42 protein-coding genes (1 of these 42 only partly in view) are annotated in these 57086 nt (G+C 35.8%); 25 read left to right on the top strand and 17 right to left on the bottom strand.

The features are described from left to right. On the top strand, nucleotides 1-600 hold a 600-nt coding region (locus tag ACEN2F_RS03095; RefSeq protein ID WP_441735893.1), incomplete at its 5' end, for a transposase. Nucleotides 601-826: 226 nt separating this feature from the next. Here the strand turns inward: ACEN2F_RS03095 and ACEN2F_RS03090 are convergent. The 6 genes from ACEN2F_RS03090 to ACEN2F_RS03065 all read right to left on the bottom strand — a co-directional run bounded on the left by ACEN2F_RS03090 (nucleotide 827) and on the right by ACEN2F_RS03065 (nucleotide 7989). Further along, nucleotides 827-1387, bottom strand: coding sequence for a hypothetical protein (locus ACEN2F_RS03090; RefSeq protein WP_441735891.1), 561 nt, complete (start codon nucleotides 1385-1387; stop codon nucleotides 827-829). A gap of 462 nt (nucleotides 1388-1849) precedes the next feature. After that, nucleotides 1850-5218: a preprotein translocase subunit SecA gene (secA, locus tag ACEN2F_RS03085; protein WP_441735889.1), complete on the bottom strand. Its 3369-nt coding sequence runs from the start codon at nucleotides 5216-5218 to the stop codon at nucleotides 1850-1852. Nucleotides 5219-5300: 82 nt separating this feature from the next. Further along, on the bottom strand, nucleotides 5301-5522 hold the full coding sequence (locus ACEN2F_RS03080; protein ID WP_007138072.1) for a DUF2795 domain-containing protein: 222 nt from the start codon (nucleotides 5520-5522) through the stop codon (nucleotides 5301-5303). 162 nt (nucleotides 5523-5684) lie between these two features. After that, nucleotides 5685-6254, bottom strand: coding sequence for a cob(I)yrinic acid a,c-diamide adenosyltransferase (locus tag ACEN2F_RS03075; RefSeq protein WP_441735886.1), 570 nt, complete (start codon nucleotides 6252-6254; stop codon nucleotides 5685-5687). 30 nt (nucleotides 6255-6284) lie between these two features. Next, nucleotides 6285-7142, bottom strand: coding sequence for an ATP-grasp domain-containing protein (locus tag ACEN2F_RS03070; RefSeq protein ID WP_441735883.1), 858 nt, complete (start codon nucleotides 7140-7142; stop codon nucleotides 6285-6287). 160 nt (nucleotides 7143-7302) lie between these two features. Next, nucleotides 7303-7989, bottom strand: a complete 687-nt coding sequence (locus tag ACEN2F_RS03065) for an ABC transporter ATP-binding protein (RefSeq protein ID WP_441735880.1) — start codon at nucleotides 7987-7989, stop codon at nucleotides 7303-7305. Nucleotides 7990-8367: 378 nt separating this feature from the next. On the opposite strand from ACEN2F_RS03065, the gene ACEN2F_RS03060 reads away from it, so the two are divergent. Continuing rightward, the gene (locus ACEN2F_RS03060; RefSeq protein ID WP_441735878.1) at nucleotides 8368-9042 is read left to right on the top strand and encodes a hypothetical protein; all 675 of its coding nucleotides are present in this window, start codon (nucleotides 8368-8370) and stop codon (nucleotides 9040-9042) included. A gap of 55 nt (nucleotides 9043-9097) precedes the next feature. Here the strand turns inward: ACEN2F_RS03060 and ACEN2F_RS03055 are convergent, their stop codons facing one another. After that, nucleotides 9098-9904: a class I SAM-dependent methyltransferase gene (locus ACEN2F_RS03055; RefSeq protein WP_441735875.1), complete on the bottom strand. Its 807-nt coding sequence runs from the start codon at nucleotides 9902-9904 to the stop codon at nucleotides 9098-9100. 278 nt (nucleotides 9905-10182) lie between these two features. On the opposite strand from ACEN2F_RS03055, the gene ACEN2F_RS03050 reads away from it, so the two are divergent. Next, nucleotides 10183-11730, top strand: a complete 1548-nt coding sequence (locus ACEN2F_RS03050; RefSeq protein WP_441735872.1) for an SDR family NAD(P)-dependent oxidoreductase — start codon at nucleotides 10183-10185, stop codon at nucleotides 11728-11730. Nucleotides 11731-11989: 259 nt separating this feature from the next. Here ACEN2F_RS03050 and ACEN2F_RS03045 read toward each other — a convergent pair whose 3' ends face one another. Next, nucleotides 11990-12541 (bottom strand): hypothetical protein, encoded by a 552-nt coding sequence (locus ACEN2F_RS03045; RefSeq protein WP_441735869.1) that lies wholly within the window; start codon nucleotides 12539-12541, stop codon nucleotides 11990-11992. Nucleotides 12542-12824: 283 nt separating this feature from the next. Beyond that, on the bottom strand, nucleotides 12825-14687 hold the full coding sequence (locus ACEN2F_RS03040; protein WP_441735867.1) for an ABC-F family ATP-binding cassette domain-containing protein: 1863 nt from the start codon (nucleotides 14685-14687) through the stop codon (nucleotides 12825-12827). A 368-nt stretch (nucleotides 14688-15055) separates the two neighbouring features. Here ACEN2F_RS03040 and ACEN2F_RS03035 point away from each other — a divergent pair, with 368 nt between their 5' ends. The 12 genes from ACEN2F_RS03035 to ACEN2F_RS02980 all read left to right on the top strand — a co-directional run bounded on the left by ACEN2F_RS03035 (nucleotide 15056) and on the right by ACEN2F_RS02980 (nucleotide 24909). Beyond that, nucleotides 15056-16243, top strand: coding sequence for a glycosyltransferase family 2 protein (locus ACEN2F_RS03035; RefSeq protein ID WP_441735864.1), 1188 nt, complete (start codon nucleotides 15056-15058; stop codon nucleotides 16241-16243). A gap of 84 nt (nucleotides 16244-16327) precedes the next feature. Beyond that, nucleotides 16328-17653 carry a dihydrolipoamide acetyltransferase family protein gene (locus ACEN2F_RS03030; RefSeq protein WP_441735862.1) on the top strand — a complete coding sequence of 442 codons (1326 nt, stop codon included), beginning with the start codon at nucleotides 16328-16330 and terminating at the stop codon, nucleotides 17651-17653. Between the two features lie 144 nt (nucleotides 17654-17797). After that, complete coding sequence (locus tag ACEN2F_RS03025) at nucleotides 17798-18568, top strand: exonuclease domain-containing protein (protein ID WP_441735859.1); 771 nt, start codon at nucleotides 17798-17800, stop codon at nucleotides 18566-18568. A 76-nt stretch (nucleotides 18569-18644) separates the two neighbouring features. Then, nucleotides 18645-19256: a fumarylacetoacetate hydrolase family protein gene (locus tag ACEN2F_RS03020; protein ID WP_441735857.1), complete on the top strand. Its 612-nt coding sequence runs from the start codon at nucleotides 18645-18647 to the stop codon at nucleotides 19254-19256. Next, nucleotides 19256-19600, top strand: coding sequence for an Hpt domain-containing protein (locus ACEN2F_RS03015; RefSeq protein WP_441735854.1), 345 nt, complete (start codon nucleotides 19256-19258; stop codon nucleotides 19598-19600). Before ACEN2F_RS03020 ends, ACEN2F_RS03015 begins: the two co-directional genes overlap by 1 nt. A 173-nt stretch (nucleotides 19601-19773) precedes the next feature. Further along, nucleotides 19774-21027 carry a CinA family nicotinamide mononucleotide deamidase-related protein gene (locus tag ACEN2F_RS03010; RefSeq protein ID WP_441735851.1) on the top strand — a complete coding sequence of 418 codons (1254 nt, stop codon included), beginning with the start codon at nucleotides 19774-19776 and terminating at the stop codon, nucleotides 21025-21027. Nucleotides 21028-21099: 72 nt separating this feature from the next. Then, nucleotides 21100-21336: a 50S ribosomal protein L28 gene (gene rpmB / locus ACEN2F_RS03005; protein ID WP_126455077.1), complete on the top strand. Its 237-nt coding sequence runs from the start codon at nucleotides 21100-21102 to the stop codon at nucleotides 21334-21336. A 27-nt stretch (nucleotides 21337-21363) separates the two neighbouring features. Further along, nucleotides 21364-21546: a 50S ribosomal protein L33 gene (gene rpmG, locus ACEN2F_RS03000; RefSeq protein WP_017495179.1), complete on the top strand. Its 183-nt coding sequence runs from the start codon at nucleotides 21364-21366 to the stop codon at nucleotides 21544-21546. Nucleotides 21547-21616: 70 nt separating this feature from the next. After that, complete coding sequence (locus ACEN2F_RS02995) at nucleotides 21617-21769, top strand: DUF4295 domain-containing protein (protein ID WP_091205215.1); 153 nt, start codon at nucleotides 21617-21619, stop codon at nucleotides 21767-21769. Between the two features lie 127 nt (nucleotides 21770-21896). Further along, a complete protein-coding gene (gene ftsY, locus ACEN2F_RS02990) occupies nucleotides 21897-22877 on the top strand; it encodes a signal recognition particle-docking protein FtsY (RefSeq protein WP_441735846.1) in 981 nt (326 codons plus the stop codon). Nucleotides 22878-24188: 1311 nt separating this feature from the next. After that, nucleotides 24189-24632: a hypothetical protein gene (locus ACEN2F_RS02985; protein ID WP_441735843.1), complete on the top strand. Its 444-nt coding sequence runs from the start codon at nucleotides 24189-24191 to the stop codon at nucleotides 24630-24632. After that, nucleotides 24613-24909 (top strand): DUF721 domain-containing protein, encoded by a 297-nt coding sequence (locus tag ACEN2F_RS02980; RefSeq protein WP_441735840.1) that lies wholly within the window; start codon nucleotides 24613-24615, stop codon nucleotides 24907-24909. Before ACEN2F_RS02985 ends, ACEN2F_RS02980 begins: the two co-directional genes overlap by 20 nt. A gap of 133 nt (nucleotides 24910-25042) precedes the next feature. Here the strand turns inward: ACEN2F_RS02980 and ACEN2F_RS02975 are convergent, their stop codons facing one another. After that, nucleotides 25043-25462, bottom strand: a complete 420-nt coding sequence (locus ACEN2F_RS02975; RefSeq protein ID WP_291250702.1) for a nucleoside-diphosphate kinase — start codon at nucleotides 25460-25462, stop codon at nucleotides 25043-25045. Nucleotides 25463-25551: 89 nt separating this feature from the next. Beyond that, nucleotides 25552-27141, bottom strand: a complete 1590-nt coding sequence (gene bshC / locus ACEN2F_RS02970; RefSeq protein ID WP_441735837.1) for a bacillithiol biosynthesis cysteine-adding enzyme BshC — start codon at nucleotides 27139-27141, stop codon at nucleotides 25552-25554. Nucleotides 27142-27244: 103 nt separating this feature from the next. Between bshC and ACEN2F_RS02965 the strand changes: the two genes are divergently transcribed. Beyond that, the gene (locus ACEN2F_RS02965) at nucleotides 27245-28528 is read left to right on the top strand and encodes an MFS transporter (RefSeq protein ID WP_441735834.1); all 1284 of its coding nucleotides are present in this window, start codon (nucleotides 27245-27247) and stop codon (nucleotides 28526-28528) included. 7 nt (nucleotides 28529-28535) lie between these two features. On the opposite strand, the gene ACEN2F_RS02960 is transcribed toward ACEN2F_RS02965, so the two are convergent. Further along, nucleotides 28536-31697 carry a T9SS type B sorting domain-containing protein gene (locus ACEN2F_RS02960; RefSeq protein ID WP_441735831.1) on the bottom strand — a complete coding sequence of 1054 codons (3162 nt, stop codon included), beginning with the start codon at nucleotides 31695-31697 and terminating at the stop codon, nucleotides 28536-28538. 327 nt (nucleotides 31698-32024) lie between these two features. Here ACEN2F_RS02960 and ACEN2F_RS02955 point away from each other — a divergent pair, with 327 nt between their 5' ends. From ACEN2F_RS02955 to ACEN2F_RS02920, 8 genes are all read left to right on the top strand, one after another. Continuing rightward, the gene (locus ACEN2F_RS02955) at nucleotides 32025-34226 is read left to right on the top strand and encodes a B12-binding domain-containing radical SAM protein (protein WP_441735829.1); all 2202 of its coding nucleotides are present in this window, start codon (nucleotides 32025-32027) and stop codon (nucleotides 34224-34226) included. Between the two features lie 101 nt (nucleotides 34227-34327). After that, nucleotides 34328-34813 carry an acetyl-CoA carboxylase biotin carboxyl carrier protein subunit gene (locus tag ACEN2F_RS02950; protein WP_441735827.1) on the top strand — a complete coding sequence of 162 codons (486 nt, stop codon included), beginning with the start codon at nucleotides 34328-34330 and terminating at the stop codon, nucleotides 34811-34813. Between the two features lie 84 nt (nucleotides 34814-34897). Further along, complete coding sequence (accC, locus tag ACEN2F_RS02945) at nucleotides 34898-36337, top strand: acetyl-CoA carboxylase biotin carboxylase subunit (RefSeq protein ID WP_441735824.1); 1440 nt, start codon at nucleotides 34898-34900, stop codon at nucleotides 36335-36337. Nucleotides 36338-36445: 108 nt separating this feature from the next. Beyond that, nucleotides 36446-37987: an acyl-CoA carboxylase subunit beta gene (locus tag ACEN2F_RS02940; protein WP_441735821.1), complete on the top strand. Its 1542-nt coding sequence runs from the start codon at nucleotides 36446-36448 to the stop codon at nucleotides 37985-37987. Between the two features lie 453 nt (nucleotides 37988-38440). Beyond that, nucleotides 38441-39355, top strand: coding sequence for a YihY/virulence factor BrkB family protein (locus ACEN2F_RS02935; RefSeq protein WP_441735818.1), 915 nt, complete (start codon nucleotides 38441-38443; stop codon nucleotides 39353-39355). Between the two features lie 764 nt (nucleotides 39356-40119). Further along, nucleotides 40120-41271: a hypothetical protein gene (locus ACEN2F_RS02930; protein WP_441735815.1), complete on the top strand. Its 1152-nt coding sequence runs from the start codon at nucleotides 40120-40122 to the stop codon at nucleotides 41269-41271. Between the two features lie 59 nt (nucleotides 41272-41330). Next, nucleotides 41331-42953: a BCCT family transporter gene (locus ACEN2F_RS02925; protein ID WP_441735812.1), complete on the top strand. Its 1623-nt coding sequence runs from the start codon at nucleotides 41331-41333 to the stop codon at nucleotides 42951-42953. 6 nt (nucleotides 42954-42959) lie between these two features. Beyond that, nucleotides 42960-43817, top strand: coding sequence for a universal stress protein (locus ACEN2F_RS02920; RefSeq protein ID WP_441735809.1), 858 nt, complete (start codon nucleotides 42960-42962; stop codon nucleotides 43815-43817). 132 nt (nucleotides 43818-43949) lie between these two features. Here ACEN2F_RS02920 and ACEN2F_RS02915 read toward each other — a convergent pair whose 3' ends face one another. The 5 genes from ACEN2F_RS02915 to ACEN2F_RS02895 all read right to left on the bottom strand — a co-directional run bounded on the left by ACEN2F_RS02915 (nucleotide 43950) and on the right by ACEN2F_RS02895 (nucleotide 53556). Next, nucleotides 43950-47234, bottom strand: coding sequence for an amidohydrolase family protein (locus ACEN2F_RS02915; protein ID WP_441735807.1), 3285 nt, complete (start codon nucleotides 47232-47234; stop codon nucleotides 43950-43952). A 155-nt stretch (nucleotides 47235-47389) separates the two neighbouring features. Beyond that, entirely contained in the window at nucleotides 47390-49180 is a 1791-nt protein-coding gene (locus tag ACEN2F_RS02910; protein WP_441735804.1) for an acyl-CoA dehydrogenase family protein, read from the bottom strand. Between the two features lie 169 nt (nucleotides 49181-49349). Continuing rightward, on the bottom strand, nucleotides 49350-50531 hold the full coding sequence (locus ACEN2F_RS02905; protein WP_441735801.1) for an acetyl-CoA C-acyltransferase: 1182 nt from the start codon (nucleotides 50529-50531) through the stop codon (nucleotides 49350-49352). A gap of 80 nt (nucleotides 50532-50611) precedes the next feature. Next, a complete protein-coding gene (locus ACEN2F_RS02900; protein ID WP_441735799.1) occupies nucleotides 50612-53002 on the bottom strand; it encodes a 3-hydroxyacyl-CoA dehydrogenase/enoyl-CoA hydratase family protein in 2391 nt (796 codons plus the stop codon). A 44-nt stretch (nucleotides 53003-53046) separates the two neighbouring features. Then, nucleotides 53047-53556 carry a MarR family winged helix-turn-helix transcriptional regulator gene (locus ACEN2F_RS02895; RefSeq protein ID WP_441735796.1) on the bottom strand — a complete coding sequence of 170 codons (510 nt, stop codon included), beginning with the start codon at nucleotides 53554-53556 and terminating at the stop codon, nucleotides 53047-53049. A 936-nt stretch (nucleotides 53557-54492) separates the two neighbouring features. Here ACEN2F_RS02895 and ACEN2F_RS02890 point away from each other — a divergent pair. Further along, nucleotides 54493-57086: the 5' end (the start) of a PKD-like domain-containing protein gene (locus ACEN2F_RS02890; RefSeq protein WP_441735794.1), read on the top strand. The gene runs 5671 nt beyond the window's last position; the window shows 2594 of its 8265 coding nt (coding positions 1-2594); the start codon lies at nucleotides 54493-54495; its stop codon lies beyond the right edge, outside the window.

The following is a 57086-nucleotide window of genomic DNA, read 5'->3' as shown; positions in this document are numbered from 1 at the left end:
CCAGGAACAAGTAAAGAAAGCGTCACGCAACCCGATTATTTGGTAGCCAAATTTAAATACGATGCAGAAAATGACAGTTATACTTGTCCCCAAGGAGAAACTTTAAAAACTACAGGAAGGTGGCACAAAAAAAGTGGAAGAACAGAACAAAGCGGTTATCAATTTAAAAAATACCGAACCCCAGCCTGCCGGGAATGTGCTGTAAAACATCTTTGTACGGCTAGACCAGCAGGAAGAGAAATCGATCGGAGCCAGTATGCGCAAGCGGTTGAAGAAAATAACAAACGCTATCAGGAAAACCCACAATTATACCGAACACGACAGGAGATTAACGAGCATATATTTGGTACTATAAAAAGACAATGGGGCTATAATCACACTAATTTAACGGGACTAGAAAAAGTAAATGGGGAACACAGTTTAATTATGCTGGTTTATAATATCAAACGCAGTATCAATATACTGGGTGTGTCTGATTTAATTGCTAAACTCAAAAAATGGAACTCCCCCTACAAGGCAAAAGCTTGTTTGGTCTATGAAACGAACTATTTTAGGCTTTTTAAAGACCTTATTAAAAAGGAGCGACAATTTGCGGCCTAAAAAATAGCTTGCAGTAGGAGGACTATAGTGCCGTTTATGAGTATGTATTCTTTGTGAAATTATCAGAAAAGGAGGTTTTTTCACAGCCTGACGTCCCGCTGCTTTGAGATGGCTGGAAATTCGTAACCGCTCAATTTTCGGCTTTGCAGAAAATTGATGCGAAACGGTAATTCCACTAAACTCCAGCTAGCTCAAAACAGCTGTTGTGCGTTCGGTTTTTTATTTATTAAAATTTAACATCATCTCTTTCGCAATAATATTTTGCAGGTTCAACTATGCAACCTTCTCTAAATTTGTTTTTATAAATTTTGCTGTAAATTGTGTCTCCAAATTTATTGATTTTTCGGGTTACAATTGGTGGATCTGTATATAGTATTTCGTATACTTTGTCGGCTTTTTTGCATTTTAGACAAATAACTTTACCCAAAATAGTTTTCTTATATTTTGCAGTATAATCCAAACTCATTTCTATATTTTCACTTTCAAAATTAGTTACAGATTTTAGCAAAATTGTTCCAATTCCAATACCGCTACAAAAAAAGTCAAATGATTTTTTGTTTTCGGGTGTAAATGTCAAATTGAAATCTCCATTTTGGTCAGTATAACTTTCTGCTAATATTTTTCCATCTGCTTTCACAAAAATTTTCAGACCAATTATATCATTTTTCAGTTCTGCATTTTTTGGCTTTAAATGACCAATTATGAAAACTGGATTTGATAAGTTTTTGAAACTTAAAAAAAGTAGAGCCACAAAAAGCGGTAAAATATATTTTATCTTAAATTTCATTTTGGTAATCAATTTTCTTTCGGATTTCTGTCGCTCTAAACTGACGCACAACTAGTATATAGGCGAAACAAACATTCGCATATACACCCAAATAGGGGTAGATTGGCGAAGGTTTGTTTCGCTTTACTTCATTTCAAATATATAAATAATTCTTTACAAATCATCAAACGCATTTTTTATTTGTTTACGTTTTTTTTGCAAACGTGTGTTTGAGCGCTACTCTTTTATGTATCGCAAAATCCCTAGCCCCGACAGCAGCGGAAAGCCTATGCCGGTTGAAAACCACTTTTTCTGTTGGTGGCAGAGCGACCAGAGGAAGCTCCTGACAGCGGCTAGAAAAAGGGTTTGCAACCCAATAGCTTGTAGCGTAAGGCGGGATTAGCTCCTGAAAATAAGGCGCAAAAAAATTCCCCAATTACGAAAGTAGTTGGGGAATTTAATTTTAAGGGATCGAAACAGTTTTTAGTTCACGATAACCCATTGTCCTGAAGCGATTAGGCTTTCAGCTTTTTTGTATTTCATTTCTTGAACTTGTCCGTTGGCCACGTTTTGAATCGTTACGTTATCGTTGCGATTGATTTTTGGCATGTCTCTTACGATAGTTTCGGTAACTTGTCGTTGTTGGGTTTGCTTCGCCTGTTCGCTAGCGCTCGAGCCCCCGGCTTCACGGTTTGCAGCTTCACTATTTAGAATTTCATCTTTAGAAGTGGTGTAGTTTTCTACAGGAGCAACTTCTTCAGCTTCCTGAATTTGTTGATTGTTTTGAGCTGGTAAGTCCCCTTTGAACAAGAAAGAAATTACCTCTTTATTGACATTGTCAATCATGGCTCTAAACAAATTGAAGGCTTCAAGTTTGTAAATTAGCAACGGATCTTTTTGTTCGTGAACCGCTAGTTGTACGGATTGTTTCAATTCGTCCATTTTACGCAAGTGTTTCTTCCAAGCTTCATCTACAATAGACAAGGTGATGTTTTTCTCGAAATCAGCAACTAGTTGAGTACCGCCGGTTTCATAGGCTTTTTTCAAGTCAGTAACCACATTTAGTGATTTTATCCCATCGGTAAACGGAACTACAATACGTTCAAATTGATTGTTTTTGTCTTCGTAAACACTTTTTATGATCGGGAAAGCTTCTCTGGCGCTTCTTTCTGTTTTCTCGGTATAATATTCTAGTGTAGCTTTGTATACTTTACCAGTTAATTCCATTTCACTTAGCTTAATGAACTCACTTTCGGTAACCGGTGACGTGATCGAGAAATAGCGAATCAATTCAAACTCAAAGTTTTTGAAATTGTTAGTCGCTTTGTTTTGTTCAATAATAAGTTCACAAGTATCATAAAGCATGTTGGCAATATCCAATTTCAAACGCTCTCCAAATAAGGCATGACGACGGCGTTTGTATACTACTTCACGTTGTGCATTCATTACATCATCATATTCCAATAAACGTTTACGTACACCAAAGTTGTTTTCTTCTACTTTTTTCTGAGCGCGTTCAATAGATTTTGTCATCATCGAGTGCTGAATCACTTCGCCTTCCTGCAATCCCATACGGTCCATTACTTTAGCGACTCTTTCAGAACCAAACAAACGCATTAGGTTGTCTTCAAGAGAAACATAAAACTGAGAACTTCCAGGATCTCCTTGACGTCCTGCACGACCACGCAATTGGCGATCCACACGACGAGAGTCATGACGTTCTGTTCCTACAATGGCTAATCCACCAGCGGCTTTTACTTCGGCAGATAATTTAATATCGGTACCACGACCAGCCATGTTGGTTGCAATAGTTACCACACCAGGTTTTCCAGCTTCTTCAACAATTTGTGCTTCTTGTTTGTGCATTTTTGCATTCAATACGTTGTGTGCTACACCACGCATTTTTAACATTCGGCTTAATAATTCTGAAATCTCTACAGAAGTGGTACCAATAAGAACTGGTCTTCCTGCTTTAGATAATTCAGTTACATCTTCGATAACGGCATTGAATTTTTCACGAGTCGTTTTATAAATAAAATCCTCTTTGTCTAATCTGGCCATTGGTCTGTTAGTAGGAATTTCTACAACATCCAGTTTGTATATTTGCCACAACTCACCGGCTTCCGTTACTGCAGTTCCAGTCATTCCTCCCAGTTTGTTGTACATTCTGAAATAATTCTGTAACGTAACTGTTGCAAATGTTTGTGTAGCAGCTTCGATTTTTACATTTTCTTTGGCTTCAATGGCTTGGTGCAATCCGTCAGAATAACGGCGACCATCCATAATACGCCCAGTTTGCTCATCTACAATCATGATTTTATTGTCCATGATTACATATTCTACGTCTTTTTCGAATAAAGCGTAGGCTTTCAAAAGTTGAGTCAACGTATGAATACGTTCGCTTTTAATTCCAAAATCTTGAAATAATTTCTCTTTTTCTTCAGCTTCAGTGTCTTTATCTAATTTTTTCTTTTCGATGGCTGCAATTTCAGTTCCGATATCCGGAAGCACGAAAAAATCAGAATCCGTATCTCCAGAAAGGAATTTGATACCGTTATCAGACAATTCGACCTGATTGTTTTTTTCTTCAATAACAAAATACAAAGCCTCATCGATCTTGTGCATTTCTCTTTTGTTATCCTGCATGTATTGGTTTTCTGTTTTCTGAAGCAATTGTCTAATTCCTTCTTCACTCAAAAATTTAATTAATGCTTTGTTTTTTGGTAATGCTCTGTAGGCTCTTAATAATTGGAATCCACCTTCTTTGGTATTTCCTTCTTTGATTAATTTTTTAGCCTCAGATAGGAAACCATTCGCCAATTGGCGTTGTAAACTTACGAGGTTTTCAATTTTTGGTTTCATTTCCATGAATTCGTGACGATCTCCCTGAGGAACTGGCCCTGAAATTATCAATGGTGTTCTGGCATCATCAATTAATACAGAATCGACCTCATCGACAATGGCATAATTGTGTTTTCTTTGGACTAAATCATCCGGCGAATGTGCCATATTATCTCTTAAATAGTCAAAACCAAATTCATTATTGGTTCCATAAGTGATATCAGCATCATAGGCTTTTTTTCTTCCTTCTGAACTGGGTTGGTAATTATCGATACATTCCACAGACATACCATGAAATTCAAATAAAGGTGCTTTCCAGGTACTATCTCTTTTTGCTAAATAGTCATTAACCGTTACAAGATGCACTCCGTTTCCAGTTAAGGCATTTAAATATAATGGTAAGGTTGCTACCAATGTTTTTCCTTCACCTGTTTGCATTTCTGCAATTTTACCTTCGTGCAATACCATTCCGCCAATTAATTGTACGTCGTAGTGGATCATGTCCCAAGTAATTTCTTTACCTGCGGCATTCCATGAATTTGCCCAAATGGCTTTGTCGCCCTCTAAGGAAATATAACTTTTAGCGGCTGAAAATTCACGATCTTTTTCGTTGGCTGTTACAACAACTTCGGTGTTGTCTTTAAAACGTCTTGCAGTTTCTTTTACAACAGCAAAAGCTTCAGGAAGAATTTCTAATAGTGTTTTTTCTGAAATATCGTAGGCTTCTTTTTCAAGAGCATCTATGGCTACATAAATATCTTCTCGTTTGTCAATATCTACAATGCTTTCTACTTCTTGCTTAAGAGCGGTAATTTTGGCATCTTTTTCGGAACGGGCTTGTTTTATTTGGTTTTTAAAAAAAAGCGTTCGGCCTCTAAGTTCATCATTGGATAATGACTTTAGAGGTTCTTCAAAAGTTTTTATTTTGTTAAGATACGGCTGTAACGCTTTGACATCTTTTTGTGACTTGTCGCCAACAAAGACTTTAATGATACTATTTATGAAACTCATACTGTTTATATTTCTATTTGTGTAATTCTGTAAATTTTAACCAAAAAAAAGCCTCTGTTGAGACTTTTTATTGGTTTACCATTTAATATTCATCCTCATTCCAAAGATAATCTTCATCTGTTGGATAATCTGGCCAAATTTCTTCCATTGATTCATATATTTCCCCTTCATCTTCAATAGATTGAAGGTTTTCTACTACTTCTAATGGAGCTCCCGCTCTAATCGCGTAGTCAATAAGTTCGTCTTTGTTAGCAGGCCAAGGGGCATCACTTAGATACGATGCTAATTCTAATGTCCAATACATCTGTTGTCGATTTAGTTTTGTGCAAAAATAAATTTTTTACTGAAAAATACAAGTAAAAAATCATTTATTTTTAGTTAAAGTTAAGAACGTTTATTTTAGTGTTCAGTGTTTGGTATTTAGTGTTCCGCTTTTACCTGTAAATCTACAAATGCAAACTACCAACTACTTCCTCGGAATCCATTTTACTTCGTCCGCCTTTAAATCGTGAGACAACTTTCGTGCCAATACAAAAAGGTAGTCAGAAAGTCGGTTTAGGTACTTAATTGTGATTTCGGCTACGGGCTCATTGTGACTTAAATGAACAGCCAAGCGTTCTGCTCTTCGACAAACGCAACGCGCTATATGACAATATGACACGGTGGTGTGCCCGCCCGGAAGTACAAAGTGAGTCATTGGTGGTAATTCTTCTTCCATAGCATCAATTTCATTTTCCAGTAATTCAATATCAGTTTCTACAATTCCTAGTTTTTTCAATCGAAGTTCGCCATTTTTTAGTAACTCTTTTTCAGGAGGCGTTGCTAATATGGCTCCTACAGTAAAAAGGCGATCTTGAATTTCTATTAGAATTTCTTTATAATGCACATTCATTTCTTGGTCGCGAATTAGTCCAATATGAGAATTTAGTTCGTCAACAGTTCCGTAACTTTCTATGCGAGCGTGGTCTTTTGGGACTCTGGTTCCGCCAAAGAGTGCTGTTGTTCCTTTATCTCCAGTTTTTGTATATACTTTCATCTACCGTTTATTTGATTTAAAAGAACAAATTTAGGCTATTAATTCCACTATTGCTGTAACAAATCGATTCAGTGAATTTTCACTCAGGTTAAAATATAAATCAGGTTCTATGCATTCTATTTCCATTAAAAAGAGCTCTTCGTCTATTAATATGCCGTCCACGCGGGCGTACAGTAATTTTTCTTGAAAAGTGTTGACGACTTTTTGTGCCTTTTCAATCAGTTCGGCGCTGGGTTGAACCAAAGTGTATTTTCCTCCAAAAAGAGATTGTACTCTAAAATCGCCATCAACAGGTTTTTTATTAACTGCATGAGAGAATTTTTTGTTGAAAAAGATAAAGGAAGTTTCGCCCAGCGTTTGAATTTCGGGCATGAATTCCTGTAAAAGCAATTCTTTTTCTGCAGCAATACTTTTATATTTTTTGGTTATTGCCTGAATTTGGGAGACTTCAAAAACTTCGGTGAGATAGGAACCTGCTGAAAATGCCGGTTTTATCACCGCTTTTTTCCAGTGCGAAGGCAGTACTTCTGTAAGATTAAGAGTGTCTGTTTTGTCCATGAATACGGTTGGCAAAATAGTAATTCCTTGCTGCTCCATTTCACGCAGGTAAAATTTATGGATGTTGTGCTTGATTACTTCAATAGGATTGAGGGTTTTTATTCCCAGTTTTTCTATTTGGTCGAGCCAAATTTTAAATTCGGTTTCTTTCTCAAAATAATCCCATGTGTTACGAAAAATCAGATAATCAAAATCAGTCCAATTGATGGTTTTGTCGCTCCAGATAACGGCGCTGGCCTCTATATTATATTTGGCTAACGCCGGAATTATTTTTTGATCTTCGGGATTTAGGTTGGGAAGCTTTTCGCAGGTAAGTAAGGCGATTTTCATTTTTTGGTTGGTTTTATTTGGAATGCTAAATGCACTCGTGGTAGGGATTTCCTAGCCCGGATAACAGTGGAAATCCTTTTCTAGAAGCTTTCAGCCTTTTGATGGCTGGAAGTTTCTAGAAAAGATTGTAACGGATAGCCGGAAAAAGCTCCTAAAAAAACTATTTTGTAGTGTCGCTCTCTATGATACCGTCGCGCAAACGAATAATTCTATGGGCATAAGCAGCAATTTCCTCCTCATGTGTTACCAAGATTACGGTGTTTCCATTGGCATGGATGTCTCCAAAAAGTTTCATGATTTCTAGCGATGTTTTGCTGTCCAGATTTCCTGTAGGTTCATCCGCCAGAATAATTGAAGGTTTGTTGACCAAAGCACGGGCGATGGCAACACGCTGGCGTTGTCCTCCCGAAAGTTGGTTGGGTTGGTGGTCCATTCTGTCAGCAAGATTTACTTGTTCTAGAACTTCAGAGGCGCGTTTGTTTCTGTCGGATTTAGAGAAACCGGCGTAAATCATGGGCAAAGCTACATTGTCTAGCGCGGTTGTTCGGGGCAAAAGATTGAAAGTCTGGAAAACAAATCCAATTTCTTTGTTGCGAATTTCGGCTAATTCATCATCTTTCATCTGGCTGACATCTTTTCCATTTAGAATATAGCTCCCTGAAGTTGGCGTATCAAGGCAACCTAATAAATTCATTAGGGTGGATTTTCCAGATCCGGAAGGTCCCATTAATGCAACATATTCGCCTTTATTTATTTGTAAATCAATGCCTTTGAGAACATAAACGATTTCATTTCCAAGAACAAAATCTCGTTTGATATTGGTTATTTTGATTAGCGGGTTTGCCATTACAATTTTTTATTTTGACCTTCGGCTGTGCGTAGGATGCTATTAAATTAGATTTTAAAAGTACAAAAGACTTTTGAATAATTAATAAGTAGTCCTTTTTTAAATTTGTTACATTTTGAGCACTAATTTATGGTATCAGATATTTTTTTTAAAAATATAGACTTGGATTTCCTGGGTTTTTTTGGAAAATGTGATTTTTAATACGTTAAATCAATTTTTAGAAGTTTATGTTCTTACAGTATAAAATTATATAATTTACACTTTTGTGTTATTTATTTCATAATTATATGAAAAAATTACAACATTTTTGGATTATAATTGATAATAGATTGGCATTACTTATTTTTGCTGCAATATTAATAACCTAATCAAAATATTATGAAAAGCACAAAATTGTTGTTGGGAGTAGCGGTAATAGCTATGGGATTCACTTCTTGTAAAGACGAGAAAGCGGAACAAGCAGAAAAAACGGTAGACACTTACGTGATGTACGTTGATTCATTAGGAAACGTGACTTCAGAAGATGCTAGAAAAAATTGGCAAGGAATTGAGGCTACCTACCAATTACGGAGTGGTGATGCTAAAGTTGCTTTGGCAAATATGAAAGATAATACCGAAGCACAGAAACGTCTTGATGCAGCGAATGCAAAATATGACGCGTTGAAAGCAAAATATGAAGCTGAAATAGCAGCTCAAAATAAAGCGGCCGTTGCTGCAAACCCAAAACAACAAATGAGAAATGCTCTTTTTGGTGAAGGAAAAGTAGGAGATGACATGAGCTTTGCTTGGGTAGATAAAAATAATATTCTTAGAGTATACCAACAATTTGTGGATGCTGTTGAAAATAATAAAGACCGATATTCTCGTGAAGATTGGGATGAAATCAAACTGATGTATGAAGCATTAGACAGTAGAAAAAATACAGTTGAAAATGAAGGTCTTTCAGCGGATGATAACAGAAAAATTTCTGGTTTAAAATTAAAATTTGCACCACTTTATACCTTAAATAGAATGGGAGCAAAATCTGGAGAAATGAAAAAAGCTAAAGAATAGGGGATAAATTATTCAATAGCGGAAATGACAGTCAGCAATGGCTGTCTATTTTTTTTTATACACGAATCACAAAGTGTTCTTTGGGTTGTTCTGTTCTAAAAAATACCAAACCCCACTGAAACGTATCGATAGTTACCGTCACTTTTGGATGGTTTTTTATAATTTCCCATGCACTTTCCATTTCTGAAGACCAATGAATGTCATCGAATATCCAAATGGTGTCGTTTATAATAGTAGGAAGTAATACTTCAAAATAGTCCAGCGTTGCTTTTTTAGAATGATTGCCGTCAAAGTAAATTAGGTTATGGGTTGTAGATTTAGGGCTTTCGGTTTGCAAATAAGTACTGAATTCAGTTATTACACTTTCTACATTGTTACAATTGAATTTTTGGAATTGACTTTTTGCAATTGCCATCGTATTAGGACAACCTTCAAGCGTTGTGATTTTTGCTTTTAAATTCCCTAAAGAAAGCGCCGAAGTTGCCATTCCTAGCGATGTTCCAATTTCTAGAATAGATTGCTTTGCCTGTTCGCTATCGCTCTTGTCAGACCGAAAATAATTAGTAATTCTAAATAATAATTTGGCTCGATTTGGAGCTATCCCAGCAGTTCGTGCAATCTTTGAAATTACTCTGGTATTTGATTTGAAAACCTTAGAACCTGCACCAAAATCAGTGACCTCAATTGTATTATTGTTTAATAAAAGCGAATTTCTATATTTTTTTAAAACAGCATATTCCGGTTTTGATTTTTTATCATAGAAACATTTTGTCAGCAAATTGAATACAAAAGGAGAATGCACGGCATGCTCATTTTTGGAGTGCCAAAGGAATTTTAGATATGATTTTATTTGGAACAACATAGTACATTTTTGTTACACAGAGATTCTCAAAGAAAAAACACGAAGTTACACTGAGTTTTTTCAATTTTGTGAGTCTTTGCGGGTGCTTCGTGAATCTTGGTGAAAGACTATTTTTTTGGTGCGAAGATAATAAGATAATCCCCGAAAGTCAAAAATACAATATTATCATATTCACGCTTGATTTTTCGGCTTTATGACTTTGAAACATTCCCACTTTAAAAAGTCTATATTTGTGCTCTTGGAATTTATACCAAGAATAAGACCTATTTTTTACGAGAATGATTGAACAAATTGAACCTAAAAGTGCCATAAGCTCGGAAGAAATTGACCGATGTATCGCTATTTTGGCACAACTGAATACAGATACTGACCAAATATTTGATATCCCAAAAGAACAACGAACGGCTTTAATCAAAGCGGCAGGAATGTTTTCAAGACCTGATCGTGACGAACTTTCCCGACGAAAAAAAGATGGGAAAGTCGCTGCCAAACGCAAAATGGAAAAACGGGATCGAACTGCCCGTAAAGAAACCGGAATTCGGCATGCCCGCGAAGCGAGTATTTTTATGGCGCCAAAATTATTGGCTTCACATGATCTTGCTCATAAAGAGCAAATGGAACTAGAAACACCACGAAACTGTTACGTGTGTAAAACGGAGTTTACTAAAATGCACCACTTTTACGATACGATGTGTGCGGATTGTGGCGATTTTAATTATGCCAAGCGTTTTCAAACCGCAGATGTAAATGGGCAAGTAGCCGTAATTACAGGTTCTCGCTTGAAAATTGGGTATCACATTACGTTGATGCTGTTGCGTGGTGGAGCAACCGTTATAGCTACGACCCGTTTTCCGGTGGATTCCGCGTTGCGTTTTTCTAAGGAAGACGATTTTATGGATTGGGGACATCGTTTAAAAATTCACGGATTAGATTTGAGACACATTCCGAGTGTAGAGATTTTTTGTAATTTTATTGAACAAAAATACGAACGTTTGGATATTCTAATTAATAATGCGGCGCAAACGGTGAGGCGCCCCTCCGGATTTTATACGCATTTAATGGAAAACGAAGAGCGTTCCATTGCTTCTTTGCCGCAACAAGCACAAGAGTTATTACTGGATCATACCAATTGTTTGGATGAATTAAAAGTATTGACAGCAGGCGCTTCCTCTAATCAGAATATGCCGGTGACTTGGCACGGACCTGAACCTGGTATAGGCTTGCGGGCTTCCGCCAAATTATCGCAGATTCCGTATTCGTTTGATAATGCACTCGTGGCGAATGAAGTTTTCCCAGAAGGGGAGCTAGATGCCGATTTGCAACAAGTAGATTTGAGAAAAACTAACAGCTGGCGTTTGCGATTGGGACAAATAGAAACGACGGAAATGATTGAAGTGCAGTTAGTGAATTCGGTAGCGCCATTTGTATTGTGCAACCGTCTTTCGGAAGTGATGAAGAAAGAGAATACAGGAAAAAAACACATCATCAATGTGTCGGCAATGGAAGGGAAGTTTCACCGCTTTTTCAAAGAAGACCGTCATCCGCATACGAATATGGCCAAAGCCGCTTTGAATATGCTGACACACACATCGTCAGGAACTTTGGCAAAAGACGGCATTTTTATGAATGCGGTTGATACGGGTTGGGTAACCGACGAAGATCCCGCAGAATTAGCCAAAAGAAAACAGGAAGAAGAAGATTTTCAACCGCCATTAGATATTGTGGATGGAGCAGCACGAGTGATGGATCCGCTGTTTGACGGAATCAATACAGGAAAGCATTGGTGCGGAAAGTTTTTGAAAGATTACAATCCGATTCCTTGGTAGAAATCCCCCTAACTCCCGAAAGAGGAATTAAAAAATCATATAAATATAGAAAAACCACAACAGAATTAGATTTTGTTGTGGCTTTTTTATGACAACTATTGTGGGCGCAAAGTCAGAGACGTTTGCGCAGCCTAAGCAAGAACTTTTGTATACTTTCGAAGAGCGGGTGCTCATGTTGTGTGCACAGAATACACTTCTGCGTTATCCGTGTCTGAGATAATTTTTACATATCCGCGACATCGGGTAATATTCCCTGCTTTTATATAATTCTGAATTTATATTTTGAATCTAAATATGCAAGACTAAACATTAATATCGTAGAGATTGTAAATGTCAAAAGGTTTAATGGAAATGAAAATTTATTTTGCTTTGAAATTCGGAAAACTAAGAATAAAAGAAAAATGACTACGATTGCTGAAATCGTGTATAAATTTAAATCTAAAGCCAGACTAATTCTTCCTTCGTCATTTGGTTGGAATTGATTTGCCCAACCTGCTCCTAATCTCATAATAAAAGGTAAAAATAGAAATGGATAAAGCATTACATTATTATACTTTTTTAGGATAAAGAAAAACGTTATTCCTTGAATGATTGTGAATATAGGTCCTGATGCACTTGTGATTATTCGTTGAATTTTAGATAATTCAATTGTAGAATCTTTTAAAGAAGCGCCATTAAGAGTAAATCCGGCGTTATATCCCAATAATTCATAGGATATCCAATGGGACATTTCATGGAAAAAGAATGTAAGTAAAGTTGCCAAAATTAAAATTCCAATATATTTTGTTGTTTCAAAAAAATTTAATTTCATCTTGGTTGTTTTTTTACCAAATGTATTTAATTATTCTTACAAACCATCGAAATAATTTTTAACTTTTGTAATTTTTTTACTAATTTGAAATAGTATTTTTCTAAAAAACAAAACCCTGACATTTTCAGCTTTATTGCTAAAAGTGTCAGGGTTAATTAATTTTATTACACCAAGATTCTCAAAGATTGCTTGAAAGCACACAAAGTATTAAAGGTTTTAGGCTAATAAATTTTGCGTAGCTTTGTGTCTTAATCTTTGCGAATCTTTGTGAAAGAATCGATTTCTATCCCTCAATCTTGGCACTCAGCTCAAACCATCTTTCCTCTTTCTCTTCAATTTTATTGATGATGTTTCTCAATTCGTTTGCTTTCTTTTCAATGTCGGTGTCGGCAATTTTCCCGTCTGAGAATAATTGTTCAATAGCTACTTTCTGAAGCTCTAAATCTTTGATTTCTTTCTCGGTTTTCTGGAATTCTTTTTGCTCGTTGAACGTTAGGTTTCCAGTTGGGTTATTTTGTTTCCAGTCTTTCTTATCGGCTTTATTTTCTTCTTTTTGAGCGATATCAGTGCTGTCCTCGTAAGCTCTAAAATCAGAATAGTTTCCAGGGAAATCTTCAACCACACCATCACCTCTAAAAATGAATAGGTGATCCACAATTTTATCCATGAAATATCGATCGTGAGAAACAACTAAAAGGCAACCCGGATAATCCAAAAGGAAGCTTTCCAGAACATTCAGCGTTACAATATCCAAATCATTTGTAGGCTCATCCAGAATCAAGAAATTCGGATTCTGAATCAAAACCGTACACAAGTACAAACGTTTCAATTCGCCACCACTCAATCGGTCCACAAAATCATATTGTTTTTTAGCATCAAACAAGAAACGCTCTAACAATTGTGAAGCCGAAATTAATTTTCCCTTCATTAACGGAATAAATTCTCCGTATTCCTTAATCACATCAATCACACGCTGACCCGGTTTTGGGTTGATTCCGCTTTGCGTGTAGTAACCTACTTTTATCGTTTCACCAATCACTACTTTTCCACCATCAAGCGGTAAAGTTCCAGTCAATAAATTCAAAAAAGTCGATTTTCCAGTTCCGTTTTTACCAATGATTCCAATGCGTTCCCCACGTTGAAAATCAAAACTGAAATTATCCATGATCACATGATCCTTGAATTTTTTGGAGATTTTGTGAAGCTCGATAATCTTGCTTCCCATGCGTTCCATATTAATTTCAAGCTCTACTTTATTTTCACGACGGCGACTTTGTGCTTTTTCCTTGATGTCATAAAAATCATCTTGACGCGATTTCGATTTGGTCGTTCTCGCTTTCGGCTGACGGCGCATCCATTCCAGTTCTTTTGTGAAAAGATTCTGCGCTTTATCCACACTCGAATTCTCGGAGGCAATGCGTTCTTCTTTTTTCTCTAAATAATAGGAGTAATTTCCTTTGTATTGGTATAATTTTCCGTTGTCCAGTTCGATGATTTCATTACAAACACGCTCCAAAAAGAAACGGTCGTGTGTCACCATAAACAACGTAATATTTTCTTTGGTAAAATAGCTTTCCAACCATTCGATCATCTCTAAATCCAAGTGATTGGTGGGTTCATCCAGAATTAATAAGTCGGGACGATTGATCAAAATAATAGCTAATGAAAGTCGTTTTTTCTGTCCACCGGATAGATTTTTTACTTTCAGCTTGAAATCTTCCAACTTCAGTTTAAACAAAATTTGCTTGTACTGTGTTTCAAAATCCCAGGCATTGTGCTGATCCATTCCGTCAAAAGCTTTTTGGTAGGCTTCTTCGTCTTCAGGATTTTCTAATGCTTTTTCATACGCTTCAATCACTTTTAAAGTCTCATTATCCGATGCGAAAATACTTTCCTCAATCGTCAATTCGTCCTGCAAATTATTGTTTTGCGAAAGGAAAGCCATTTTGATGCCTTTTCTCAAAACAACTTGACCAGTATCCGATTCTTCTAAACCGTTAATGATACTCATAATAGTCGTTTTTCCAGAGCCATTTTTGGCAATGAAGGCGATTTTTTGGTCTTTACTAATTCCAAAAGAAATGTTTTCAAAGAGTGTTCTTTCTCCAAAAGATTTAGAGATATTTTCGACAGATAAGTAATTCACTTTGTAGGGTATGAGTTATAAATTATAAGAAATGCATGCAGTACAAAACATAACTTTTTTGCAAAAGTAATTCATTTATATTAGGTTTCAAGTTTTTGTCGTTTAAGTAATGTTAAAACTAAAAATGAGCGCTTGTTTTTTGAAGCGAAAGATTTGGTTTTATTAGTTTGTAGCGTTCCCGCTGTCATTCCAAATGAAATTCACAGAACACCGATATAAATAGTAATGTAATGAAGTACTCTTTTGGTTCTTAAAGAAAGAACAAAAACGATTTTGCACTTCCTTCGGGAATAATGAAGAAACAGGTTTTTTGATTTTTTAGACTTTGAACCTTTGTGTCTTTGCATCTTAAAATATATCTTTGAAAAATGCAACTATCTGTCATTATTCTCAATTACAACGTTCGCTATTTTTTAGAGCTCTGTGTTTTAAGCGTTCAAAACGCTCTAGAAACCATTGAGAGCGAAATTATTGTAATTGATAACAATTCTTCGGATGACAGTTCTGCAATGATGCAAAAGCGTTTTCCTAACGTAAAACTCATTCAAAACAAGGAAAATATTGGCTTTCCAAAAGGCAATAACATAGGCGTAGCACAAGCGCAAGGTGAATACATTTGCATTCTCAATCCAGATACAGTTGTTGCCGAAGATACATTTATTAAAATTTTAAATTTTGTCACTTCCAGCGCAGACGAAAAGAATAATTTAGGAATTGTAGGCTGTAAGCTCATCGATGGAACCGGAAAATTTTTACCTGAAAGCAAACGAGGCGTTCCTACACCTTGGGTTGCTTTTACCAAAATCACGGGTTTATATAACTTATTTCCTAATCTAAATACATTTGGAAAATATTATGCCCAGCATTTAAACGAAAACCAAACAGGAAATGTAGACATTCTTGTGGGGGCTTTTATGTTCTTAAAAAGAGATTTATATCTTGAAATGGGTGGATTTGATGAAGATTGTTTCATGTATTCAGATGATATCGATTTGTCGTATCGAGTTTTGAAAGAGGGAAAATCTAATTATTATTTCCATGAAACCGCCGTAATCCATTACAAAGGGGAAAGCACTGTTAAGGATGAAATCTACATGAAGCGGTTTCAGGAAGCGATGATTTTTTTTTATAAAAAGCATTTTAAAATTTCGTTCTTATTCTCACTTTTTATGAAAATAGGAATTATCTTTTTTTCTTTAGCAAAAATGTTTCAAGGGAAATCCAGTTCAAAATTCAAATTAAAAGGAACTATAAAATCCTATCTTTTGTATTCGGAAAACTTAAATTTAGTAGATAAACTGCGCTTGATTTTGCAAAATAATGTCTTGTTTCACGATTTAAAAACAGAAAAAATGGTAATTTCGTCTTCTGTTAAAAACATCGGCGCTGTGGAGATTATTTTAGATAACGAATTTATTTCTTTTAAAGAATGTATCTCAATTCTAGAATTTTCAAGGGATAAAGGGATTACCTTTAAAATTATACCTAAAACCGCTAATTTTTTAATAGGAAGTAACAATAGTATCCAGAGAGGTGAGATTATAGAAATAGAGTAATAAATTACATTTAATGGAATTTATATTTAAAATATTTAGTAATTTCGCAAACTGAAAATCAAAATCACCTTTTAGGTTAACAATATGGCAAAATTTGAATTAAAACTTCCTAAAATGGGAGAAAGCGTTGCAGAAGCAACCATTACAAATTGGTTAAAAGAAGTTGGAGACAAAATTGAAGCTGACGAAGCCGTACTTGAAATTGCTACAGACAAAGTAGACAGTGAAGTGCCAAGTGAAGTTTCGGGAGTTTTGGTCGAAAAATTATTTGAAAAAGATGATTTGGTTCAAGTGGGTCAGACAATCGCAATCATTGAAACCGAAGGTGGAGAACTCGTGCCAATTGTTAAAGAAGCGGTTGCTCCTGAGATTCTTGCTGAATTAACAAAAGCGGTAAATCCAGAAGTGTCAGCAGCTAAAGAAAGTGTTGTAGCACCAATAGGCTTTTCTACTGATTACTCGGAATCTGAAAAATTCTTATCGCCTTTGGTAAAAAATATTGCCAAAGAAGAAGGGGTTTCTGTAGCTGAATTAGCAGCAATTTCTGGAACAGGAAAAGAGGGAAGAGTAACGAAAAATGATATTTTAGAGTACGTAAAAAATAGAACAAGCCAACCTGCAACTGTAGCGCCCGTTGCAACGGTTCAAAAAACAGTCGCAGTTCCAGTGGCTCAAAAAGCAGCTCCGGTTTCTGTAAGTGGTGGTGATGAGATTATTGAAATGGACAGAATGCGCAAGCTAATTGCAGGTTACATGGTGGCTTCGGTGCAAACTTCGGCTCATGTACAATCATTTATCGAAGTCGATGTGACGAATATTGTAAAATGGAGAGAGAAAAATAAAGCTGCTTTCGAAAAGCGAGAAGGGGAGAAGTTGACCTACACTCCAATTTTCATGGAGGCAGTTGCAAAAGCGATAAAGGATTATCCGGGAATGAATATTTCTGTAGATGGGGATTATATTATCAAAAAGAAAAATATCAATCTTGGTATGGCAGCTTCGTTACCAAACGGAAACTTAATTGTTCCTGTAATTAAAAATGCTGATCAATTAAACTTAGTTGGAATGGCCAAAGCAGTAAACGATTTAGGTGGTCGTGCCAAAGCAGGTAAACTAAAACCGGACGACACGCAAGGCGGAACGTATACCGTTACAAACGTGGGGACTTTTGGAAGTGTTTTTGGAACTCCAATTTTAAATCAGCCACAAGTGGGTATTCTAGCCTTAGGAGCAATTCGAAAAATGCCGGCAGTAATTGAAACTCCTGAAGGAGATTTTATCGGGATTCGCCAAAAAATGTTCTTGTCACACAGTTATGACCATAGAGTAGTTGATGGCGCATTAGGCGGTAGTTTTGTGAAAAGAGTTGCGGAATACTTAGAAGCTTTTGATGTGAACAGAGATCTTTAGAAGTTTTATAAATATTATAAACCCGATTGATTTTATAAAATCAATCGGGTTTTCTTTTTTTGAGATTTTCGGTAACTTTAAATGTAGAACTATAAACGAAATTAAACCCAAATTTCTATATTTGTATCCACACAAAAATTTAAAATGGAACTCAAACTCAATAAACCAATTTGCTTTTTCGATCTTGAAACCACAGGAATTGATATCGGAAAAGACAGAATTGTAGAAATCTCAATATTTAAAGTTTTTCCAAACGGAAACAAAGAAAGTAAAACTTGGCTTGTTAATCCTACTATTCCAATACCGCCACAAACGACTGCAGTTCATGGAATCACTGATGAAAAAGTAGCAAATGAACCAACTTTTAATGAATTAGCTACGCAAGTTTACAACATGATTAAAGACAGTGATTTGGCTGGATTTAATTCTGATCGTTTTGATATTCCATTATTGGCCGAAGAAATGTTGCGCTCAGGAGTAGATTTTGACATGAAAGGCAGAGTTTCAGTTGATGTACAAACCGTTTTTCATAAAATGGAAGAACGTACATTGGGCGCCGCGCACAAGTTTTATTGCGGAAAAACACTTGAAAACGCACATTCAGCCGCTGCAGATACCATGGCGACTTATGAAATATTGAAAGCACAACTAGATCGTTACCCTGAACTGGAAAATGACATGAAATTGTTGTCAGAGTTTACAACAAGAAAGAAAATCGCAGATTTTGCCGGAATGATCGCTTTTGATAAGGATGATGAGGAGATTTTTGCTTTTGGAAAACATAAAGGTGTTAAAGTGAATAAAATTCTGGAAACAGAACCCGGTTATTTTAGTTGGATTCAAAACGCTGATTTTCCGCTATACACCAAAAAAGTTTTAACGGCAATTAAATTACGAAAACTGAATACAAAATAGGTTTTAATGTTTTGGGAAGAAGACAATCTAAAACCCAAAACCTAATACCCAAAACCCATCACCAAAAACCCAAATTATGAAAATAATCTGCATCGGTAGGAATTATACGAATCATATAGAGGAATTACAAAACGAAAGACCTACGGAGCCGGTGGTTTTTATGAAGCCGGATTCAGCAGTTTTGTTAAAACAACATCCGTTTGTTATTCCAGAATTTTCGGATGATGTTCACTACGAAATCGAAATTATTGTCAAGATAAGCAAAGTAGGGAAGTACATTGAACCCAAATTTGCACACAAATATTATGACGAAATTAGTGTCGGAATCGATTTTACCGCTCGGGATTTACAAGATAAACTAAAAGCAAAAGGATTGCCTTGGGAAAAAGCCAAAGCATTTGACGGCTCGGCAGTTATAGGTGAATTTTTGCCTAAAAATCAATTTAGTTCCGTAGAAAATATTACTTTTGAATTAACAAAAAATCATGAAACGGTACAAATGAGCAATTCGAGTTTGATGTTGTGGAAAATAGATGAACTGATCTCGTATGTTTCGCAGTTTTTTACATTGAAAATTGGTGATATTATTTTTACAGGAACCCCAGAAGGAGTGGGAGCCGTAAAACCAGAAGACGTTTTAGAAGGATATTTAGAAGGACAACAACTATTTAGAATACAAGTAAAATAATGGCTATAAACTACAACCTTTCAAAAGTATACGCACTTTCGGACAACGACGCTGAATTTGTAACTGAAATTTTAACCTTATTCGTTACTGAAGTTCCTGCTGATTTATTGCAAATTAAAGAGGGAATAAAAAAGAAAGACCACAAACACGCGTATGCGTATGCGCACAAAATAAAACCTACCCTTGATTTAATGGGACTCAATGTTGCGTTTGAAGAAATTCTTCAAGTCGAAGCTTGGACTAAATCCGAAGGTAAAAAGAAAGAAATCAAAGAAACTTTTAAAAGTGTAAAAAATCAAGTCAAGGAAGCAATCAAAGAAATTAAAAAAGATTTTGATTTGTAATATTGGGGCGTGACCACGCTTTCACTAGCGTTACAGCGTGGTCGGGCTATCCGTTCTAATCTCCCGTAAAAACGGGAGGATTTCCACTTTTATCCCTCACGCAAAAAAAAAGAACTCCGTACTTTACCCGTTCTTTTTTAAATTGCAATCTTACAAGTAAACAGCATAAAGAAATGAAAGCAACTATAGTTACCATTGGTGACGAAATATTGATTGGACAAATTGTCGATACGAATTCTGGGTTTATCGCTAAGTCGTTAGATAAAATTGGTGTCGAAATCAACGAAATGATTTCGATTAGTGATGATAAAGAACACATTTTAGATACGCTTGCCGCGCTTCAAAATAAAGTTGATTTGGTGATAATCACAGGAGGACTAGGGCCAACAAAAGATGATATCACCAAGAAAACATTTTGCGATTATTTTGAGGATGAATTAATTGTTGATAAAGCAGTCGAAAAGCATGTGATTGAGCTCATTGAACGAGTAATGAACAGGCCTGCCTCTCAAATTAATAAAGATCAGGCACTCGTGCCGTCAAAATGTACTGTACTTCATAATTTACTGGGTACTGCACCAGGATTGTGGATGAAAAAGGAGAATACCGTTTTTATTTCACTTCCGGGAGTTCCTTATGAAATGAAATACATAGTAGAAAATGAAATCATCCCAAAAGTAGTAGAGCAATACAAACGTCCTTTTATTATCCATAAAACAATTCTTACCTACGGACAAGGTGAAAGTGTTGTAGCGGAACGCATAGAGGATTGGGAAAATAACCTTCCTGAATGTCTTAAACTGGCTTATTTGCCTGCACCGGGAAGAGTTCGTTTGCGTATTTCGGCTCGAGGTACTGATAAAGATAAATTAGAGGCCACCATACTCGAAAATGTCAACTCACTTGATGCAATAATTCATGATATCATCGTTGGTTTTGATGAAGACCAAACGATTGAAATTGCCGTGGGAAAACTTTTGACAAAACAAAACAAAACAATAGCTACAGCTGAGAGTTGTACTGGAGGAAAGATAGCGATGCTCTTAAGTACAGCTGCTGGCGCTTCAAGCTATTTTGCTGGAAGTGTAGTTTCTTACTCAACGCAGGCTAAAATAGATGTTTTAGGTATTCCAGAAAGTCTGATAAGTGAATATTCCGTAGTGAGTGGAGAGGTTGCTTCTGCGATGGCTTTAAGCATAAAAATGAGGATGAATACGGATTATGCAATTGCGACAACAGGAAACGCTGGACCAACAAAAGGCGACTCAGATGCAGAAATTGGAACAGTTTTTATTGCAATTGCAACTCCAAGTGAAGTAATAGTTGAAGAATTCAATTTTGGCCAACCCCGTGAAAAAGTGATAGATAGAGCGGTAATAAAAAGTTTAGAACTAGTACAGAAAGAAATTTTAAAAAATGTGCAATAAATATGTTGCTTAATAGGTTTATTTTTCTTTTCTTTGCACCCTGATTTTGAATAACGATAAAAGATAAGTATAATGTCAAGAGTTTGTGACCTTACAGGTAAAAGAGCGATGGTAGGAAATAACGTTTCTCACGCTATGAACAAAACTAAGAGAAAATTTTCTGTAAACTTAGTTAAAAAGCGTTTTTATCTTCCAGAAGAAGATAGATGGATTACTCTTAGAGTAGCCGCATCTACGGTAAAAACAATTAATAAAAATGGAATCGCTGCAGTTTTGAAAAAAGCAAAAGCAGAAGGATTTATTAAATAATCCCTTCCAAAATAAAAAAATAGCAAGATGGCAAAGAAAGGTAATAGAATCCAGGTAATTTTAGAATGTACTGAACACAAAACATCAGGTGTTGCAGGGACTTCAAGATACATAACAACAAAGAACAAAAAAAATACCCCAGACAGATTAGAGATTAAAAAATTTAATCCAATCTTGAAAAGAGTAACAGTTCACAAAGAAATTAAATAATAATTTTTAATAGAAATCTTAAAATGATCACATTTAGAGATTTTATTTAAATTTAAATAACATTTGAATCATGGCAAAGAAAACCGTAGCATCGTTACAGACATCTTCTAAGAGATTATCAAAAGCCATCAAAATGGTGAAATCTCCAAAAACAGGAGCATATACATTCGTAGAATCTATTATGACTCCAGAATCAGTTGATGAATTCTTGAAAAAGAAATAATTTACAACAGCAGTATATAGAAAAGCTACTTTCATTCGGAAGTAGCTTTTTTATTTTCTATATTTACCATTAGAAATCGTATTTCCTTTTTGGACTTAAATACTTCATTCTTAATACTATTTACACAATGAGTTTTTTCAAAAGAATATTTTCGTCAGAAAAAAAAGACCCAGGCTTAAGCGAACAGGCAAAGCAAACATTAGACAAAGGTCTTGAAAAATCAAAAACAAATTTCTTTTCAAAGTTATCCAAAGCGGTTGCAGGAAAATCAAAAGTGGATGATGAGGTCCTGGATAATTTAGAAGAAATTCTTGTTGAATCAGATGTTGGTGTCAATACGACTTTGAAAATTATTACAAGAATAGAAAGTCGTGTAGCTGCCGATAAATATCTGGGAATAGAAGAACTCAATCAAATCCTTAGAGAGGAAATTGCTGCTTTATTATCAGAGACTAACTCAGGCGAAGCAACTGAATTTACTGTTCCAACTCAGACTAAGCCGTATGTGTTGATGGTAGTGGGTGTAAATGGTGTTGGTAAAACGACTACAATTGGTAAATTAGCATATCAGTATAAAAAACAAGGATATAATGTGGTTTTGGGTGCAGCCGATACTTTTCGGGCCGCTGCCATTGACCAATTGCAAATTTGGGCAGATCGAGTAGGAGTTCCCATTGTGCGTCAGGATATGGGAAGCGATCCCGCTTCTGTTGCTTTTGATACGTTGCAGTCTGCAGTGGCTCAAAATGCAGATATCGTTATTATTGATACTGCAGGGCGCTTGCATAATAAAATAAATCTAATGAATGAATTGACCAAAGTAAAACGAGTGATGCAAAAAGTAGTTGGTGATGCACCACACGATGTATTATTAGTTTTGGATGGCTCAACAGGTCAAAATGCTTTTGAACAAGCAAAACAGTTTACGGCTGCGACAGAGGTTACTTGTTTAGCTGTTACAAAGCTTGACGGAACTGCAAAAGGTGGTGTAGTAATAGGAATTTCAGATCAATTTCAAATACCAGTAAAATATATTGGTGTTGGCGAAGGTATTGAGGATCTTCAGGTTTTCAATAAATACGAGTTTGTAGATAGTTTTTTTAAATAAGTAGTAAAATGGATTTTTCTTCGTTAAAAAACATACCATCAATGTATCTTTATTTTGTGAGTATCGTTTCCTTTTTAGTAGCTAATTTTGTCAGAGATGTAAGTATTAGTTTGTATTATTTTTTGATTGTCGTTGGTCTAGTTTTTTTTGTTTTGGGTCTTTTGAAACGAATAAAAACAAAATAAATTTCTGGCAGTAAATGCTAATTTATATTCTACAAACACTTTAAAACACGATAAGGTAAAAAGGTGACTATTCCAATTCGTATTATCTTGACTATTTGTATTATTTTTTTTTTTGGGCGTATCGCGAATGCCACGACTTTTTTAGTAGGGGTTTTGATGTAGATTAATTTGAAGGGAACGATCGTTTATCTCGTATATACCTTTGCATTAAACTGCAGTAGTGTTTTGATGAATCATTGCGCTATATGTTCCTCCTTTATCTTTTAATTTAGCAATTAAATTTGAATTTCAAGTTTGATTGCTTACTTGTATTTCCATCTTTTCATTTTACAAAAACAGAGGATACATGCAATGTATTCTTGTAACTGTTTTTAAATTTCAGATTTGAAACTTACATTAATTTAACTATTGGTGGAAGTCTTAATACGTAAGCACCTATTTAAATTTACATTTTCTATCACAACAGATAAACAAGGAGGGCATTCCTTAAGTTGTTTTAAATTGTATAATTAGTGATGGATTTTCTTATTGTGCGATTCTTGTTGTATTTGCTGTCAATATAGTAGCAGTGCTCTCTAAGCATCAAAAATGCCTATAGAAATTAAGCTATTTTTATTTTCTGGTCGGCAGGAGTGATCAAAAGTTTTAAAAATTGTACTAATTCATGCTATTCCAGCAGTTGTTCGAAACGACAAATGAACTAAATTTCATTCTTAGGATGTAGTTTGGTGCAAGTATCGGATAACCCCATTTTATTTTTATATTGAACTTTTAGAAATTGAGAAATCTAGATTTCTTGAAGATAATCGTTGATCAGTATTAAAACTTGAGCTCGGGTAAAATAAAAGGAAGAAGAAACTTGTCTGTTATTTTTGAGATCATACTCCTGATTTATTTCTAATGCAGTTAGGGCCAAAAATATAGAAAATAGTTTGGTGTGTTTCTACTATTTTTGTTTTCTTTGAATGTAATAAGAGTAACTTTGTATTTAGAATAAACATGATTTTAACGATAAATTCTAGCCCTGATGGAAGCGGCATCCTTTTTCTTACCATTCTGACGAAGGAAGAAAGGCAAGAAAAAGATACAGCGTACAGCAGGAAATAGCTTCAAAAAAAATAATTATATGAAAAACACATTTAGGACTCTTTTTATTGCGTTTCTTTTTATGGGATGTCAGCAAGAAATTACACCTGCTGATATAGCTAACATAAATGGCTATTGGGAAATTGAGAAGGTTGTATTTGACAGCGGAAAAGACAAGGAATATAAGATGAACGAAGTGTATGATTATTTTAAAATTGATCAAAAAAACGTAGGCATTCGCAAAAAGGTTATGCCGCAGTTGGATGGTACTTTTATGGTAAATGATGCTTATGAAAAAGTTATAATTCGATTTGCTGAAGACAAAGTTTTTCTAGATTTTTCAACACCGTACATGAAGTGGAGCGAAGAATTAATTGCATTGTCAGCGGAAGAATTAGTATTATTGAACAAAGAAAAAAACGAATATCATTACAAGAAAGCAACACCAATAAATTTACTGGGCGATGGCAAAGAGACTAAATAATCAAAGTACGATAGGGGATGTATTGAAACAAATAATCCAAGTAAATAAACTGCAGCCTGGAATGGATCAAATGGACGTGAAAGACGCTTGGAAAAATCTTATGGGTAATGGTGTGAACAGTTATACCAATAATGTGGTTTTGAAAGGAAGTACGTTGTATGTAGAGTTGACATCGTCCGTTTTACGAGAGGAATTAAGCCATGGTAAATCAAAAATTGTGGCTATGATAAATGAGGAACTAAGGCGCGATGTGGTGAAGGATGTTGTTTTGAGGTAGTGAAGAAGTGTTCAGTCGCAGAATAAAGTAATCAGTTGTGATTGTAAATAAAAATCCCGTTTCAATTTTGAAACGGGATTTTTTATTTTTCAGATTCATATTTGACTGAACACTAAAAACGGAACACTGAATACTAGAACTGTTCTCTTCCAGCAAAATGGAACGCACCTTCGATAGCTGCATTTTCATCGCTATCAGATCCGTGAACTGCATTTTCTCCAATAGAAGTTGCGTATGCTTTGCGGATAGTTCCTTCAGCAGCATCAGCAGGGTTTGTAGCACCGATTAGAGTTCTGAAATCTTCAACAGCATTGTCTTTTTCTAAAATAGCAGCAACAATTGGTCCTCTTGACATGAATTCAACTAATTCACCGTAAAAAGGTCTTGCAGCATGTACTTCGTAAAAAGCTTGTGCATCAGCAACAGTTAATTGTGTTAATTTCAAAGAAACGATTTTGAAACCTGCATTTGTAATCATTGCAAGTATGTTTCCGATGTGTCCGTTAGCAACAGCATCAGGCTTGATCATTGTAAAAGTTCTATTAGTAGCCATTTTTTTTATTTTTTTAAGTTTTGCGCAAAATTAGTATTTTTTTATTGATTATTTTTACAAATATGATATTCAAACAAGTATGATTTGAATTATAACACAATAATTTCAAATTTGTTATCCAGCGGTTGGAGTTGTTTGATTAGTGTAGGAATAATTACATTGCCATACTCCAAATAAAATTCAGAAAAATTAGTTTGACGCTCTTGCAAACTTTGGTTGGGAAATAAGTCGTTCTGCAAGTCGGTGATGCGTTGTAAAATATCGCTCAGTTTTCTCTTTTGTGCTTTCAACAAACGCTTTTCGAGATTTTCTAATCCTTTGGTTTGTTTTGCTTCCTGTGCTTTTATGGCTCCAAGGAAAGATTCATCTGTTTTATTTGCGACTTCATACAGCGCTTTAAATTGTTCTTGCAGTTGGGTTTTCAGATGTGCTAAATCGATAGGGAAATCGGATATCTGCTTGGTTTTATTATTCATTAACTGGTTTTGTTTAGAAAATAAATCGCTCCAAGTCAAATCCAGTTTATCTGCTTTTTTGGCTTGTTTTTCAGTAGCAAGAAGTGCAGAATTTCGTAATAGCAGTATCGGAAGTGTTACTTTTGCAGCAGCAAAAAAAGATTTCAGTTCCAGCCAATAGGCGATTTCTCCGCCACCGCCCACGTAACATAAATTAGGAAGAATCACTTCTTGATACAGCGGACGCATAATTACGTTGGGGCTGAATTTCTCCGGATGTGTTTCTAAAAGGTGTAGAATTTCGGATTCTGTAAACTTAATTTTACTGTTGATTACGTTGTACATTCCATTTTCAAGGATGATGCGTTCGCGTATATCATCTTCGATATAAAACAAATTAATTTCTCGTGGATTCACCTGAATGGTGTAATCTTTCAATTTTTCGGCAGTTTCAAGGACTAATTTATGCGAAGATTGGTGTAGTAATTCTTCTTTTGCAAAAGGAATAAAAGTTCGTTTTAGGTCGGAATTATCCGCATCTAAAATAACTAAACCATACTCCCCAAAAAGTTCGTTTGCTAAAAATCTAGTAGCATCAGCTAAATTATCATGATTCAGATAAGAATCAGTAAACAGTTTTTTGAGTGTATCTGCATTTATACCGGAACCTAATTCTAGTGCATACACCTCAAGAAAATCAGCTAAACCTTCAGTAGATAATCGGCCAACAGGTCCTGTGCTTTCTTTGTTCCAGCGAAATTTTTTACCTTTAAAATTAAAATAATTGATTTCTTCAAAATCGTGGTCTTCGGTTGCCATCCAATAAATGGGAACAAAATTATATGTTGGATACGTTGCTTTTAATTCGGTTGTCAAATTAATTGTCGAAATAATCTTATATAAAAAATACAAGGGTCCACTGAATAAATTTAGCTGATGGCCTGTGGTTACCGTAAATGTATTTGGAAGTGCCAAAGCTTCAATATTTTGGTTGGTCAAAACCGAAGTTTCACCATTCAAATATTGTTTTTGCAAAGCCGAAACTAAAATGGATCTGTTGTTATTGTCGTAGTTGTTTTGCTTTTCAAGGATTTGGTTTTCAAAGTTTTCCAGTGTAGGAAATCTATTGTATAGAGAGTGTAAATTGTTTTTTTGATCTAAATAATCGTTCATCAAAGAAGAGAAATATCCTGAATTTTGATAGGTGATACAGTCGGTTGGCATATGGGGTTTTATTTGATGCTAATTTACCAAAAATTTTTGGAACTATAATATTTGTTACTTTCGAAAAATAGTTTCAATTTTATCAAAAAAAATTAACAATTTTATGAAAGATAATTTAAAGCTTACGAGGAAAAACTCTTTAAAACATGTTCTTTTTGGCAGTTTAATTGGTACAACTATAGAGTTTTTTGATTTTTATATCTACGCTAATGCAGCAGTTTTAGTTTTCCCTCAATTGTTTTTTCCTTCTGCAGATACCACTAATTCTGTTTTACTATCTCTTGCAACTTTTTCGATTGCTTTTCTTTCCCGACCTCTAGGTTCTGCGGTCTTTGGCCATTATGGTGATAAAATTGGACGTAAGGCCACCTTAGTAATTGCATTATTAACAATGGGGATTTCAACAGTTTGTATTGGTTTTTTGCCAAGTTATGCCAGTATTGGAATTACAGCTCCTCTACTACTGATGCTTTGCCGCTTTGGTCAAGGAGTTGGTTTAGGTGGCGAATGGGGTGGAGCAGTTTTATTAGCAATCGAAAATGCTCCACCCAATAAACGTGCTTGGTATGGTATGTTTCCGCAATTAGGAGCTCCAATAGGCTTGTTGCTTTCAGGAGGTACCTTCTTGATTTTGACAGACACGATGAGTGCCGATGCTTTTTTGGACTACGGCTGGAGAATTCCGTTTATAGGGAGTTCGCTATTGGTTGTCATAGGTTTCTATATCCGATTAAAAATTGATGAAACTCCTGCTTTCGAAAACGCTAAAAAAGAGAAAGAAGAGGTTAAAATCCCATTTTTTACTTTACTCAAATTTTATAAAAACCAACTTATTTTTGGCACATTTGCGGCGATTACTACTTTCTTGGTTTTTTATCTCATGACGGTTTTCACGCTTAGCTGGGCAACTTCAGATTTGGGTTATTCCAAAAGGGATTTCCTATTGATGCAATTGTTTTCGGTACTGTTTTTTGCACTTTTTATTCCTGTCTCGGCGATAGTAGCGGATCGTATTGGGCGTAGAAAAATGCTTATTTATGCAACGACAGCGATTGCTCTTTTTGGTTTTGCATTTTCTTTTTTCTTAAATTCGGGCAGTCCAATTCTTGTGACTTTGTTTTTGTGTTTTGGTATGGCGCTGATGGGATTCACATATGGCCCTTTGGGGACTTTTTTATCGGAACTGTTTCCTACATCCGTTCGTTATTCGGGAACTTCTTTAGCCTTTAATATGGCAGGAATTATCGGGGCGGCTTTTGCACCCATGATTGCGATTTGGCTTGCAACACAGTATAGTTTGACCTATGTTGGATTTTACTTGAGTACGGCAGCCTGTATTTCTTTATTTTCATTGTTGATCGTGAGCAAAGAAGAGCATAAGTTCTGATGCTTTGCTATCGCTTTAAACTAAAATGACCTCGATATACTGTTCCATCAGTTCTGGTTGCTATAAACCAATAATCATCTGATGGAAGTTGATAGCCATTCATGGTTCCGTTCCAAGATCCGTTTTGAATTAATTCTTTGATTAATTTTCCATAACGGTCAAATATTTTTATAGTCAAGTTGGTTTCCAGATCTGAAAATTTAATATTCCAAGTATCATTAAAACCATCATCATTTGGGGTAAAGTATTTTGGGTACATTAATAAAAAAACGTGATCTGTGGCAGTTCCACAACCATTTTTGTCTCTGACATGTACGGTATATTCGCCACTATACAATGCCGAAAATTGACTGCTGTCCTGAAAATGAACACCATCAATTGAATATTCAAAATCACCTGCTCCAGATGCAAAAACGGTAATGATATTTTGATTGTCGGTCCAATCTTTCGTCTCTACAGAATTTATAGTGGCAACGTTTGATTTTCGTATTTCAAAATTCTTTGTAGTCGAACACGAAATTGTACTGTAATTAGTAGTAACGGTAACGGAATAATTTCCTGGATTTGCAACAAGTATTGAAGATGTCGTTGCACCGGTTGACCATAAATAAGTATCAAAACCGGAACCGGCATCAATAGTAATGGAATTGTTTTCACAAATGGGAACAACGTCAGGAATTGAAATAACTGGTTTTGCAAGGAGAGTTAATTTCAACTCAACAATGGCATAACAAGGCGTAGTTGAATTGATGCGAACGTAAATTTTGTTCTCACCTAAAGCTAATTTGTAATTTAAAAAATTAGTTATTTGATTACCTGTCAATTGATTTTCCGCACCTAAAAAAGTCGAATAATAAGAAAAAGTATATCCTGAAGTATTTGAAACTAATTTAGAATCGTAAACTGATAAATTCACTTTCTCTGATCCATCATTCAAATCAGCACAAAATAATTCTTCATAATTATTTGCGGGCAAAGTGTTTGTAAGTGAAATGGTAACAGCTAATTTATTAGGACTTTCGCAATTGTTTTCTGTTTGCGAAGCATAATAGGTCATGCCGTCTTGCAAAGAAGTTGAATTGGACAAAAGAACTCCAAAACTATTATACCATTTTATCGCATTTCCTGAAATTACAATAGTTTCTAGAGTTGGATTTTGACTGGAACACAATGTTTGATTTGTAGTTCCTGTTGGAGCAGGAGTATTTTGGATATTTATTAGGACAGGAATTCTTTCACTTTCGCAGCCACTAATGGTTTGTGATGCATAATAAGTGGTTCCGTTTTGTGGTGGAGTTGTGTCTGATAAAAGAGTTCCATTTGTTAAAGCATCATACCATTTTATATTTTGACCTATAATTGAAATCTCGCTTAAAGTCGCGTTTTGTTGGACGCAGAAAGTTTGTGGAGAAGTTGAAGTTGGTACCGGCTGATTACTAATTGTGATGGTTTGGTTTTGTGTTGATGTATTTCCGTTTCCATCATTATAATTCCAAACCACAGTATAAGTTCCGGGTAGGTTATACGAAAGTGCATTTGCAGTTGTTGCTGTAATCGCTCCTGCACAACTATCGGTTGCTGTTGGTATTGTAGTAATTACAGTATTACAATCACCGTTAACTATAGGAAGTACAGTAAGATTAGGAATTGGCGATTCAATATCACCAACAATTATATCAACTGTTTTTGTATCGTCACAACCACCAGTTCCGGTAATGTTACAACTATATTGACCGCTGTTTAGAGCTGTTGCATTAGGGATTGTTGGATTTTGTTCCATTGATGTGAATCCGTTTGGTCCCGTCCAAGCATAATTTGTTCCGCCGGATGCTTTTAGTTCTATAGTATTTCCAATACACATTGGAGAATTACTGGTTGCCGATAGATTTTGAGAACACATTTTGAGTTTGACAACCCAAAAGTCTTGTAATCCACTTTTATTTTCTGTTTTATCTCCGGATATATTAGATTGTGACCAGCCTAGCGTTACATAGCCTCCATCTTTGGCTTGAACTATGGATTGGCTTTGGTCAAGACTATCACCTCCTATGGTTTTATCCCATTCAAATTTACCGTTAGAATCGAGTTTTACTATCCAATAGTCCCTATCTCCTCTTGATATTTCTGTTTTATAACCTGAAATCCCTGAATAAGACATGATCCCAAGAATAAAACCATTGTCGGAGGTCATTCGAATATCGGATAATGATTCCGTATCATTTGCTCCAATGACTTTTTGCCAGAGAATTTGTCCATCGTTGTTTAATTTTACAAGCCAAGCATCATCAGAGTTGTTGATTTTGTTTTCAGTTTTTTCTCCAGAAATAGTAGAAAACGAATTGCCTCCTATAAGGTAGTTCCCATCGGAGGTTACTAGTAATGATTTCGCATAATCCCCGTTATTTCCTCCGATGGTTTTTTGCCAGACTATAGCTCCTGAACTATCTATTTTTAAAATCCAATAATCACTTCCGCCTCTTGAATTTTGAGTTTTGTCACCTGAAATGTTTGAAAGAGAAGATCCCGCTATTAGATAACCACCATCGGGTGTTTTTACCATAGATTGGACCCAATCACTACCACTTCCTCCAAATGTTTTTTGCCACATTATATTTCCGGAAGAGTCAGTTTTAATGATCCACATATCAAGACTACCGCGAGAATTCTCCGTTTTTTCACCTGAGATGTTAGAATCTGATGAACCTCCCATGAGGTAACCACCATCAGAAGTTTCAATAATTGATGTTAATCGATCTACACCCGTTCCACCAAAAGTTTTATCCCAAATTATATTTCTGTTAACATCAAGTTTAACGATCCAATAATCATCAGCTCCTCTTGAGCTTTGCGTTTTTTCTCCAGATATTCCAGAAGAGCTATAGCCGCCAAGAATATAACCTCCATCTTTTGTTTCTTTTCCAGATGTTAAATGGTCAAAACGGTTTCCGCCAATTGTTTTTTGCCATAATAAATTACCAGAAGTATCGTCAATTTTAATAAACCAGTAATCACCTTCACCTCTCGAATTTTCACTTTTTTCATCTGATATATTAGAATAAGAGTATCCTCCCAAAATATAATTGCCATCATTTGATACTTCTATAAAATCACTCCAATCATAATCATTACCTCCGATTGTTTTTTGCCATTGAATAGTTTGAGAACTCATTTTGACAGGAAAAAAGATTGTAATTATTAAAGAGAATATAATGAGTTTTATTTTTTTTATCATTTAGTTTTGGGCTTGTAATTTGCGATGGTTTGATTTCTATTTTAGAGTATATGAAAGTAGGTTGTTAATAAAACAGGAAGAGTGATTTTAGATTCATTTTTATAATTTAAACAAGCGTAAATGTAATTAAATATCTACAGATTATATAAAAACTAGAAATAGCTTTGTATTATATTTGAATCCAAAGAATAAATAATAATGAAGGCTTTTACTTTTGTGAAAAGAACAGAATTATCCCTTATTTTTGCATAAAACTTATTTCTTTTGAAAACCAAATTATTTCTCATCACGCCGCCTTTTACCCAACTTAATACACCTTATCCGGCAACCGCTTATATCAAAGGGTTTCTGAATACCAAAAACATCGAGTCTGTTCAGGCGGATTTAGGTATCGAAGTGATTTTAAAATTATTTTCGAAAGAAGGACTTGAAAATTTGTTTAAAGTCGCAAGTTTAAAGTTTAGCGTTGGAGAAATCTCAGATAATTCTAAACGTATTTATGCTTTGCAAGATGAATACCTTAAAACTATAGATCCTGTTATTGCTTTCCTTCAAGGGAAAAATCCAACATTAGCACTTCAAATTTGTCAGGAAGATTTCTTGCCGGAAGCGTCCCGTTTTGCACAATTAGAAGAACTCGATTGGGCTTTCGGTACAATGGGAACGCAAGACAAAGCGAAACATTTAGCGACTTTGTATCTCGAAGATATTTCGGATTTTATTGTGGAATGTGTCGATGCTAATTTTGGTTTCAGCCGCTATGCAGAACGTTTGGGCCGAAGTGCAAATTCTTTTGACGAATTATATGACGCCTTACAGCAGGAACCTACCTATATTGATGCTATTCTTCTTTCAGTTTTAAAAGAAAAGATTGAAACCATACAGCCTACATTTTTCCTGATTTCAATTCCGTTTCCCGGGAATTTATACTCTGCTTTTCGCTGCGCACAATGGGTAAAAAAGCACTGTCCGGATATTAAAATTTCAGCGGGTGGCGGTTTCCCAAATACGGAATTGCGTTCACTTTCGGATGCTAGAGTGTTTGAATTTTTCGATTTTATTACTTTAGATGATGGCGAAGCACCTATTGAAGAACTAATAAATGCGGTTACTTCGAACGTAGTCGAGAAGCAATATAAACGAACATTCCTTTTAGAAAACGGAAAAGTCGCGTACAAAAATAATTCACTAAAACACGATTATAAGCAAGCACAAGTAGGAACGCCTGATTATTCGGATTTGCTTTTGGATAAATACATTTCGGTTATCGAAATTGTGAACCCCATGCACCGTATGTGGAGCGATGGACGTTGGAACAAACTCACCATGGCGCACGGTTGCTATTGGGGTAAATGTACGTTTTGTGATATTTCATTAGATTACATCAAAATCTACGAACCCGTTGCAGCCAATTTATTGTGCGACAGAATGGAGGAAATGATTGCCCAAACAGGCGAAAACGGTTTTCATTTTGTAGATGAAGCCGCACCTCCGGCTTTGATGCGTGCTTTGGCACTCGAAATTCTTAGGAGGAAATTAGCGGTCACGTGGTGGACCAACATTCGATTCGAAAAAAGTTTCACCAAAGATTTATGTCTGCTTCTAAAAGCTTCTGGTTGTATCGCCGTTTCTGGCGGTCTCGAAGTAGCTTCTGATAGATTATTAAAATTGATTGATAAAGGCGTAACGGTAGAGCAAGTGGCTAAAGTCACCCGAAATTTAACTGAAGCAGGCGTTATGGTTCATGCGTATTTAATGTATGGTTATCCTACACAAACCATTCAGGAAACAGTGGATAGTCTCGAAATGGTGCGTCAATTATTTGAAGTAGGTGTTTTGCAATCCGGATTTTGGCACCAATTTGCAATGACCGCGCACAGTCCAGTGGGGTTGTATCCAGAGAAATTTGGTGTGGTAAAAGAAACTGAAATCATTGGAACTTTCGCCAATAACGATATTAATTATACGGATGCTACAGGAATTGACCATGATAAATTCAGTTTTGGACTGAAGAAATCCTTGTTCAACTTCATGCACGGAATCTGTTTTGACTATGAATTGCAGGATTGGTTTGAGTTTAAAATTCCGAAGACTAAAATTTCGCCTGATTTTATTTTTGATGCATTACACGAAGAAAATGATTTCAATAGTAAGCCTACAGCTAAAATCGTTTGGTTAGGAGGAAAATCATTTGTGGAACATTTTACTAAATCTAAAAAAGGAAATTCTTGGGAGTTGATGACGTTAACTTTTCATGATAAAAAAGAGAGTTTCAGTATTCAAACAGGTAAAATCGAGGGAGAATGGCTGGTTGAAATACTCCAAAAAATCGCTGTTTCCAATGCGAAAATTTATACATTTCAAGAAGTTAAAGTTGATTTCGAAACACATCTGGAGGACTTTGAATTGTTTTGGTATTCTAAACCAATTAAAACACTACGAGAATATGGGTTGTTAGTATTATAATTTTATTTTTAAGACCTATACTAAATTAGCATAAAATTTTCTTCTTTGGTTTACGAAAACGTTTTCTTTTACCTATTTTTACGACCATAAAATAAAAGCAAATGAGTATTGGTTATAAAGTTAATGTAAATGACACTTTTCATTTTGATTTGGAAAAGAAAAGTATTTCACAACTGGATGCAGTAAGTGTGGAACCAAATAAGTTTCATGTTTTACACGAAAACACTCCTTATCTAGCGGAAATCATTACCTCTGATTTTCTTCAAAAAAGCTATACCGTCAAGGTTAACAACAACACGTACACCGTTGCTATATCTAATCCTTTGGATATTTTGATTAAGGAAATGGGATTCGAAACAGGACTCACTAAACTAGTCAATTTTATCAAAGCACCTATGCCCGGATTGATTCTGGAAATTAGTGTGGTTGTTGGACAAACCGTTCAAGAGAATGACAATCTGATTATCTTGGGTGCTATGAAAATGGAAAATAGTTTTCTTTCTCCACGAGATGGGGTTATCAAAACTATATCAGTTATGATGGGAGATGCCGTGGATAAAGGACAGTTGTTAATTGAATTCGAGTAAAGATACAAGAGAAAAAGAACCAAGAATTTATATTTCTTTACTCCTGCAGCGAAGCGGTCTTTATTCTTTTAGTCTTAATTAAATATGAAAAAAATATTAGTTGCCAATAGAGGTGAAATCGCCATAAGAGTGATGAAAACCGCACAAAAAATGGGCATTAAAACTGTAGCAGTATATTCTACTGCCGACAGAAATGCACCGCACGTAAAATTTGCTGATGAAGCCGTTTGGATTGGGGAGTCACCTTCAAATCAATCGTATTTATTGGGAAGTAAAATTATAGAAGTTGCAAAATCATTAAACGTGGATGCGATTCATCCCGGTTATGGTTTCCTGAGTGAAAATGCTGATTTTGCTGAAGAAGCGGAGAAAAACAACATTATTTTTATTGGTCCAAAGTCGAAAGCGATAAAAATCATGGGAAGTAAATTAGCGGCCAAAGAGGCTGTTAAGAAATACAATATTCCTATGGTTCCCGGTTTTGACCAAGCCATTACGGATGTCGAAAAAGCGAAAGTGGTTGCCAAAAAAATTGGTTTTCCAATTCTGATTAAAGCCTCTGCAGGAGGTGGCGGAAAAGGAATGCGTGTGGTAGAAAGTGAAGCTGATTTCGAATCTCAAATGGATCGCGCCATCAGCGAAGCGATTGCTGCTTTTGGTGATGGTTCCGTTTTTATCGAAAAATATGTAGGCTCGCCCAGACATATCGAAATTCAAGTTATGGCGGATAGTCACGGCAATGTGCTGTATTTATTCGAAAGAGAATGTAGCATCCAGCGTCGTCACCAAAAAGTAATAGAAGAAGCGCCTTCTTCTGTTTTAACACCAGAATTGCGCATAAAAATGGGCGAAGCAGCTGTTTTGGTTGCTAAATCCTGTGATTATTTAGGAGCTGGAACTGTCGAATTTTTATTGGACGAAAACAATAATTTTTACTTCTTAGAAATGAATACTCGTTTGCAGGTGGAACACCCTGTTACAGAATTGATTACAGGAACTGATTTGGTAGAATTGCAAATCAGAGTGGCCAGAGGTGAAGCATTAGCAATGAAACAAGAAGATTTAAAAATAAAAGGACATGCAATGGAATTACGTGTATATGCCGAAGATCCGATGAATGATTTCTTGCCAAGTGTAGGTCATTTGGATGTATATAAATTGCCTGTTGGCGAAGGAATTCGTGTGGATAATGGTTTTGAGCAGGGGATGGATATTCCCATTTATTATGATCCGATGTTAGCCAAATTGATTACCTATGGAGAAACCCGAGAGGAAGCGATTCAAATTATGATAAAGGCCATTGAAGACTATCATGTGGTGGGTGTTGAGACTACATTACCTTTCGGGAAATTTGTTTTTGAACATGAGGCATTTCGTTCTGGAAAGTTTGACACGCATTTTGTGAAGAACTATTATAACGCTGATATATTAAAAAAGCAAATGGCGCAAGAAGCTGAAATTGCTGCTTTGGTAGCGTTGAAACAGTATTTTGAAGATCAAAAAATCGTACGCTTACTAAATTAAAATATTCATTTAACCGTTGAGAGATTAAGGAAATTCAGGTTTTGTTGAAAATGAAATTCTTAATAGGCTTTGAATAAAATTTGTGAATTGGCGGTCAAAAAAATAAATATGAAAGATAAAATAGATACTTTAAATGATAAAATTGCCGAAGCACATTTGGGTGGCGGTAAAAACAGAATTGCAAAACAACATTCCAATAAAAAACTAACAGCCAGAGAACGTGTCAATTATTTGATGGACGACGGTTCTTTTGAAGAAATTGGGATGTTGGTAACACACCGTACTTCTGATTTTGGTATGCAAAAAGAACTTTTTTTTGGTGATGGGGTTATTACAGGATATGGTACCGTAAACGGGCGATTAGTCTATATTTTTGCACAGGATTTTACGGTTTTTGGGGGATCATTATCTGAAACTCATGCTGAAAAGATTTGTAAAGTTATGGATATGGCAGTCAAAATGGGCGCACCGATGATTGGACTGAATGACTCTGGCGGCGCTCGAATTCAGGAAGGTGTTCGTTCTTTGGGTGGTTATGCCGATATTTTTTATCGAAATGTGCAAGCTAGCGGTGTAATTCCGCAAATTTCCGCAATTATGGGGCCCTGTGCCGGTGGAGCGGTATACTCTCCTGCAATGACTGATTTTACTATGATGGTCGAAGATACTAGTTACATGTTTGTAACAGGCCCGAATGTCGTGAAAACGGTGACGAATGAAACGGTAACCTCAGAGGAATTGGGTGGTGCGAGTACGCATTCTACTAAATCGGGCGTGGCGCATATCACATCTACCAATGATGTGGAATGCTTGGAAGATTTGAAGCGCTTGTTGAGTTATTTACCACAAAGCAACAAAGAAAAAGCACACAATTTACCTTATGAACTTACTGATGAGGTTCGTAGCAAATTAGCGACTATTATTCCAGATAATCCCAACAAACCATACGATATGCACGAGGTGATTGGCGGTATTATTGATGAAGAGTCGTTTTATGAAATTCATAAAAATTATGCTGAAAATATCTTGGTGGGTTTTGCTCGATTGGGAGGAAAAAGCATCGGGATTATAGCCAACCAACCTATGATTTTAGCGGGTTGTCTGGATGTAAACAGCTCGAAAAAAGCAGCTCGCTTCACTCGTTTTTGCGATTGTTTTAATATTCCTTTATTAGTTTTGGTAGATGTACCGGGATTTTTACCGGGAACAGACCAAGAATGGAACGGAATTATCGTTCACGGAGCTAAATTATTATATGCGCTTAGCGAAGCAACCGTGCCGCGTGTGACCGTGATTACCCGTAAGGCATACGGCGGCGCATACGATGTAATGAACTCGAAACACATTGGTGCCGATATGAATTTTGCTTGGCCCAGCGCTGAAATTGCTGTGATGGGAGCCAAAGGAGCATCTGAGATTATTTTCAAGAAAGAAATCAACGAATCTGAAAATCCTGCTGACAAACTATTGGAAAAAGAAACGGAATATGCGGATTTGTTCGCTAATCCATATACTGCAGCACAACGTGGTTTTGTAGACGAGGTAATCTTGCCGCAAGACACCAGACGCAAACTGATAAAAGCATTTAGTATGCTTGAAAATAAAGAAAGTGTGACTCCAAATAGAAAACACGGAAATATTCCGTTGTAGTGTTTTATGAGAATCGAAAAACCACCTGAGAAGGTGGTTTTTCTTGTTTAACACGATACTATTGGTACTTCTGTTAAGCTCTGTTTTAGAGATAGTATTTTTATTGTTTTCTTGTTTTTAAGAAGGATAAATCAAAGGATAGCAAGCAAGAGGTGTTCATTCTTTTAATATTGAAAGAGTATAAACTGTTGGTATTCGTAACTGAGGTTTGTGAAAAGTAAGCCAAAATGCTGTTTCTTATTTTGAATAGTAAGAACTATGCTTTATAATCGTATTTTTATTCCTAATCGTTTAGTAAAGAAATGAGCTTTCGAAAACTGATTTAGTAGAAAAACACTTATTTTTGCGCATCCTTTTTTTGAATTAGTATAAAACCAAAAAACGTAGTTTCTAAGAAGTTAGTAATATGTGTTTTTGGGAGGTACAAAAAATAAAGAAAATAAAATAAAATAAATGAAGCGTAAAGAAACGATAACCTTAAGCTGGGCCTTATTAAAACGGACCTATCGGGAATTTGACAACGATAATGCAATAAAATTAAGTGCTTCATTATCGTATTACACTATATTTTCGCTACCGCCTTTATTGATAATTATCATGTCGATTTTCAGCTTTTTCTTTGGAAAAGAAGCGGTTACAGGACGTTTTTTTGGACAAATAAATGGTATGGTTGGAAATGAAGCAGCTATTCAAATTCAGGAAACTATTAAGAACATTGAATTATCAGATAGTAATACCTTTGCGGCAATCTTTGGAGGGATAATGTTGTTAATAGGCGCATCTGGCGTGTTTGCTGAGATTCAAAGCTCCATAAATTTTATTTGGGGTTTAAAAGCAAAACCAAACAAAGGAATCTTAAAATTTGTTAAAAACAGACTTATGTCTTTTTCCATGATTGCCTCTGTTGGTTTTTTATTAATGGTTAGTTTAATGGTCAATACCGTGATGGATCTCGTAAATACGAGATTGCTGATCTACTTTCCTGATACGACAGTTTATATATTTTATGTTTTTAATATTGTAATATTATTTGCCACGACAACAATGTTGTTTGCTATTATTTTCAAAACCTTACCAGATGGAAATATTGCTTGGAAAGATGCTTTGATTGGTTCTAGTTTTACCTCTTTTTTCTTTATGTTTGGCAAATTTGCAATTGGTTTTTATTTAGGAAGTTCAACGGTAGCGACTGTTTACGGTGCTGCTGGATCTGTAATAATCATTTTAATTTGGGTATATTATTCGGCAATTATTCTATATTTTGGTGCAGAATTCACGAAAGTATATGCCAATGCGCATGGGACAAAGATTATTCCGAATGCTTATTCGGTTGGAATTAAGGTAGAGGTTGTCGAGCTCAAGAAGTAATACTTTTTAATCGGTATATTATTACGAGTGATGATGTACTTTTTTATATCAGTTTTGATCAAAATTTAGTTTTGGGTGTTTTGTCTCTAATTGTAATTTTCAAAATCTCCTTTTCAAAATCGTTTTTAGTTATTAATTAAAGCTCCAAAAATCGTTAGATTAACCTTTCCCTACCAATGATTTTATCGTAATTAGTTTTTTACAACTAGCTTAATTGTAACTAATTTATTTTTGTTAATAGAATGAGCTTAAAAAATTAATTTTTTAGAAAATCATACAATATTACGCGATTTTTTAGAGTATTTCGTAGATTATCAGGTGAATATTATTTTATTTTTAGATAATAATCAACAGAATTTCTATTTTGCATCTTTTTTCATCTCTTGTAATATCAATATTTTAGCAATATAAATGCACTCTAGACACTTTTTAGTTTTCATTACTGTGATATTCTCTAAAATATTTTTTATTCAAAAAGAAAGAGTTGTTAACCTACTTTATTACTTACTTTTGTACCCCAATATTTTACTTTTTTAAGACTGGTTCTGATCAAACAGGTTGATTTTGATTAAATATTTTTAATCATTTACTCATTTAAGTTTTTTTTGCAATACCTGCAATGGTATTTATCTACTAGTGTTTACTATTATTTTGTTTACAATTATTTGTACAAAAAGTGGTCAGTAATTAATAAAAATTACTGTATTACCTTTTTAAACATTCTATAATTTTAGACACCATTAATTAACTTTTTTAATAAATATATGTTAGAAAAAATTACTCATTTACAATTATCGAAAACTCTTTATCTTTCGATTTTAACAATTCTATTTGCATTTCCTGTAATGGCTCAGGACAAACCAGAACTCAAAATTGGAGGAGCATTGCGTTTCAATTATAATTTGTCTTCATGGAAAGAAGGTCAGAAAAAACGCGGAGGCGATTTTGGATATGATATGTTCAGGATAAATGCGAAAGGTTCTTACAAGGGAATATTTTTTGATGCTGAATACAGGTTGTATTCGGAAGAGTTTGGTGGTGGATTCTTAAAACAGGGTTGGCTGGGTTACAATTTTACTGAACAGGATCAAATTCACGTTGGGTTAACACAAGTGCCTTTCGGTATTCAACAATACAATTCAAACAACTGGTTTTTTAATATGACCTATTATGTAGGGTTGGAAGATGACCATGATATGGGTGTTAAGTACATGCATACAGGAGAGAAATTTGAATATCAATTAGCATTTTTCAAAAACGCAGAAGAATATAGCTTTGGAAGTAATTCAGAAGTTTCTTCAAGCCGATATGCTTACGATATCGCCGGCAGAAACAAGGAAGTAAATCAATTTAACGGAAAAATTGTTTACAAATTTGGAAAAGAAACCGCAAGTAGATTTGGTCTTTCTCTAGAACATGGGGGGTTATATAACATTGATACCGAAGAAGTGGGAGATCATAGTGCATTTGCTGCACATTATGAAATTACTAAGGGAAAATGGAATGGAAAAGCTCAATTTATTACAGCATCACACAATCCTGAAAACGCTGACGGAGAGTCCAGAGATGTAGTTACAATGGCCGCGTATGGCGCGCCTTATGAAGTTGCGGCTAATTTTAATATGTATTCTTTAGGGATCTCCAGAAATGTTCCTGTAGCATTGGGGCCTATTTCAAATCTGCAATTTTATAATGACTTTGCCTATATGGAGAAAAAAGTAGAAGGATTTACTGATTCGTACATGAATGTAACGGGAGTTTTAATTTCTGCAGGTAACGTTTATACTTATATCGACTATGCAGCGGGATATAATCACTCTTGGCTTGGTGGTAATTTTGTAGATGATTTTGCTAAAGGAAACCCTGACGCTAAATGGGAAGCAAGATTTAATATTAATGTAGGTTACTATTTTTAGGTCTAAAAATAAAGCAGAGCGTGTTAAAAAAATAAATTAAATTAAAAACAATATTGTACATGGCTAAGAAAATTATACGGAGTGATGAGAAAAAATCCATTTTTGGATTGGATGTAAATGGACCCGTGTTTTTCACTTCCGCAATTATCATCATCATTATTATAACATTAACCCTTATGTTTAAGGAAGGGGCAGAGCAATTTTTTACCGAAACTCAAAATTTTGTTGCAAATAAGGCGGGTTGGTTTTTTATATTAAGCGTAAATGTTTTTCTAATATTTATGATTTATCTGGCCTTTAGTAAATTTGGATACTTAAGAATTGGAGGGCAAAATGCTAAGCCTGAATTCAAAACACTTTCGTGGTTCGCAATGCTATTTAGTGCGGGAATGGGAATTGGATTGTTGTTTTGGAGTATTTCAGAACCCATTTATCATTTTTTGAGTCCACCAATGGCAGAAGGCGGTACAGCTGAGGCAGCTAAGGAAGCTATGAAATTTACCTTTTTGCACTGGGGTTTTCACGCTTGGGCCGTTTATGCATTAGTAGGATTATCCCTTGCATATTTCACCTATTCCCGTGGACTTCCTCTTACGATTAGATCAATTTTTTATCCTTATTTAGGAGATAGAATTTACGGAAAAATTGGGGATGCCATCGATATCTTTGCAGTACTTGCCACTTTATTTGGACTTGCTACTTCTTTAGGAATGGGTGTTCAACAAATAGCAGCAGGATTAAATCACCTTTTTGGAGTTGATAGCGGCGTGCAAACTCAAATTATATTAATCGCTGGAATAACCTTGATTGCAACCATTTCAGTTGTTTTAGGAGTAGATAAAGGTGTGAGAGTTTTGAGTGAATGGAATATGAGAGTAGCAGTGCTATTTCTTTTGATTGTGTTAATATTAGGACCAACGATATTTATCTTTAAATCCTTTGTACAGAACACAGGAAATTATTTATCTGGTTTTCTTGAAGCTGCTACTTGGACAGAAAGTTATACTGAGGGCAACTGGCAAAATGCTTGGACTGTTTTTTACTGGGGATGGTGGATTGCTTGGTCTCCTTTTGTAGGGATGTTTATTGCTCGTATTTCAAAAGGGCGTACAGTTCGAGAATTCATTTTAGGTGTTTTATTAGTGCCTTCAATTGTTACTTTTTTCTGGATTTCTGCTTTTGGAAGTACGGCTCTACACCAGACACTTCTTGGGGATAATACTATTGCAGATGCTGTGAATGATAATGTTGCGACTGCTTTATTTGTATTTTTAGAAGATTATCCTTTTGCTTTTATTCTTAACATTATTGCCATAATTTTAATTGCGGGATTCTTTATTACTTCTTCTGATTCCGGGTCGTTAGTGGTAGATAATTTAACTTCCGGAGGAAAAATTGATGCTCCTGTTGGCCAAAGAATATTTTGGGCTCTTGCCGAAGGTGGAGTTGCGGCAGTTTTATTGATAGGTGGTGGATTACAGGCTCTTCAAACGGCCACTATTGTAACCGGGTTGCCTTTTGCTATAATTTTAATCATCATGTGCTTCTCCCTTTATAAAGGTTTAAGCGAAGACTTGAAAAAACTGCAAAAGCGGGAATCCCAAAAAGAACTTGAGAATTACGAGGAAATAGTTTCTGATATCGTAAATAAACGAAATAGTAAGCAAAACACCATTAAATAACTTATAATGACTGAAATCAAAAACATCTTGGTCGCCTTAGACCTTTCAAATATTGATAGCACTTTAATTGAATATGCCTCTTTTATTGCAGATACTCTTAAGGTTAAAAAAGTGTATTTTGTGCATAATATCAAAAAACATGAAATCTCAGAATTATTTGAGGAACAGTTAAAGGATATTAATCTTGACGAAATCATTGGAAATGAATTAAACGAAAAGGTAGAAGAAAAATTCACATCTTCAACAGAATGGGAAGTGCTTATCTCAGAAGATCCTTACTCTGAATCTCTTATCAATTATATTGTTAACAAATATGAAATTCAGCTGGCTTTAATTGGAAATAAAAACAAATCAAAAGGTACTGGAGTCGTTAGCGGAAAACTGTTGCGTCTTTTAAAATGTAATATATTGTCTATTCCTAAAAATGCAAACCCCATTATTACTAACATTTGGGCGGGAACAGATTTTTCAAGTGCTTCCAATAAAGTTTTTGAAGTGGCTGAAAATTTACAGAAAACCATATCAGCTAAAGTAAAAGCAGTTCATGTTTACAATGTGCCAGTTCAATTCTCTCCTTATATTCCAAAAGAACATTTGGATCAGAAAATTGAAAATCACTTAAAAGAAAAATTTAGTAAATTCATTAAAAAAGCAGGATACAAAGGAGATTTAACTTCTGAAATTATTCCTGGTAAAGGAACCGGAGTTGCAGAAAAACTGCGTGCCAAAGCCGAAGCTTCAAAGGTAGATCTTATTATCGTTGGTGACAAAGGTAGAAACACGTTCTCCTCTTTACTGGTAGGAAGCGTGACCGAAGAGCTTTTTAATCAGGATTTGGAAATACCTTTATGGATTGTTAAGTAACACATTATAACCAAACATTATATTCTGATTTAATTCAGATTTGAAACTGATTTAATTAGTTTTTTATAGTTGAGTTCAAACAAAAAAAAACCATTCGTTTTGCGAATGGTTTTTTTTGTTTAATATTAATTCTTAGTTATGACTAAAGCCAGAACTACAACATTGCTGGTGCATAAAGCTATTGGATTCCTCATGCCATGGGAAGTTAGCATTGTAAGTGTTGTTTTCCCAATAAAAATTTTGTCTCTTTTTAGGTTCATTTCCTACTTCATTCATGGTTTCGGATTCGTACATTCGGCCATTTGCAATAGTGTATAATAAGGTATTGGAGTTTTGGATGTCATCCAATGGATTCTTATCCAACACCAAAATATCAGCTAATTTGCCGGTTTCCAAAGAACCAATGTCTTTTCCAGCTCCAATGTAATTGGCTGCGTTAATGGTGGCTGTTTTCAAACTTTCTAAATTGCTCATTCCACCTTGCTGTATGCTCCATAATTCCCAGTGTGCTCCCATTCCTTGCAACTGTCCGTGCGCACCCATATTGACTTTCACGCCATTGTCAGCTAGTGTTTTTACGGTTTTAGATGTCAAAATATGATCATTTTCGTAGTCTTCATCAGGAGCCATCATCCGGTATCTAGAGCGGGAATCAATTACGGCTCTTGGGGTGAATTGGAGTAGTTTTTTGTTTTCCCAAACATTTGTTTTTTGATACCAATAATATTCGGCATTCAATCCACCATAATTTACGATTAGGGTAGGGGTATATCCCACTTTACTGGTACCCCAAAGTTCGAGAACATCTTTATAAACAGGCGCTACCGGTATATTGTGTTCTACTCCGGTATGTCCATCAATTACCATCGTCATATTAGTAAAAAAGGTCGAGCCTCCTTCAGGAACTACATTGATTCCTTCTTCTCTCGCCGCTTGTAATACCTGCTGGCGTTGGTCACGTCTTGGTTGATTATAGCTTTTTACGGAAAGAGCGCCAAAAACTTTGGTCCGTTTTACTGCAAAACGGGCATCATCAAGATTATTGATAACTGCTTTGAAGTCTCCTTCAGCACCATACAATATAAATCCTGTGGAGTATATTCGAGGGCCAACAAGTGCTCCGCTTTTTACCATTTCGGATAGAGTAAAAATAGATTCCGTATTAGAAGATGGATCATGTGATGTCGTTACGCCAAAGGCTAAATTAGCATAAAAGGGCCAATTTTGTTGTGTGGTTAATCCATAACGAAAGGCGCCAACATGAGCGTGAGCATCTACCATTCCGGGCATAATGGTTTTACCGGTCAGGTCGTAAACTTTTGCGGCAGCAGGAATACTAATTTCATTTGCGTTCCCAATGGCTTCTATTCGATTTCCATTGATGATGATACTTCCATTTTCGATTACTTTGTCGCCATCCATTGTGATGATACGAACATTTGTCAAAGCAATCCTGCCTTTTGGTTTGTCAACTTTTGATTTTAAATCTATTTTGATACCAATATCCGATGGTTTTTCAACCTTTTCTGGCGAATCCGGTAAAAAAGTAAATCGGTTTTTTATGGCATTCGAAAAGTAGTTGTCGCCTAACATCCACATCACATTTTTGCTATTTGGTGACCAATGCAAATTAATTCCGGCCTCTTTCGATAATTCAGAAACAGGAACATTTGTAGTTTTTTCGTCTAAATCTATTTCCTTACCGTTGATATTCAGTGGAGCCACATAGGCTTTGTGCAAGTGGGTAAATGCGATCCATTGATTGTCTGGACTTGGTACTAATCGGTTGGCATATTTAGATTTGATATGCGTACGTTCATCTTTTCCGTTAAGATCAACACTTTTTAGTTCTTTGGTTAAATCTCCAAAAAATACGCCACCAGTTTGGAAGAAAATACGATTACCTTCTTTGGTAAACACTGGATATTCTCCTTTTGAAGTAACAAACTTGGAGTCGCCACCAGAGGTGTTAATCGTGTAAATCCCTGGTTTTTTTGAAAAAGCATAACCCTGATCCATATTGCCACCTTCTTTGACATAGACTATGGTTTTTTGGTCAGGTGAGAGACTAGGTGTTCTGTAAATTCCTTTTTCCGAAGTTAGTTTTACAGATTTTTTACTTTCTAAATTAATTTTTCTAATAGCGCCTAAACTGCTGTCGCTCCAACTAACATAAATTATTTCTTTTCCATTAGCGGTAAAAGTAGGTTCTGCTTCAAAAGCAGTGTCCGTTGTCAATCGCTTCGGACTTCCATTAGGCAAGCTTTTGGCCCATAAATATCCCAGTGCTCTAAAGACTACTGTTTTTCCATCGGGAGCGGTTACAGCATCGCGTATCATTTTCACAGTAAAGTCATTGTCAGTTATCGGAGTGTCAGAATGAACCCGATCTGCAATGTCAATGGCAACATCGGCTGTGAAAGGAATCTCTGTTATCTGATTTGTTTTTGTATTTATTTTTTGAATTTTACCTCCGGTCCAAATTATAATGTCTTCATTGTTGGGCATCCAACTAAAATTAGGATACACGCCAAACAAGGCCCAAGCGGCTTGTTGGTCTTTGTTGAGTTTGTCATAAACGGGGCCTTCTTCTCCTGTTTCTAAATTATGAACATACAAAACTGTTGCGGTGCGTACTCGTTTTACAAAAGCTAATAACTTGCCATCTCTTGAAATTTGAGGTCTTGCTGCTCCTCCTGGTCCACCGGTAATTTTTTCTGTTTCCCCTGTTTCAAAATCATAGCGATTGATAGCATAAATTTCACTGTTAGGATCTTTATTGTATTGAAAATAACCACCAGGAGAAACGTCTTCACTGTAGTACATGTATTTGCCGTCAGGAGAAATCACAGGTTCGTTGACATCTTGTTGGTCGTTTTTTCGTTTGGTCAATTGTACACCGCTACCACCGCTGATGTGGTATTGCCACATTTCGCCAGCTCCGAGAGAACGGCTTGATGTAAAGTGTTTTCTTGCTACAAGATAATTGCCGTTGGGCATCCAAGTCGCATTGTTTAATAATTGGAAATCTTCTTTAGTTATTTGTTTTACATCACTTCCATCTGCTTTCATGAACCAAATGTTATCACCACCGCCAGCATCACTTGTGAACGATATGTATTTTCCGTCAGGACTGAATCGGGGTTGTACTTCAAAAGGAATACCGGAACGAAGTACTTTTGCTGTTCCGCCTGTTATGGGCATTTGATAAATATCTCCCAACAGATCAAAAACGATAGTTTTTCCATCTGGACTCACGTCGAGGTTCATCCAAGTTCCTTCAGAAGAAGTAAATTTATGAGTCTTGTAATTGAATTCTTCTCCCGGATTTGCAACGTCCCATTTGGGTTTTTCTTGGCCATAAATAACAGAAATAAAAGAAAATGCGAGTAGGAGTAGGCTTGTTTTTTTATACATTAAAAAGGAATTAAACGTTGATTGACGCTAAATATAGGCAATAATAATGGAGTAATTTGTATCTCTCTTGACAACTTATTGGTATTAAAGCAAAAGACCACTCGTAGTGGCGAGTGGTCTTAGTAACAAATATTGTAATAAAAAATTCTTTGTAATTAGAAACAATATTCGTTTTCAGCTACTAATTTTGCTGTAATTGTTTCTCTTAATGCTACGACATTTGGCATGTTCGTATATTTTGTAAAACGACGTAACCCCATTAGCATCATACGCTGTTCATCACCCTCGGCAAAAGAAATAATACTTTCTTTTCCTTTTTGATTCACGATATCTACCGCTTTGTATAAGTATAATTTGGCCATTGCAATTTGCTCTTGTACCTTTGCTTCTCCTTCTTTTTTAGCTAGTTTTTCAGTACGCAAGATGGTACTTTCAGCCATATATACTTCTATCAACATATCTGAAGCTGCCATCAATAATTGTTGGTGAGCGTCTAGGTCTGCGCCAAATTTTTGAACAGCACTTCCGGCAACCATTAAGAATGATTTCTTCAAATTTCTAACGATTTCTTTTTCCTCAGCAAATAATTCAGAATAGTCAGGTGTGTCAAAAGATGGAATTCCCATTAATTCTTCAGAAACTTTCATTGCAGGTCCTAATAAATCAACATGACCTTTCATCGCTTTTTTAATCAACATTCCAACTGAAAGCATTCTGTTGATTTCGTTTGTACCTTCGTAAATACGTGCTATACGCGCATCTCTCCAAGCACTTTCCATTGGAGTATCCTCTGAGAATCCCATTCCACCAAAGATTTGAATTCCTTCATCGGCACAGTTTTGTACATCTTCAGAAACCGCTACTTTTAGGATAGAACACTCTATTGCATATTCCTCAACTCCTTTTAATTCTGCTTCTTGATGAGAAACTCCTTCAGCTTCACGAGCAATAATTCTATCTTCAATATCTTTAGCAGCACGGTAAGAAGCGCTTTCTCCAGCATAACAGCTCGTTGCCATTTCTGCTAGTTTTGCACGGATAGCGCCAAACTGAGAAATTGCGGTATTGAACTGGATTCTTTCATTAGCATATTTTACTGAACCTGAAATCACTCTACGTTGTGCATCCAAACAAGCAGCAGCTAATTTGATACGTCCCACGTTCAAAGCGTTCATCGCAATTTTGAAACCGTTTCCTCTTTCAGAAAGCATGTTTTCAACAGGAACTTTCGTTTCACTAAAGAAAACTTGACGGGTGGAGGAAGCACGAATTCCTAATTTATGCTCTTCTTCACCCATAGAAATTCCATTGTCTGGAGTGTTTTCAAGGATAAAACCAGTGATATTTTTATCATCGCCAATACGTGCAAAAACGATAAATAATGAACAAAATCCAGCATTCGAAATCCACATTTTTTGTCCTGTGATTTTGTAATGTGTTCCATCTTCTGATAAAACGGCTTTTGTTTTTCCGGAATTAGCATCTGATCCCGCTCCTGGTTCTGTCAAACAATACGCGCCAAACCATTCGCCAGAAGCTAATTTAGGAACGTATTTTTGTTTTTGTTCTTCTGTTCCGTACAAAGTGATTGGCATAGTTCCAATCCCGGTATGTGCTCCAAAGGCAGTCGAGAAAGATCCCGTAGCTCCTGAAATATAATCACAAACCAACATTGTTGATACAAACCCCATACCTAATCCGCCATACGCTTCAGGAACTGCTACTCCTAAGAGTCCCAGATCTCCTGCTTTTTTCATACACTCTTGTGTATAGGCATAATCTTTTTTCTCAAAACGATCTTTATGTGCCCATAATTCTTTGTCTACGAACTCTTTTACAGAGTCACGCATCATTAATTGCTCTTCCGAAAAATCTTCTGGAGTAAAGATATCTTCGCACTTGGTTTCTTTAACTAGGAATTGACCTCCTCTTGTTACGTTGCTCATTTTGTTACTTTTTTTAGGTAATAGACTGTTAGTTAATGACAATCTAATTTTATAATTTCTTTGCGTTAACTTGTCATTCCGACGAAGGAGGAATCTCATTATGATACTCCGTTCCAATATTATGAGATTCCTCCTTCGTCGGAATGACAGAAGGAGGAATTGTTTTTATCTACAACAACTCGTAAATCCCAGCACTTCCTTGTCCGGTTCCCACACACATACTCACAATTCCGTATTTGCTACCTCTTTTTTTCATTTCGTCAAATAATTGAACAGACAGTTTTGCTCCTGTACAGCCCAGTGGATGTCCCATTGCAATTGCTCCACCGTTGACATTTACGATATCAGGATTCAATCCTAATTCACGAATAACTGCTAACGATTGTGAGGCAAAAGCTTCGTTTAACTCAATTAAATCAACATCATTCAAGGTTAATCCGGCTTGTTTCAATGCTTTTGGAATTGCTTTTACCGGTCCAATTCCCATGATTCTTGGTTCTACTCCTGCCGAGGCAAAGTTTACCAAACGAGCAATAGGAGTGAGGTTCAATTCTTTTACCATTTCTTCGCTCATGATTAAAACAAATGCTGCGCCATCACTCATTTGAGAAGAGTTTCCAGCCGTTACGCTTCCGTTTGCTTCAAAAACCGGTCTTAAACCTGCCAAAGCTTCTACAGAAGTTCCTGCTCTTGGACCTTCATCTTTATTTACGATATACGATTTAGTTTCTTTTTTACCATTTTCATTTACAAAAGTTTGTTCTACTGTAATAGGGACAATTTGTTTGTCAAATTTACCTTCGGCTTGCGCTTTCAGGGCTTTCATGTGTGATTGGTACGCAAACTCATCTTGGTCTGTACGAGACACATTGAATTGTTTGGCAACCGCTTCCGCAGTTAATCCCATTCCCCAATAATAATCTTCGTTACCCGCTTTTGCAACAGCATAATCCGGAGTTGGTTTGTACCCTCCCATTGGAATAAAACTCATGCTTTCTGCTCCACCAGCAATAATACAATCAGCCATTCCAGATTGGATTTTGGCTGTAGCCATACCAATTGTTTCTAATCCTGAAGCGCAATAACGATTTACGGTTACACCAGGAACGTCTTCAATTTTTAATCCCATCAAAGAGATCAATCGTCCGATGTTTAGTCCTTGTTCCGCTTCCGGCATGGCATTTCCTACCATCACGTCGTCAATACGTTTTTTGTCGAAATCAGGCAACTCATTCATCATAAACTGAATGGTTTCTGCTGCCAATTCATCAGGACGTTTAAATCTAAACACACCTTTTGGAGCTTTCCCCACGGCGGTTCTGTATGCTTTTACTATATAGGCTGTTTTCATGACTATTATTTTGAATTTTGAATTATAAATTATAAATGAAGCTCATTCATAATTTATAATTCATAATTTATAATTAAAAATTAATTTCTTAGCGGTTTCCCTTTCGTTAACATAAACTGGATTCTTTCCAATGTTTTTCTTTCGGTACACAATGACAAGAAAGCTTCCCGTTCCAGATCCAATAAATATTGTTCGGTTACTAATGTCGATTCAGATAAATCACCGCCAGCCATGACATAAGCCAGTTTGTTAGCGATTTTCTTGTCGTGTTCAGAGATGTATTTTCCGGCTTCCATTTGGTCCGTTCCTACCAAGAACATTCCCAAAGCTTGTTTTCCAAGAACTTTCACATCGCTTCTGCGAATAGGTTGTGTGTAACCCGCTTCGGCCATAAGTAAAGCATGTTTCTTCGCTTCGGCAATCTGACGGTCTTTGTTTACCACGATAATATCTTTTCCTTGTTGTAAAAGTCCCGTGTCAAAAGCTTCGTATCCAGAAGTAGAGACTTTTGCCATAGCCACAGTCAAGAAATATTCTTGCAACACGTTCAATTCCACGTCATTTTTATGGAATAAATCAGCAGCACGCAATGCCATTTCTTTCGATCCGCCACCGCCAGGAATTACCCCAACACCAAATTCTACCAATCCCATATACGTTTCTGCTGCAGCAACAACTTTGTCAGCATGCAAACTCATTTCGCATCCACCACCAAAAGTCATTCCGTGTGGCGCAACCACAACTGGAATTCCAGAGTAACGTACGCGCATCATCGTGTCCTGGAACATTTTGATCGCCATATTTAACTCATCGTATTCTTGCTCGACTGCCATCATGAAAATCATTCCGATATTAGCTCCAACAGAGAAATTCGCTGCTTGATTTCCAATAACCAATCCTTGATATTCTTTTTCAGATAAGTCAATCGCTTTATTGATAGCTTGTAAAACATCGCCACCAATCGTATTCATTTTAGATTGGAATTCTAAATTCAAGATTCCGTCTCCTAAATCTTGTATAATCGCACCGCTATTGCTCCACACTTTTTTGCTTTCGCGAATGTTGTTCAGGATAATAAACGCATCCTGACCCGGAACTTTAGTTTGCGATTTTGTTGGGATATTGTAGAAATAAGTAGCACCTTCTTTAATAGAATAAAAACTGGTGCTTCCCGAAGCTAACATTTCAGTAACCCAAGCAGCTGGTTCAAGACCTTCCGCTTTCATAATTTCGATTCCTTTTTCGACACCAATGGCATCCCAAATTTCGAAAGGGCCATTTTCCCATCCAAAACCGGCTTTCATTGCATCGTCAATTTTATATAATTCATCTGAGATTTCAGGAATTCTGTTGGAAACATAAGCAAACATTCCAGAAAAACTTTTTCTGTAAAACTCTCCCGCTTTGTCTTTTCCTTTTACCAAAACTTTAAAACGGTCAATTGGTTTATCGATCGTTTTTGTCAGTTCCAAAGTGGCGAAAGAAGCTTTTTTAGCAGCACGGTATTCCAAAGTATTTAAATCCAAAGACAAAATATCTTTGTCTACTTTTTTATAAAAACCTTGACCTGTTTTGCTACCCAACCATTTGTTCTCCATCATTTTGTTGACGAAATCCGGTAATTTGAACAACTCGTGTTGCTCGTCATTCGGGCAGTTTTCGTAGATTCCGTTAGCAACATGTACCAAAGTATCTAACCCAACCACATCCACAGTTCTGAAAGTAGCCGATTTTGGTCTTCCAATAACTGGACCAGTCAATTTATCCACTTCTTCAATTGTCAATCCCATTTCTTTAACCAAATGAAACAAACTCTGAATCCCGTAAATCCCGATTCGGTTCCCAATAAATGCCGGAGTATCTTTGGCCACGACCGAAGTTTTTCCTAAGAATCTGGAACCATAATCAGTTAAGAAATCTAAAACTTCTGGCGCTGTTTGTGGACCAGGAATGATTTCGAATAATTTTAAGTAACGCGCAGGGTTAAAAAAGTGTGTCCCGCAGAAATGCTTTTGAAAATCCTCGCTTCTTCCTTCACTCATAAAGTGAATTGGAATTCCAGAGGTGTTGGAAGTCACCAAAGTTCCTGGTTTTCTGAATTTCTCAATTTGTTCAAAAACCATTTTCTTGATGTCCAAACGTTCTACCACAACCTCAATAATCCAATCGACGCTGGCAATTTTTGCCATATCGTCAGTAGTATTTCCAGTTGTGATTCTGCTGGCAAATTTTTGACTGTAAATAGGGGATGGTTTCGATTTCAGGGAATTAGCCAAATGCTCATTTACCACTCTATTTCTAACGATTTTGCTTTCTAAAGTAAGCCCTTTTTTGGCTTCCGCTTCAGTAAGTTCTCTTGGAATAATGTCCAACAGTAAGACTTCAACTCCAATGTTAGCAAAATGACAGGCAATTCCTGAACCCATAATACCGGATCCAATTACTGCAACTTTTTTAATTGTGCGTTTCATATAAAATAATATTTGTTTTTTCATTAGAAAGCAGCGGTGCTATTTTATTGATGGATATCAATTTTGGAAGCATCATTTGCTGTTTTTTCAGTTTGTTCTGCCAGTTCGCTGGCGCTCGTGTGCGTAAATATATTTTTCTCTTGAATTAATTCGTTGATGGTTTCCGCAACTTCTATAAAATGGCGCAGTTTTTCTTCTGAAATAGTTTGTTTCACCGTTTCATTAAATTTTAGCACTGTATTTTTCGACAATTCTCTTTTTTCTTTGCCAAAATCAGTCAGGTAAATCAATACACCTCGGCCATCCACAGGGTTTTTCTTGCGAATAATTAAGCCTCTGTCTTCCATCGATTTCAGGGTTCTGGTCAGGCTGGTAGCTTCCATTCCCATTTTTGGTCCTAATGATGTCGATGGAGTTCCCCCTTCTTTATCAATACTCAGTAAAGCGAATCCGGTAGCCATGCTCGCATCATATTTTGACGCTTCTTCGTTATACATTCTGGCTACCGCTTGCCAAGTGGCACGTAAAATATAATCTATCGTTTTATCTTTCATAAGTAACTATATCGATTTCAAATATAATAAAAAATACTATGCACGCATAATATATAAAAATATTTTTTTGTTAAAATGTTTCAAACATAAAAAAAATCCATTGAAATAGAGACAATTATAGCTAGATATGAATATAATTTCGTTGGGCGTTTCCCTGCGGGTCGGGCTTTACGTTTTATCTTTTATGAATTCCAGAGCTAATCCTAAGACATTGGGATGAGCTCTGGAATTCATAAAAGGATGCCACTTCTATCCCTTACGCAAATCTTTATGATATAAAATAACTTGAATTTACAATTTAATATGAAGGATCGTGGGTTTCTATAATTGTAAGTAGTTTATTATAGTTACATTTGGAAAAATTAAAACAAAAAATACAATAGTATTTTAGAATTGTAACAATTTCTTTTTGATCTAAAATATTTTTTTGCAGCAATAAAAGTAAAATTATGTGAATCAAATTTACACGATGTTATTACATCTTTGTTGCCCGAATTTTTAGAAAAAGATTTGATAGTGGTATTTAAGGTTCTCTTTATTGTTTTAAATTTTTTAAATGCAGAGGTAAAAAGTGGTATTAGTATTTCAAAAAAAGTAAGGAAAATGATAGAATGTCACCTCTTTTGAATTGCTTTTTTGACAGTTTTTAATTTTAAATGTGTTTCATTGAAATCACGAAATTTTTCCGATAATTAAAAAATAGAATTGATGCAACATTTACTGAACAACCAAAAATTTATTTTAGTACGAACGATAACCTAATATGCAAAAAAGTAAGTATAAAAAGCAAAGTAGTTTTTATAAAAGATGTCTTTACGGGAAACCGAAAGAAATGTTGTTTTTAAAAATCTAAGTTTGAAGAATTACTATTCCTACTAAAATTTACGATAGCTATTTATAAGAGCACAATTATGTACCGCAAACAAAACACTTTTTATGAAAATCCATTACAAAAATCTATTTTTATTTGTTTTATTATATTTTAATTTTGCCCTTGCTTTTTCTTCAAACACTATCGCTGATAACACTTTGTTGCAGACTGCTGAAAATCCTTCTGGACAGATAACAGGAAATGCAACAGTCTGCTTCAATGCAGCAGCTCCAGTAATAAAGTTCGAAGTAAAGAATGATGACAATGGTCCTTATACCTTTGAATATACAGTAAATAGTCTTTCGCAAACCGTTAAAACAAATAATACTGATAAAAGTGTAACCGTTTCTCAGCCAACAAATAGTACAGGAATTTTTACTTATGTTTTACAAGGTATAAAAGACAGAAACGATAAAGTGGTCGCTCTTTCTAACAATGACAAAGTAATAATTATAGTAAAAGCGCTGCCTGTTGTCGATTTTACTTTTACTAATAATGCATGTTCAGGAACTGCGGTTCAATTTAACACAACGAATGAAGGAGACTCTTATACTTGGAATTTTGGAGACGGGAGTACGTCATCGCAAAAGAACCCTAGTCATATTTTTACTTCTTTAGGTTGTGCCATAGCTCCTTTTAATGTTACTCTGACCGTTACTGATGCTTATGGTTGTTCAGGTACAATTATAAAAACCATAACAATATTTCAACAACCGGAGGCAAATTTTATAGATAATAGTGTTACTTACAATCCTCTAAACACTTCTAATCAGTTTAATAATTGCAATTCAGCTGGTGCAAACCCAAATTATACTGTAAGTGTTGTGCCCTCTACTTCAAATTCTGATTGTATTACCGGTTATAGTGTGATATGGCAAATAGGAGGCACGCCAGAAATATTTACAACTTTTCCTTTTACACATACTTACACTGCTCTTGGTGCATTTACAATGGCAATTACGGCCATTGGAAATAATAACTGTTCGACGACAAAAAAATATATTGTAAAAAACGAATCAAATCCTGCTGGTGGACTAGTAAGTCCCGGAAGTACAACAAACTTATGTGCTCCAACGGAAAACTTGTTATTCACCATCGCAAACTGGGCTTTAAATTCGCCTGGAACAATATACTCAATAGATTATGGAGATGATTCACCGATGTTAAATCTTTTACAATCAGATTTGATGCAAAATAATTTATATTATAATTCTGCTAATCCATCACTTTCGCTAAATTACCCTGTTCCGCATATTTACTCCACATCTAGTTGCCCTAATGCCAGTATAACTGCAACTTTAAAAATCTCAAATTCATGTGGAACAACCAATTCGACGATTTCACCAATTGTAATCTTACGTCCTCCGACTTCAAATTTCACAAATTCTCCTAAAGCCTGCGTCACCACCTGTGTTCAATTTACAAACACATCTACACCAGCTTCTAACGAAAGTTGTACTGAAAGTACTTTTTATGAATGGAATTTTGGAGATGGGTCAAGTATTTATACCATAACTGCTGCTGGAACGCCGAATCCTCCGTGTCATAAATACACAAATCCTGGTGATTACACCATAACATTGACAACTTATGGATATTGTGGCAAAAACGTTAAAACTAGTACCATTTGTATTGAACCTCAACTTCTTCCCGATTTTACAATCGACAATACGGTTGGCTGCGCACCACAATCTATTGTAACAACAAATACAACTGCCACAACTAATTACTGTACTCCTCCTACTTATGAGTGGAGTGTCTCTTTCCTTCCTTCAAGTTGTGGATCAACGATAGCGGCAATTCCAAATCAAACTACCACAAATGCTTCCTTTAATTTTGATGAACCGGGCATTTATTCTATTAAACTTACCGCATCAAATTCCTGTTCGCCTTCACAATCAATAACTAAGACGGTCACTATAAAAGAACCACCAAGAGTAACAATAACACAAATAGCACCCCTTTGTCAAATTCCTGGCGGAACAACAATTAATCCAAAGGCGATCATCGATGGTTGCGGCACAACTTCTCCGCTGACCTATGAGTGGAGTTTCCCCAGTGGAGCACCAGCAACTGCCACAACTGCTGATCCTGGAGATATCAGCTATACTACTTCAGGAAATTTTTCCTATACTTTGAAAGTAACCAATGAATGTGGAACAACAACAACGAGCAGTTCCTTTGTAATTAACCAATCACCTACAATAACAGGAAATTTATTTTCTTGCATTGGAACTAAATCCCAATTGAATGGTTCTCCAACTGCGGCAACTTCTAATCCCTGGATATCATCAAACAATACAATAGCAACCGTTAGTTCGACAGGCTTAGTAACTGGAGTTTCGGCTGGAAGTACAACTATAACTTTTACCAACAATTTAGGTTGTACAACAACTGCTTTATTTACCGTAAATCCTTCGCCCGCGGTTACATTTTCAATACCAAACCAGACTATTTGTTCAGGAGATACCTCGGCTTTGGTAACGTTAAGTAGTGTTGCAGATGCCACTTTGAGTTGGACAGCAATCCAACCCACAGGAATATCAGAGGTTGTACCAAGCGGAACTAATACAATTCCCGCTCAAACTTTAATTAATAACACTACTTCCAATATCGTTGTAACTTACAATGCTACTGCTACAGTATCGAGTGGTGCTAC

It is taken from the genome of Flavobacterium sp. W20_MBD1_R3 (assembly GCF_052119725.1).
Classification (GTDB): Bacteria; Bacteroidota; Bacteroidia; order Flavobacteriales; family Flavobacteriaceae; genus Flavobacterium.
The sequence above is the reverse complement of the archived record's forward strand: the minus strand, read 5'-3'. Positions and strand labels throughout refer to the sequence as shown.

Excerpts from the sequence above, each read along its gene's own strand:
- ACEN2F_RS03090 (WP_441735891.1), bottom strand. The coding sequence starts at position 1,387 with ATGAAATTTAAGATAAAATATATTTTACCGCTTTTTGTGGCTCTACTT.
- secA (WP_441735889.1), bottom strand. The coding sequence starts at position 5,218 with ATGAGTTTCATAAATAGTATCATTAAAGTCTTTGTTGGCGACAAGTCA.
- ACEN2F_RS03080 (WP_007138072.1), bottom strand. The coding sequence starts at position 5,522 with ATGTATTGGACATTAGAATTAGCATCGTATCTAAGTGATGCCCCTTGG.
- ACEN2F_RS03075 (WP_441735886.1), bottom strand. The coding sequence starts at position 6,254 with ATGAAAGTATATACAAAAACTGGAGATAAAGGAACAACAGCACTCTTT.
- ACEN2F_RS03070 (WP_441735883.1), bottom strand. The coding sequence starts at position 7,142 with ATGAAAATCGCCTTACTTACCTGCGAAAAGCTTCCCAACCTAAATCCC.
- ACEN2F_RS03065 (WP_441735880.1), bottom strand. The coding sequence starts at position 7,989 with ATGGCAAACCCGCTAATCAAAATAACCAATATCAAACGAGATTTTGTT.
- ACEN2F_RS03060 (WP_441735878.1), top strand. The coding sequence starts at position 8,368 with ATGAAAAGCACAAAATTGTTGTTGGGAGTAGCGGTAATAGCTATGGGA.
- ACEN2F_RS03055 (WP_441735875.1), bottom strand. The coding sequence starts at position 9,904 with ATGTTGTTCCAAATAAAATCATATCTAAAATTCCTTTGGCACTCCAAA.
- ACEN2F_RS03050 (WP_441735872.1), top strand. The coding sequence starts at position 10,183 with ATGATTGAACAAATTGAACCTAAAAGTGCCATAAGCTCGGAAGAAATT.
- ACEN2F_RS03045 (WP_441735869.1), bottom strand. The coding sequence starts at position 12,541 with ATGAAATTAAATTTTTTTGAAACAACAAAATATATTGGAATTTTAATT.
- ACEN2F_RS03035 (WP_441735864.1), top strand. The coding sequence starts at position 15,056 with ATGCAACTATCTGTCATTATTCTCAATTACAACGTTCGCTATTTTTTA.
- ACEN2F_RS03030 (WP_441735862.1), top strand. The coding sequence starts at position 16,328 with ATGGCAAAATTTGAATTAAAACTTCCTAAAATGGGAGAAAGCGTTGCA.
- ACEN2F_RS03025 (WP_441735859.1), top strand. The coding sequence starts at position 17,798 with ATGGAACTCAAACTCAATAAACCAATTTGCTTTTTCGATCTTGAAACC.
- ACEN2F_RS03020 (WP_441735857.1), top strand. The coding sequence starts at position 18,645 with ATGAAAATAATCTGCATCGGTAGGAATTATACGAATCATATAGAGGAA.
- ACEN2F_RS03015 (WP_441735854.1), top strand. The coding sequence starts at position 19,256 with ATGGCTATAAACTACAACCTTTCAAAAGTATACGCACTTTCGGACAAC.
- ACEN2F_RS03010 (WP_441735851.1), top strand. The coding sequence starts at position 19,774 with ATGAAAGCAACTATAGTTACCATTGGTGACGAAATATTGATTGGACAA.
- rpmB (WP_126455077.1), top strand. The coding sequence starts at position 21,100 with ATGTCAAGAGTTTGTGACCTTACAGGTAAAAGAGCGATGGTAGGAAAT.
- rpmG (WP_017495179.1), top strand. The coding sequence starts at position 21,364 with ATGGCAAAGAAAGGTAATAGAATCCAGGTAATTTTAGAATGTACTGAA.
- ACEN2F_RS02995 (WP_091205215.1), top strand. The coding sequence starts at position 21,617 with ATGGCAAAGAAAACCGTAGCATCGTTACAGACATCTTCTAAGAGATTA.
- ftsY (WP_441735846.1), top strand. The coding sequence starts at position 21,897 with ATGAGTTTTTTCAAAAGAATATTTTCGTCAGAAAAAAAAGACCCAGGC.
- ACEN2F_RS02985 (WP_441735843.1), top strand. The coding sequence starts at position 24,189 with ATGAAAAACACATTTAGGACTCTTTTTATTGCGTTTCTTTTTATGGGA.
- ACEN2F_RS02980 (WP_441735840.1), top strand. The coding sequence starts at position 24,613 with ATGGCAAAGAGACTAAATAATCAAAGTACGATAGGGGATGTATTGAAA.
- ACEN2F_RS02975 (WP_291250702.1), bottom strand. The coding sequence starts at position 25,462 with ATGGCTACTAATAGAACTTTTACAATGATCAAGCCTGATGCTGTTGCT.
- bshC (WP_441735837.1), bottom strand. The coding sequence starts at position 27,141 with ATGCCAACCGACTGTATCACCTATCAAAATTCAGGATATTTCTCTTCT.
- ACEN2F_RS02965 (WP_441735834.1), top strand. The coding sequence starts at position 27,245 with ATGAAAGATAATTTAAAGCTTACGAGGAAAAACTCTTTAAAACATGTT.
- ACEN2F_RS02960 (WP_441735831.1), bottom strand. The coding sequence starts at position 31,697 with ATGAGTTCTCAAACTATTCAATGGCAAAAAACAATCGGAGGTAATGAT.
- ACEN2F_RS02950 (WP_441735827.1), top strand. The coding sequence starts at position 34,328 with ATGAGTATTGGTTATAAAGTTAATGTAAATGACACTTTTCATTTTGAT.
- accC (WP_441735824.1), top strand. The coding sequence starts at position 34,898 with ATGAAAAAAATATTAGTTGCCAATAGAGGTGAAATCGCCATAAGAGTG.
- ACEN2F_RS02940 (WP_441735821.1), top strand. The coding sequence starts at position 36,446 with ATGAAAGATAAAATAGATACTTTAAATGATAAAATTGCCGAAGCACAT.
- ACEN2F_RS02935 (WP_441735818.1), top strand. The coding sequence starts at position 38,441 with ATGAAGCGTAAAGAAACGATAACCTTAAGCTGGGCCTTATTAAAACGG.
- ACEN2F_RS02930 (WP_441735815.1), top strand. The coding sequence starts at position 40,120 with ATGTTAGAAAAAATTACTCATTTACAATTATCGAAAACTCTTTATCTT.
- ACEN2F_RS02925 (WP_441735812.1), top strand. The coding sequence starts at position 41,331 with ATGGCTAAGAAAATTATACGGAGTGATGAGAAAAAATCCATTTTTGGA.
- ACEN2F_RS02920 (WP_441735809.1), top strand. The coding sequence starts at position 42,960 with ATGACTGAAATCAAAAACATCTTGGTCGCCTTAGACCTTTCAAATATT.
- ACEN2F_RS02915 (WP_441735807.1), bottom strand. The coding sequence starts at position 47,234 with ATGTATAAAAAAACAAGCCTACTCCTACTCGCATTTTCTTTTATTTCT.
- ACEN2F_RS02910 (WP_441735804.1), bottom strand. The coding sequence starts at position 49,180 with ATGAGCAACGTAACAAGAGGAGGTCAATTCCTAGTTAAAGAAACCAAG.
- ACEN2F_RS02905 (WP_441735801.1), bottom strand. The coding sequence starts at position 50,531 with ATGAAAACAGCCTATATAGTAAAAGCATACAGAACCGCCGTGGGGAAA.
- ACEN2F_RS02900 (WP_441735799.1), bottom strand. The coding sequence starts at position 53,002 with ATGAAACGCACAATTAAAAAAGTTGCAGTAATTGGATCCGGTATTATG.
- ACEN2F_RS02895 (WP_441735796.1), bottom strand. The coding sequence starts at position 53,556 with ATGAAAGATAAAACGATAGATTATATTTTACGTGCCACTTGGCAAGCG.